This is a genomic window from Streptomyces ficellus (assembly GCF_030406405.1).
Lineage (GTDB): Bacteria > Actinomycetota > Actinomycetes > Streptomycetales > Streptomycetaceae > Streptomyces > Streptomyces ficellus_B.
On record NZ_JAUEPL010000017.1, the window covers coordinates 1 to 56,651 of the forward strand.

General features: G+C 72.3%; 49 protein-coding genes, 1 pseudogene and 1 riboswitch (1 of these 51 running past the window's edge). Of the genes and pseudogenes, 21 read left to right on the forward strand and 29 right to left on the reverse strand.

The window, feature by feature from the left end; translation table 11 throughout:
* Positions 1-182: 182 nt before the first annotated feature.
* Both QWM81_RS13580 and QWM81_RS13585 read right to left on the reverse strand, forming a co-directional pair.
* Entirely contained in the window at positions 183-1,310 is a 1,128-nt protein-coding gene (locus tag QWM81_RS13580; RefSeq protein WP_290112116.1) for an alpha/beta hydrolase, read from the reverse strand.
* A gap of 60 nt (positions 1,311-1,370) precedes the next feature.
* Entirely contained in the window at positions 1,371-2,018 is a 648-nt protein-coding gene (locus tag QWM81_RS13585; protein ID WP_290112224.1) for a class II aldolase/adducin family protein, read from the reverse strand.
* A 390-nt stretch (positions 2,019-2,408) separates the two neighbouring features.
* Here QWM81_RS13585 and QWM81_RS13590 point away from each other — a divergent pair, with 390 nt between their 5' ends.
* The 8 genes and pseudogenes from QWM81_RS13590 (at position 2,409) to cobC (ending at position 12,548) form a co-directional block, all read left to right on the forward strand.
* A complete protein-coding gene (locus QWM81_RS13590) occupies positions 2,409-3,683 on the forward strand; it encodes an inorganic phosphate transporter (RefSeq protein ID WP_290112117.1) in 1,275 nt (424 codons plus the stop codon).
* 12 nt (positions 3,684-3,695) lie between these two features.
* Entirely contained in the window at positions 3,696-3,917 is a 222-nt protein-coding gene (locus tag QWM81_RS13595) for a hypothetical protein (RefSeq protein WP_290112119.1), read from the forward strand.
* A 199-nt stretch (positions 3,918-4,116) separates the two neighbouring features.
* A riboswitch (cobalamin riboswitch) is annotated at positions 4,117-4,203 on the forward strand.
* Positions 4,204-4,334: 131 nt separating this feature from the next.
* Entirely contained in the window at positions 4,335-5,285 is a 951-nt protein-coding gene (locus QWM81_RS13600) for a cobalamin biosynthesis protein (RefSeq protein WP_290112121.1), read from the forward strand.
* Positions 5,282-6,790: a cobyric acid synthase gene (locus QWM81_RS13605; RefSeq protein WP_290112122.1), complete on the forward strand. Its 1,509-nt coding sequence runs from the start codon at positions 5,282-5,284 to the stop codon at positions 6,788-6,790. The genes QWM81_RS13600 and QWM81_RS13605 overlap by 4 nt, the downstream gene beginning before the upstream one ends.
* 172 nt (positions 6,791-6,962) lie before the next feature.
* Positions 6,963-9,011 carry a putative cobaltochelatase gene (locus QWM81_RS13610; protein ID WP_290112123.1) on the forward strand — a complete coding sequence of 683 codons (2,049 nt, stop codon included), beginning with the start codon at positions 6,963-6,965 and terminating at the stop codon, positions 9,009-9,011.
* On the forward strand, positions 9,011-9,610 hold the full coding sequence (cobO, locus tag QWM81_RS13615; protein WP_290112124.1) for a cob(I)yrinic acid a,c-diamide adenosyltransferase: 600 nt from the start codon (positions 9,011-9,013) through the stop codon (positions 9,608-9,610). The genes QWM81_RS13610 and cobO overlap by 1 nt, the downstream gene beginning before the upstream one ends.
* Complete coding sequence (locus QWM81_RS13620; RefSeq protein ID WP_290112125.1) at positions 9,604-10,977, forward strand: cobyrinic acid a,c-diamide synthase CobB; 1,374 nt, start codon at positions 9,604-9,606, stop codon at positions 10,975-10,977. The genes cobO and QWM81_RS13620 overlap by 7 nt, the downstream gene beginning before the upstream one ends.
* Positions 10,974-12,548: pseudogene (gene cobC, locus QWM81_RS13630) on the forward strand (Rv2231c family histidinol phosphate aminotransferase CobC). Before QWM81_RS13620 ends, cobC begins: the two are co-directional and overlap by 4 nt.
* Positions 12,549-12,722: 174 nt before the next feature.
* On the opposite strand, the gene QWM81_RS13635 reads toward cobC, so the two are convergent.
* The 3 genes from QWM81_RS13635 to QWM81_RS13645 all read right to left on the reverse strand — a co-directional run bounded on the left by QWM81_RS13635 (position 12,723) and on the right by QWM81_RS13645 (position 16,348).
* Positions 12,723-14,789, reverse strand: coding sequence for a caspase family protein (locus tag QWM81_RS13635; RefSeq protein WP_290112127.1), 2,067 nt, complete (start codon positions 14,787-14,789; stop codon positions 12,723-12,725).
* A 58-nt stretch (positions 14,790-14,847) separates the two neighbouring features.
* Positions 14,848-15,234, reverse strand: coding sequence for an effector-associated constant component EACC1 (locus QWM81_RS13640; protein WP_290112128.1), 387 nt, complete (start codon positions 15,232-15,234; stop codon positions 14,848-14,850).
* 178 nt (positions 15,235-15,412) lie between these two features.
* The gene (locus QWM81_RS13645; RefSeq protein WP_290112129.1) at positions 15,413-16,348 is read right to left on the reverse strand and encodes an SCO1860 family LAETG-anchored protein; all 936 of its coding nucleotides are present in this window, start codon (positions 16,346-16,348) and stop codon (positions 15,413-15,415) included.
* 347 nt (positions 16,349-16,695) lie between these two features.
* Between QWM81_RS13645 and QWM81_RS13650 the strand changes: the two genes are divergently transcribed.
* Together QWM81_RS13650 and QWM81_RS13655 are read left to right on the forward strand one after the other, a co-directional pair.
* On the forward strand, positions 16,696-18,741 hold the full coding sequence (locus QWM81_RS13650; RefSeq protein WP_290112130.1) for a penicillin acylase family protein: 2,046 nt from the start codon (positions 16,696-16,698) through the stop codon (positions 18,739-18,741).
* Entirely contained in the window at positions 18,725-19,294 is a 570-nt protein-coding gene (locus QWM81_RS13655) for a GNAT family N-acetyltransferase (protein WP_290112131.1), read from the forward strand. The genes QWM81_RS13650 and QWM81_RS13655 overlap by 17 nt, the downstream gene beginning before the upstream one ends.
* Here QWM81_RS13655 and QWM81_RS13660 read toward each other — a convergent pair.
* Complete coding sequence (locus QWM81_RS13660; RefSeq protein ID WP_290112132.1) at positions 19,284-20,369, reverse strand: amidohydrolase family protein; 1,086 nt, start codon at positions 20,367-20,369, stop codon at positions 19,284-19,286. The two genes, QWM81_RS13655 and QWM81_RS13660, sit on opposite strands and share 11 nt — an antisense overlap.
* 163 nt (positions 20,370-20,532) lie before the next feature.
* Here QWM81_RS13660 and QWM81_RS13665 point away from each other — a divergent pair, with 163 nt between their 5' ends.
* Positions 20,533-21,645, forward strand: coding sequence for a pyridoxal-phosphate-dependent aminotransferase family protein (locus tag QWM81_RS13665; RefSeq protein ID WP_290112133.1), 1,113 nt, complete (start codon positions 20,533-20,535; stop codon positions 21,643-21,645).
* Positions 21,646-21,775: 130 nt separating this feature from the next.
* Here the strand turns inward: QWM81_RS13665 and QWM81_RS13670 are convergent, their stop codons facing one another.
* Positions 21,776-22,708, reverse strand: a complete 933-nt coding sequence (locus QWM81_RS13670; RefSeq protein WP_290112134.1) for a LysR family transcriptional regulator — start codon at positions 22,706-22,708, stop codon at positions 21,776-21,778.
* A gap of 562 nt (positions 22,709-23,270) precedes the next feature.
* Here QWM81_RS13670 and ectA point away from each other — a divergent pair.
* The 4 genes from ectA (at position 23,271) to thpD (ending at position 26,567) form a co-directional block, all read left to right on the forward strand.
* Positions 23,271-23,819 carry a diaminobutyrate acetyltransferase gene (ectA, locus tag QWM81_RS13675; RefSeq protein WP_290112135.1) on the forward strand — a complete coding sequence of 183 codons (549 nt, stop codon included), beginning with the start codon at positions 23,271-23,273 and terminating at the stop codon, positions 23,817-23,819.
* 157 nt (positions 23,820-23,976) lie between these two features.
* Positions 23,977-25,245, forward strand: coding sequence for a diaminobutyrate--2-oxoglutarate transaminase (ectB, locus tag QWM81_RS13680; RefSeq protein ID WP_290112136.1), 1,269 nt, complete (start codon positions 23,977-23,979; stop codon positions 25,243-25,245).
* Between the two features lie 38 nt (positions 25,246-25,283).
* Complete coding sequence (locus tag QWM81_RS13685) at positions 25,284-25,682, forward strand: ectoine synthase (RefSeq protein ID WP_290112137.1); 399 nt, start codon at positions 25,284-25,286, stop codon at positions 25,680-25,682.
* Positions 25,683-25,685: 3 nt separating this feature from the next.
* Positions 25,686-26,567, forward strand: coding sequence for an ectoine hydroxylase (gene thpD / locus QWM81_RS13690; protein ID WP_290112138.1), 882 nt, complete (start codon positions 25,686-25,688; stop codon positions 26,565-26,567).
* Between the two features lie 180 nt (positions 26,568-26,747).
* Here the strand turns inward: thpD and QWM81_RS13695 are convergent, their stop codons facing one another.
* Positions 26,748-27,830 carry an alkene reductase gene (locus QWM81_RS13695; protein ID WP_290112139.1) on the reverse strand — a complete coding sequence of 361 codons (1,083 nt, stop codon included), beginning with the start codon at positions 27,828-27,830 and terminating at the stop codon, positions 26,748-26,750.
* Positions 27,831-27,949: 119 nt separating this feature from the next.
* On the opposite strand from QWM81_RS13695, the gene QWM81_RS13700 reads away from it, so the two are divergent.
* The gene (locus QWM81_RS13700; RefSeq protein WP_290112140.1) at positions 27,950-28,474 is read left to right on the forward strand and encodes a MarR family winged helix-turn-helix transcriptional regulator; all 525 of its coding nucleotides are present in this window, start codon (positions 27,950-27,952) and stop codon (positions 28,472-28,474) included.
* A gap of 10 nt (positions 28,475-28,484) precedes the next feature.
* On the opposite strand, the gene QWM81_RS13705 is transcribed toward QWM81_RS13700, so the two are convergent.
* The 4 genes from QWM81_RS13705 to QWM81_RS13720 form a co-directional block, all read right to left on the reverse strand.
* The gene (locus tag QWM81_RS13705; RefSeq protein WP_290112141.1) at positions 28,485-29,528 is read right to left on the reverse strand and encodes an aminotransferase class V-fold PLP-dependent enzyme; all 1,044 of its coding nucleotides are present in this window, start codon (positions 29,526-29,528) and stop codon (positions 28,485-28,487) included.
* Between the two features lie 57 nt (positions 29,529-29,585).
* Entirely contained in the window at positions 29,586-30,161 is a 576-nt protein-coding gene (locus tag QWM81_RS13710) for a dihydrofolate reductase family protein (RefSeq protein WP_290112142.1), read from the reverse strand.
* A 131-nt stretch (positions 30,162-30,292) separates the two neighbouring features.
* Positions 30,293-30,904: a DUF1349 domain-containing protein gene (locus QWM81_RS13715; protein ID WP_290112143.1), complete on the reverse strand. Its 612-nt coding sequence runs from the start codon at positions 30,902-30,904 to the stop codon at positions 30,293-30,295.
* A gap of 57 nt (positions 30,905-30,961) precedes the next feature.
* Positions 30,962-32,500, reverse strand: a complete 1,539-nt coding sequence (locus QWM81_RS13720; RefSeq protein WP_290112145.1) for an aldehyde dehydrogenase (NADP(+)) — start codon at positions 32,498-32,500, stop codon at positions 30,962-30,964.
* Between the two features lie 111 nt (positions 32,501-32,611).
* Between QWM81_RS13720 and QWM81_RS13725 the strand changes: the two genes are divergently transcribed.
* From QWM81_RS13725 to QWM81_RS13735, 3 genes are all read left to right on the forward strand, one after another.
* A complete protein-coding gene (locus QWM81_RS13725; RefSeq protein ID WP_290112147.1) occupies positions 32,612-33,382 on the forward strand; it encodes an IclR family transcriptional regulator in 771 nt (256 codons plus the stop codon).
* Positions 33,383-33,468: 86 nt separating this feature from the next.
* A complete protein-coding gene (locus tag QWM81_RS13730) occupies positions 33,469-34,917 on the forward strand; it encodes a peptidoglycan D,D-transpeptidase FtsI family protein (RefSeq protein ID WP_290112149.1) in 1,449 nt (482 codons plus the stop codon).
* Positions 34,918-35,033: 116 nt separating this feature from the next.
* Complete coding sequence (locus QWM81_RS13735; RefSeq protein ID WP_290112226.1) at positions 35,034-35,456, forward strand: hypothetical protein; 423 nt, start codon at positions 35,034-35,036, stop codon at positions 35,454-35,456.
* On the opposite strand, the gene QWM81_RS13740 is transcribed toward QWM81_RS13735, so the two are convergent.
* A complete protein-coding gene (locus tag QWM81_RS13740) occupies positions 35,453-36,874 on the reverse strand; it encodes an NCS2 family permease (protein ID WP_290112150.1) in 1,422 nt (473 codons plus the stop codon). The two genes, QWM81_RS13735 and QWM81_RS13740, sit on opposite strands and share 4 nt — an antisense overlap.
* Before the next feature lie 106 nt (positions 36,875-36,980).
* On the opposite strand from QWM81_RS13740, the gene QWM81_RS13745 reads away from it, so the two are divergent.
* Complete coding sequence (locus QWM81_RS13745) at positions 36,981-38,009, forward strand: LacI family DNA-binding transcriptional regulator (RefSeq protein ID WP_290112151.1); 1,029 nt, start codon at positions 36,981-36,983, stop codon at positions 38,007-38,009.
* On the opposite strand, the gene QWM81_RS13750 is transcribed toward QWM81_RS13745, so the two are convergent.
* Together QWM81_RS13750 and QWM81_RS13755 are read right to left on the reverse strand one after the other, a co-directional pair.
* Positions 37,969-38,496 carry a hypothetical protein gene (locus tag QWM81_RS13750; RefSeq protein ID WP_290112152.1) on the reverse strand — a complete coding sequence of 176 codons (528 nt, stop codon included), beginning with the start codon at positions 38,494-38,496 and terminating at the stop codon, positions 37,969-37,971. The two genes, QWM81_RS13745 and QWM81_RS13750, sit on opposite strands and share 41 nt — an antisense overlap.
* Positions 38,497-38,581: 85 nt before the next feature.
* Positions 38,582-39,298: a hypothetical protein gene (locus QWM81_RS13755; protein ID WP_290112154.1), complete on the reverse strand. Its 717-nt coding sequence runs from the start codon at positions 39,296-39,298 to the stop codon at positions 38,582-38,584.
* 280 nt (positions 39,299-39,578) lie between these two features.
* Here QWM81_RS13755 and QWM81_RS13760 point away from each other — a divergent pair, with 280 nt between their 5' ends.
* Complete coding sequence (locus QWM81_RS13760) at positions 39,579-40,739, forward strand: glycoside hydrolase family 12 protein (RefSeq protein ID WP_290112156.1); 1,161 nt, start codon at positions 39,579-39,581, stop codon at positions 40,737-40,739.
* Between the two features lie 64 nt (positions 40,740-40,803).
* Here the strand turns inward: QWM81_RS13760 and QWM81_RS13765 are convergent, their stop codons facing one another.
* The 14 genes from QWM81_RS13765 to araD all read right to left on the reverse strand — a co-directional run.
* On the reverse strand, positions 40,804-41,886 hold the full coding sequence (locus QWM81_RS13765) for a lytic polysaccharide monooxygenase auxiliary activity family 9 protein (protein WP_290112158.1): 1,083 nt from the start codon (positions 41,884-41,886) through the stop codon (positions 40,804-40,806).
* 18 nt (positions 41,887-41,904) lie between these two features.
* Positions 41,905-43,299, reverse strand: coding sequence for a glycoside hydrolase family 6 protein (locus tag QWM81_RS13770; protein ID WP_290112159.1), 1,395 nt, complete (start codon positions 43,297-43,299; stop codon positions 41,905-41,907).
* 79 nt (positions 43,300-43,378) lie between these two features.
* Positions 43,379-43,615 (reverse strand): cellulose binding domain-containing protein, encoded by a 237-nt coding sequence (locus QWM81_RS29355; RefSeq protein ID WP_493660870.1) that lies wholly within the window; start codon positions 43,613-43,615, stop codon positions 43,379-43,381.
* Between the two features lie 39 nt (positions 43,616-43,654).
* The gene (locus QWM81_RS13780; RefSeq protein WP_290112160.1) at positions 43,655-43,996 is read right to left on the reverse strand and encodes a hypothetical protein; all 342 of its coding nucleotides are present in this window, start codon (positions 43,994-43,996) and stop codon (positions 43,655-43,657) included.
* A gap of 65 nt (positions 43,997-44,061) precedes the next feature.
* On the reverse strand, positions 44,062-45,342 hold the full coding sequence (locus tag QWM81_RS13785) for a pectate lyase family protein (protein ID WP_290112161.1): 1,281 nt from the start codon (positions 45,340-45,342) through the stop codon (positions 44,062-44,064).
* An 8-nt stretch (positions 45,343-45,350) separates the two neighbouring features.
* Positions 45,351-46,160 (reverse strand): rhamnogalacturonan acetylesterase, encoded by an 810-nt coding sequence (locus QWM81_RS13790; RefSeq protein ID WP_290112162.1) that lies wholly within the window; start codon positions 46,158-46,160, stop codon positions 45,351-45,353.
* Between the two features lie 87 nt (positions 46,161-46,247).
* Positions 46,248-47,594, reverse strand: coding sequence for an ABC transporter substrate-binding protein (locus tag QWM81_RS13795; RefSeq protein ID WP_290112163.1), 1,347 nt, complete (start codon positions 47,592-47,594; stop codon positions 46,248-46,250).
* A gap of 18 nt (positions 47,595-47,612) precedes the next feature.
* Entirely contained in the window at positions 47,613-49,622 is a 2,010-nt protein-coding gene (locus tag QWM81_RS13800) for a pectinesterase family protein (protein WP_290112164.1), read from the reverse strand.
* Between the two features lie 30 nt (positions 49,623-49,652).
* Complete coding sequence (locus tag QWM81_RS13805; RefSeq protein WP_290112165.1) at positions 49,653-51,182, reverse strand: glycoside hydrolase family 43 protein; 1,530 nt, start codon at positions 51,180-51,182, stop codon at positions 49,653-49,655.
* The gene (locus QWM81_RS13810; protein WP_290112166.1) at positions 51,179-52,009 is read right to left on the reverse strand and encodes a DUF6807 domain-containing protein; all 831 of its coding nucleotides are present in this window, start codon (positions 52,007-52,009) and stop codon (positions 51,179-51,181) included. The genes QWM81_RS13805 and QWM81_RS13810 overlap by 4 nt, the downstream gene beginning before the upstream one ends.
* Positions 52,006-53,124, reverse strand: coding sequence for a Gfo/Idh/MocA family protein (locus tag QWM81_RS13815; RefSeq protein ID WP_290112167.1), 1,119 nt, complete (start codon positions 53,122-53,124; stop codon positions 52,006-52,008). Before QWM81_RS13815 ends, QWM81_RS13810 begins: the two co-directional genes overlap by 4 nt.
* 3 nt (positions 53,125-53,127) lie before the next feature.
* Positions 53,128-54,039 carry a carbohydrate ABC transporter permease gene (locus QWM81_RS13820; protein ID WP_290112168.1) on the reverse strand — a complete coding sequence of 304 codons (912 nt, stop codon included), beginning with the start codon at positions 54,037-54,039 and terminating at the stop codon, positions 53,128-53,130.
* A complete protein-coding gene (locus QWM81_RS13825; protein WP_290112169.1) occupies positions 54,036-54,968 on the reverse strand; it encodes a carbohydrate ABC transporter permease in 933 nt (310 codons plus the stop codon). Before QWM81_RS13825 ends, QWM81_RS13820 begins: the two co-directional genes overlap by 4 nt.
* 94 nt (positions 54,969-55,062) lie before the next feature.
* Positions 55,063-56,651, reverse strand: partial view of an L-arabinonate dehydratase gene (araD, locus tag QWM81_RS13830; RefSeq protein WP_290112171.1) — the 3' portion only. It continues 127 nt past the right edge of the window; 1,589 of the gene's 1,716 nt are visible here — the last part of the coding sequence; its start codon lies off the right edge, out of view — the gene reads right to left on this strand; it ends in the stop codon at positions 55,063-55,065.

Below are 56,651 nucleotides of genomic sequence, written 5' to 3' on the forward strand. Positions count from 1 at the left end.
CACGGGGCGGCCGGGGGCGCCGCGGAGCGGGCCGGGTTGGCGCGCGGGCTCGGGGAGCGGGCCGGGCTCGGCGGCGGGTGGGCTCGCGGAGCGGGTGGGGGCGGCTCGGGGAGTGGGTCGGGCTCGGCGGCGGGTGGGCTCGGGGAGCGGGTGGCCCGGGAGCGGGGGGTTTTGGCGTGGGCCTAGATGAGGGAGGTGAGGAAGCGGCGGAGGGTTTCTTCGTAGCGGTCGGGGTCGGCGTTCCACATGGCGGCGTGGGGGGCGTTCGGGACGGTGTGGAGGGTGACCAGGTCGCCGCGGCGGGAGGCGAGCGCGCGGGAGGGCTGCCAGGGCGCGAGGTGGTCGTCGGGGCCGTGGAAGAGCAGGGTCGGGACGCGCAGGCGGTACGGGTCCACCGCTTCGGCGAGGCGGTCGCCGCGCACCCCCGTGCTGCCCTGGGCGGCGCGGACGGCGAGCGGCAGCAGTGGCGCGGGGACGCGGCGGGCGGTGGCCAGGGCGCGCAGGGTGGCCTCCCAGTCCAGCACCGGGGAGTCGAGTACCAGGCCGCTGATCCGGTCGCGCAGCCCCGCGTCGGCGGCGGCGTACAGGGCCATGGACGCGCCGGTGGACCAGCCGTGGAGGATGACGCGTTCGGCGCCGTACCGCACGGCGTAGCGGATCGCGGCGTCGAGGTCGCGCCACTCGGAGGCGCCGAGGTGGCCGAGCCCGTCGGCGGGCCGGGGGGCTCCGGGATCGCCGCGGTAGGCGAGGTCGAGCACCGGGAGGCGCATCCGGTTCAGGAACCCCATCAGGTTCATGGGGTGCTCCCGGGTGGTGCCGATGCCGTGGACGGTGATGACCCAGGTCAGGCGGGTGGCGGGGACGAACCAGGCGGGCAGGGTGCCGAGTTCGCCGGGGATCTCGACGTCCTGGTAGTCCAGGCCGAGCGCCCCGGCGGGGGTGCCGGTGTGGAGCTGCGGGGTGAGCCTGACGCGGCTGCCGACCTCCAGGTGGCCGCGCCGGACGCTCTCCAGGCGGCGTACGACGGTGTCGGCGGAGTGCGGCACGTCCGGAAGGACGGGGCCGACGATCGCGTGGACATCGGGGCCGGACAGGCCGTACGTACCGGGCCGCTGGGAGGCGAGGCAGCGCGTCAGGGCGACCTGGCCGGCGGCGGTGGCGTGCACGGTGAGCCGAGGCTCGTCGGGCAGGGGCAGGCCGGGCGGCACGTTCAGCGCGGCGGTACTGGCGTACCGGCCGGCCGCCACCGCGGCCGCGCCGGCACCGATCAGGGTCGAGACGGCCGCTGCCGCCGCTGTAGCCGGACGCATCGTTCCAGTGTCGGCGCCGGGGCTGCCGCCTGCCAGTGGGCGGGGTCACCCGGGCGGGGTTCAGCGGCGCTGGCCGTACCCGCGGAACTTCTCCGCCACCTCGTCCAGTTCGGCGGGCGACAGCAGGCTGGGCGACAGTCCCGGTACGGAGCCGGCGGCGAGCCATACGCGGCACATCCACTCCAGCTGGGCGGTCCGGTCGTAGGCCTGGTCCAGGGAGTCCCCGTAGGTGACGGTTCCGTGGTTGCGCAGCAGGCAGCCCGTGCGGCCGTCGAGGGCGCGCAGCATGTTCTCGGCCAGTTCGTCCGATCCGTACAGGGCGTAGGGAGCGACGCGGACGGGGCCGCCGAGGGCCGCGGCCATGTAGTGGATCAGTGGCACCTCGCTGACGAGGGTGGAGACGGCGGTGGCGTGCACGGCGTGGGTGTGGACGACGGCGCGGGCGGCGGTGTGGCGGTAGATCCGCAGGTGCATGGGCAGCTCGCTGGTGGGGGCCAGCTCGCCGCGTAGCTGGGTGCCGTCGAGATCGACGGCGACGGTGTCGGCCGGGGTGAGCCGGTCGTAGGGGACCCCGCTGGGGGTGACGAGGACCAGGTCGCCGACCCTGGCGGAGACGTTGCCGGAGGTGCCGACGACCAGGCCGTCCGTCACCGTTCTGCGGGCGGTGTCCACCAGCGCGTCCCACGCCTGCTCGATCGCCCGCTCCATCGCCCGCTCGGTCACCCGCTCGGTCGCCCGCTGGGTTGTCCGCTCGGTCGCCCGCCCGGTCGCGTCCTGTGTCATGCGTCCGATCCTGTCAGCCCGGGGCGCGCCGGGCCGGCAGCGGGCGGGGGGGGTGACAAGAATCTCTTCCGCGGCGTCCGAGGAGGGGGACCGAGGGCCTTCGCGAAGGGGCGCCAACGGGAGAGAAGAGGGCCGAATGCGCCCAAATTCCGGGATTCGGACAGGGCCGGACGGGGTCACGCCCCCGCCGGAGGCCGTAAGCGGAATGGCTGTGCCCCGAATGGGGACACCATGACGCCCGACCCAGTTCACCTTCCGTTCACTCAGGTTGCCTACGTTCGCCAAGCCACTGACGTCGAACGATTGCCTGGGTAAATGGAACACATCACGCTGCTGCTCGCCATTGTGGTTGTGACAGCTCTCGTGTTCGATTTCACGAACGGTTTCCATGACACCGCGAACGCGATGGCGACGACCATCTCGACCGGCGCGATGAAGCCCAAGACGGCGGTGGCCATGTCCGCCGTGCTCAACCTGGTCGGCGCCTTCCTGTCCGTGGAGGTCGCCAAGACGATCTCCAGTGGACTCGTCAACGAAGACGGCATCCGACCCGAAGTGATCTTCGCGGCGCTCGTCGGCGCCATCCTGTGGAACCTGCTGACCTGGCTGGTCGGCCTGCCGTCCAGCTCGTCGCACGCCCTCATGGGCGGCCTGATCGGCGCCACCATCGCCTCGGTCGGCCTGAGCGGCGTCAACGGCGGCGTGGTCGTCACCAAGGTGCTCATCCCCGCGATCGCCGCCCCGCTCGTCGCCGGCCTCGCCGCCATGTTCGCCGCCCGGCTGACGTACAGGCTCGGCAAGAACGCCGACCGGAAGACCACCGAGAAGGGCTACCGGGCCGGTCAGGTCGCCTCCGCCGGTCTCGTCTCGCTCGCGCACGGCACCAACGACGCGCAGAAGACCATGGGCATCATCACCCTCGCGCTCGTCACCGGCGGGGTGCTCGCCCCGGGCTCCAACCCCCCGATGTGGGTCATCGTCTCCGCGGGCGTGGCGATCGCGCTCGGCACCTACCTCGGCGGCTGGCGCATCATCCGGACCATGGGCAAGGGCCTGACCGACCTCCAGCCGCAGCAGGGCTTCGCCGCCCAGACCAGCGCGGCCAGCGTCATCCTCGCCTCCTCCAACATCGGCTTCTCGCTCTCCACGACCCACTCGTGCTCCGGTGCGGTGATGGGCGCGGGCCTCGGCCGCAAGGGCGGTGTGGTCCGCTGGTCGACCGCGACCCGGATGTTCGTCGCCTGGGGCCTGACCCTCCCGGCGGCCGGCCTCGCCGCCGCGGCGGCGGAGTTCGTGGCGCGCCAGGGCGGCTGGGGCGTCGGCGCCGTCGTGGTGTTCCTGATCGGCTCGTGTGCCGCGATCTGGCTGATCTCCCGCCGCCAGGTCATCGACCACACCAACGTCACCGACGACGAGATCGCCGAGCCCGCCGGTGTCGTGACCGCCGCCATGGCGGCCGTCACCCCGCCGCCGGCCGGCACCACCCTCTCCGATGACCTCAAGGCGACCATCCCGGCTCCCGCCGGTGAGGCCGTCCCGGCGTCCGCCGCCCCGGCGTCCGCCAGCCCGGCTCCCGCCGCCACGGTGTAAGGAAAGAACCGCATGAAGATCGACTGGGCAGCTCTCGGCGCCGTCTTCGGCGTCAGCCTCGTGGCGACCGTCGCCCTCGTGGGCCTGTTCACCCTCGGCATCGCCGGCCTCTCCAAGCAGGAGACGGCCTCGGCGAACGGCGGCTCCGCCGTCCTGGCACGCACGGGCGCGTACGCCTGCTTCGCGCTGTGCGCGGCCGCGGTGGCGTACGGGATCTACCTGATCGTCACCTGACGACGGCCGCACGCGCTGTCGGCGCCCCCGGAACGGTTCCGCGTTCCGGGGGCGCCGCCATGTCCGCCGTCATTGCCGCCGCCATGTCCGCCGCCGCGCGCGGGTGTGTGCCTCGGCACACCTCCCGCCGCAGGTCAACGGCGAGTTGACGGGCGTTCGCGGGCCGTGGTGGACTGCCGGGGCCATTACGGCGGCAGGAGAGGAAGCCGGTGCGAATCCGGCGCGGTCCCGCCACTGTGAGTCCGGCCCCGAGGCACGCCCGCGGAGCCGGATGAGTCAGGAACTCTCGTCGCCGGTCACGTCGAGCCAGGGCGCGGACCCTGAGTGAGGACATCAGCATGCCCGGCTGCCTTCGCGCTGCCTCGGAAGCATCGAAACCATCGAGAGTCTCGACAGCATCGAGCGCATCGAGAACCCATGCGCGGTGACCGCGTCTTCGCGTACGGTGCGGCCGCAGGGCTCGCCGCCGACCTGCTCCTCGCCGATCCCCGCCGTGGCCACCCCGTGGCCGCTTTCGGGCGCGCCGCGGCGCGCGTCGAGGGCGTGCTGTGGCGTGACCACCGCGCCTGGGGCGTACTGCACGCCGCGGTGTGCGCCGGGGGCGCGGCCGGTGCCGCGGCGCTGGCCGCCCGCGCGGTACGCGACCGGGGCGCCGCCTCCGTCGCGCTGACCGCCGCCTCGGTGTGGGCCGTCGTCGGCGGTACGTCGCTGGGGCGCGAGGCCCGCGCGATCGGCGGCGCGCTGGCGGCCGGTGACCTGGAGGTGGCCCGGGAGCGGCTGCCGCACCTGTGCGGGCGTGACCCGCAGGCCCTGGACCGCCCCGGTATCGCCCGCGCGGTCGTGGAGTCGGTCGCCGAGAACACCTCCGACGCCGTGGTCGGCGCCCTCGTGTGGGGCGCCATCGGCGGCGTCCCGGGCCTGGTCGCCTTCCGGGCGGTGAACACCCTGGACGCGATGGTCGGCCACAAGTCGCCGCGCTACCGCCGCTTCGGCTGGGCCTCGGCCCGCCTCGACGACGTGGCCGGCTGGCCCGGCGCCCGGCTGACGGCCGCCCTGGCTGCGGTCGCGGGCGGGAACCCGCGCGGCGCGGTACGGGCCTGGCGGGCCGACGCGGCCAAGCACCCGAGCCCGAACGCCGGGCCCGTGGAGGCGTCGTTCGCGGGCGCGCTGGGCGTACGGCTCGGCGGCACCCTGTCGTACGGCGGCCGTGTCGAGCACCGGCCCGTGCTCAACGGGGGCGGAAGGGCCGTCGAGGTGGCGGACATCGAACGGGCGGTGCGGCTGTCGCGCCGGGTGAGTGCCCTCAGCCTCGCCGTGTGCGTGGGTGGGCGACTGGCCCTGAGGGCCGGGAAGCGGAGGCGTACATGAGTGGTGGGGGGCTGCTCGTCGCGGGCACCACGTCCGACGCGGGCAAGAGCGTCGTCACGGCCGGCATCTGCCGCTGGCTGGTACGGCAGGGCGTGCGGGTCGCGCCGTTCAAGGGGCAGAACATGTCCCTCAATTCGTTCGTGACGCACGAGGGCGCGGAGATCGGGCGTGCCCAGGCCATGCAGGCGCAGGCGGCGCGGGTGGAGCCCACCGCGCTGATGAACCCCGTGCTGCTCAAGCCGGGCAGCGACCGCTCCAGCCAGGTGGTGCTGATGGGCAAGCCGGTCGGCGAGCTGAGCGCGCGCGGCTACCACGGCGGCCGGCAGCGCGAGTTGATGGAGCCCGTCCTCGACTGCCTCCAGCGGCTGAGGGACACGTACGACGCCGTCATCTGCGAGGGCGCGGGCAGCCCCGCCGAGATCAACCTGCGCCGCACCGACATCGTCAACATGGGCATCGCGCGCGCCGCGCGCTTCCCGGTCCTCGTGGTCGGGGACATCGACCGGGGCGGGGTGTTCGCGCAGTTCTTCGGTACGACGGCGCTGCTGGCGCCCGAGGACCAGGAACTGGTCGCGGGCTATCTGGTGAACAAGTTCCGGGGCGATGTGACCCTGCTGGAGCCCGGCCTCGACATGCTGCTGGGCCTGACCGGGCGGCGTACCTTCGGCGTCCTGCCGTACGCGCACGGCCTCGGCATCGACGAGGAGGACGGGCTTCGCGTGTCCCTGCGGGGGGCGGTGCGCGAGTCGGTCGTCGCCCCGCCGGTCGGCGAGGACGTGCTGCGCGTCGCCGTCTGCGCCGTACCGCTGATGTCGAACTTCACCGACGTGGACGCGCTGGCGGCCGAACCGGGCGTCGTGGTGCGGTTCGTGGACCGGCCGGAGGAGCTCACCGACGCGGACCTGGTCGTCGTGCCCGGCACGCGCGGCACGGTCAGGGCGCTGGCGTGGCTGCGTGAACGCGGCCTGGCCCAGGCGCTGGTGCGCCGCGCCGCCGAGGGCCGCCCGGTGCTGGGCATCTGCGGCGGCTTCCAGGTGCTGGGCGAGCGGATCGAGGACGACGTCGAATCCCGGGCCGGTGAGGTCGAGGCGCTGGGGCTGCTGCCGGTACGGGTGCGGTTCGCGCCCGGCAAGACCTTGGCCCGGCCGGTCGGTGAGGCCCTCGGTGAGCCCGTCGAGGGGTACGAGATCCACCACGGCGTGGCGGAGGTGCTGGGTGGCGAAGGCTTCCTGGACGGGTGCCGCGTCGGGGCCGTGTGGGGCACGCACTGGCACGGCTCGCTGGAGAGCGACGGCTTCCGGCGGGCGTTCCTGCGGGAGGTGGCGCGGGCGGCGGGCCGGCGTTTCGTACCGGCGCCCGACACGTCGTTCGGCACGCTGCGCGAGGAGCAGCTGGACCGGCTCGGCGACCTGATCGAGGAACACGCGGACACGGACGCGCTGTGGAAGCTCATCGAGCAGGGCGCCCCGGCAGGGCTGCCGTTCGTCCCGCCGGGGGCGCCGTGACCGGCCCCGCACGATCCCCGCGTGCGCGGGGAGCACGTGTCCTCGCCGGGCCCGGGTGCGTCGAACGACGGGCCATCCCCGCCAGGGCCGGGAGCGAGAACCGCAGCCTGCCGCGCCCCCAGGACAACTCCTCCGAACCCGGATGGAAGCCACTCGAAGGAGCGATCACAGCATGAGCACCCGATACCCGTTCACCGCCGTCGTCGGCATGGACGACCTGCGGCTGGCGTTGCTGCTCAACGCCGTCAGCCCGGCGGTCGGTGGCGTACTCGTCCGTGGCGAGAAAGGCACGGCGAAGAGCACGGCGGTGCGGGCGCTGGCGGACCTGCTTCCCGAGGTGGCCGTCGTCGCGGGCTGCCGCTTCAGCTGCGACCCGGGTACGCCTGATCCGCAGTGCCCGGACGGCCCTCACGAGGCCGGTACGGCGTCGTCGCGGCCCGCGCGCATGGTCGAACTCCCCGTGGGCGCGTCCGAGGACCGGCTCGTCGGTGCCCTCGACATCGAGCGGGCACTCGCCGAGGGCGTGAAGGCGTTCGAGCCGGGACTGCTCGCCGCCGCGCACCGCGGCATCCTGTACGTGGACGAGGTCAACCTCCTCCATGACCACCTGATCGACCTCCTGCTCGACGCCGCCGCCATGGGTGCCTCGTACGTCGAGCGCGAGGGCGTCTCCGTACGGCATGCCGCGCGCTTCCTGCTGGTGGGGACCATGAACCCGGAGGAGGGCGAGCTGCGGCCGCAGTTGCTCGACCGGTTCGGCCTCACCGTGGAGGTCGCGGCCTCCCGGGAACCCGAGCAGCGCGTGGAGGTCGTGCGGCGCAGGCTCGCGTACGACGACGACCCGGCCGCCTTCGCGGCGCGCTGGGCCGGCGAGGAGGCCGCGCTGCGGGAGCGGATCGTCGCCGCGCGGGAGTTGCTGCCGGCCGTGACGCTCGGGGACCAGGCGCTGCGGCAGATCGCGGCGACGTGCGCGGCGTTCGAGGTGGACGGTATGCGCGCCGACATCGTGATGGCGCGTACGGCGACGGCGCTGGCCGCGTGGGCGGGGCGTACGGATGTGACGTCGGAGGACGTACGGCAGGCGGCGCTGCTGGCGCTGCCGCACCGGCGCAGGCGCAACCCCTTCGACGCGCCCGGGCTCGATCAGGACAAGCTGGACGAGACGCTGGAGGAGTTCGGCGGCGGGGACGACGACCCCGATCCGGACCCGGACCCGGGGCCGGGCGACGGTCCCGGTGGCGGGGGCGGGGGCGGTGTGCCGCCGCAGGGCGGAGCGCCGTCCGACGAATCGGCGGCCCCCGACCAGGCACCGGCCCCCGACCAGGCCCCCCAGCAGGCCCCCGACCGGGCACCGGCTCCCGCCGCCGGCCCCGGTGGCGCCGAGCAGTCCCCCGCCAGGGCCGCCGAGCCGTTCCGTACGAAGATGCTGAGCGTGCCCGGCCTCGGGGAGGGCGCGGCGGGGCGCCGTTCGCGTGCCCGTACCGAGCAGGGCAGGACGACCGGGGCGCGGCGCCCGCACGGGGCGCTGACCAAGCTGCACCTGGCGGCGACCGTCCAGGCGGCCGCCCCGCACCAGCGGGCGCGCGGCCGGTCCGGGCCCGGGCTGGTCGTACGGCGCGACGATCTGCGGCAGGCGACGCGCGAGGGGCGCGAGGGGAACCTGGTGCTGTTCGCGGTGGACGCGTCCGGTTCGATGGCGGCCCGGCAGCGGATGGGCGCGGTGAAGGGTGCCGTGCTGTCGCTGCTGCTGGACGCCTACCAGCGGCGGGACAAGGTCGGCCTGGTCACGTTCCGGGGCTCGTCCGCCGAGGTGGCGCTGCCGCCCACGTCGTCGGTGGACGCGGCCGCCACGCGCCTGGAGCAGCTGCCGACGGGTGGGCGCACCCCGCTGTCGGCCGGGCTGCTGAAGGCGCACGACGTGCTGCGCGTGGAGCGGCTGCGTGACCCGTCGCGCCGCCCGCTGCTGGTCGTGGTCACGGACGGCCGGGCGACCGGCGGGCCGGAGCCGTTGCGGCTGGCCGCCCGCGCGGCCGGGCTGCACGCCGCCGAGGGCACCGCCTCCGTGGTCGTGGACTGCGAGAGGGGGCCGGTACGGCTGGGGCTCGCCGCCGAGCTGGCACGTAACCTCGGCGGCACCGCCGTCACCCTCGACGAACTGCGCGCGGACTCGATCGCGGGTCTCGTGAGGGATGTCCGAGCAACTACTGGGAGGGCCGCTTAATGCCGCAGGGACAGCCGGCCGTCGTACCGAACGACGGCCTCACCACCCGCCAGCGCCGCAACCGTCCGCTGGTGATGGTGCACACCGGCATCGGCAAGGGGAAGTCGACGGCGGCTTTCGGAATGGCGCTGCGCGCCTGGAACCAGGGCTGGCCGGTCGGGGTGTTCCAGTTCGTCAAGTCGGCGAAGTGGAAGGTCGGCGAGGAGAACGCGCTGAAGGTGCTCGGTGCGAGTGGCGAGGGCGGCAGCGTCGACTGGCACAAGATGGGCGAGGGCTGGTCCTGGATCCAGCGCGACTCCGAGCTCTCCAACGAGGAGAAGGCGCGGGAGGGCTGGGAGCAGGTCAAGCGCGATCTCGCCGCGGAGACCTACAGGTTCTACGTCCTGGACGAGTTCGCGTACCCCATGCACTGGGGGTGGGTCGACACCGCCGAGGTGATCCAGGTCCTGCGGGACCGTCCGGGCACCCAGCACGTGGTCATCACCGGCCGCAACGCGCCGCGGGAGCTGCTGGACTTCGCCGATCTCGTCACCGACATGTCCAAGGTCAAGCACCCGATGGACGCCGGTCAGAAGGGCCAGCGGGGCATCGAGTGGTAGCACGTCTCGTCATCGCCGCGCCGTCGTCGGGCGCGGGCAAGACCACGGTGGCGACCGGCCTGATGGCCGCGTTCGCCGGCCGTGGGCTGGCCGTGTCCCCGCACAAGGTGGGGCCGGACTACATCGACCCGGGCTACCACGCGCTCGCCACCGGCCGCCCGGGCCGCAACCTCGACGCCTACATGTGCGGTACGGAGCTGATCGCGCCGCTCTTCGCGCATGGCGCGCGCGGCTGTGACCTGGCCGTCGTCGAGGGCGTGATGGGGCTGTACGACGGCGCCGCCGACCAGGGCGAGCTGGCGTCCACGGCGCAGGTCGCGAAGCTGCTGCGGGCGCCGGTGGTGCTGGTGGTGGACGCCTCGTCGCAGTCGCGGTCGGTGGCGGCGCTGGTGCACGGGTTCGCGTCGTGGGACCCCGAGGTGCGGATCGGCGGGGTGATCCTCAACAAGGTGGCCACCGACCGGCACGAGCACCTGCTGCGTGAGGCGCTCGGCGAGTCGGGCGTTCCGGTGCTGGGCGTGCTGCGGCGCGCGCCGGCGGTGGCGACGCCGTCGCGGCACCTGGGGCTGGTGCCGGTGGCGGAGCGGCAAGCGGCCGCCGTGGAGGCGGTCGCGGCGCAGGCGGAGCAGGTGCGGGCGGGCTGCGACCTGGAGGCGCTGCTGGCGCTGGCGCGGTCGGCTCCGGAGCTGCGCGCGGAGGCGTGGGACCCGGGGGGTGCGGTTCGGCCGCACGCCGGTGGTGGGTCGCTGCCCACTGCCGGGGGGTCCCGGCCGGTCATCGCCGTCGCGGGCGGGGCCGCGTTCACGTTTTCGTACGCCGAGCACGCCGAGTTGCTCACGGCCGCCGGGGCCGAGGTCGCTCCCTTCGATCCTCTCCACGACGAGGAACTGCCCGAGGGGACGCGCGGCTTGGTCATCGGTGGCGGTTTTCCCGAGATGTACGGTTCCGAATTGTCGGACAACTCCCCATTGCGTAAAGCCGTGGTCGAGTTGGCCGCATCGGGCGCGCCGGTCGCCGCCGAGTGCGCCGGACTGCTGTACCTGGCCCGCTCGCTGGACGGCAAGCCCATGTGCGGGGTGCTCGACGCCGACGCGCGCATGTCCCAGCGGCTGACGCTGGGCTACCGGGACGCCGTCGCGGTCAACGACAGCCCGCTCGCGGCGGCCGGGACCAGGATGCGGGGGCACGAGTTCCACCGCACGGTGCTGGAGCCGGGCGCGGGCCCGGTGCCCGCGTGGGGGCTGCGGCAGCCGGAGCGCCGCGTGGAGGGCTTCGTACAGGGCGGGGTGCACGCGAGTTACGTGCATACGCACTGGGCGGCGGTGCCGCGGACGGCGCGGCGGTTCGTGGAGTTCTGTACGCCATGAGCCTGGTGGTCGGCGTGGGGGCCGGGCGCGGGGTGTCCGCCGGTGCGGTCCTCGGGTTGATCGAGGAGACGCTGCGGGGCGCGGGGCTGCCGGTGTCCGCGGTGGTGGAGCTGGCGACGGTCGACACGAAGGCGGACGAGGCGGGCATCATGGGCGCCGCGGCGCGGCTCGGCGTGCCGCTGCGGGCCTACCCGGCGCGGGAGTTGGCCCTCGTCGCCGTACCGCATCCGTCCGATATGGCGCTGGCGGCCGTGGGAACGCCGTCGGTGGCGGAGGCGGCGGCGCTGGCGGGTGGGGGCGAACTGCTCGTACCGAAGCGGAAGGCGACAAAACCGGCGCGCGTGACGTGTGCGGTGGCGCGCAGGCGGTTGTTGAATGTGGTGCCCGGGTACACGGCTGGGGAAACGGCGTTGACAGCACGGCCCGCGTCAGAGTCTTTAGACAGTGAGCGCTGAAGCGCTCGACGGTTCTTCCCCCCACCCCCCACCCACCCGATGGCGGCCATGCATACCCACACCGATAGCCCCGACCTGCGTCACCACGGTGACGTGGAGGTCCGGGACGAGAAGCTGACCGATCTCGCGGTCAATGTCCGTGCGAACACCCCGCCCGCGTGGCTGCGGGAGCGCATCGCGGACTCCCTCACCGGGCTGGCCGCCTATCCCGACGGGCGGGCCGCGCGGGCCGCCGTCGCCGAGCGGCACGGGCTGCCGGCCGAGCGGGTGCTGCTCACGGCGGGCGCGGCGGAGGCGTTCGTGCTGCTGGCGCGGGCGCTGCCGGTGCGGCGGCCGGTGGTGGTGCACCCGCAGTTCACGGAGCCCGAGGCGGCGCTGCGGGACGCGGGGCACGAGGTGCGGCGGGTGCTGCTGCGCGAGGAGGACGGGTTCCGGCTGGACCCGGCGGCGGTGCCCGAGGACGCGGACCTGGTGGTGGTGGGCAACCCCACCAACCCCACGTCGGTCCTGCACCCGGCCGCCGTACTGACCCGGCTGGCCCGGCCCGGGCGGACGCTGGTGGTGGACGAGGCCTTCATCGACGCGGTCCCGGGTGAGCGGGAGGCGCTCGCGGGGCGGACGGACGTGCCGGGTCTGGTGGTGCTGCGCAGCCTCACCAAGACGTGGGGCCTGGCGGGCTTGCGGATCGGATACGTGCTGGGCGAGCCGGGGACGGTGACGGCACTGGAGCGGGCGCAGCCGCTGTGGCCGGTCTCCTCGCCGGCGCTGGCGGCCGCCGAGGCGTGCATGTCGCGGGCGGCGCTGGCGGAGGCGGAGCACGCGGCCCACCGGACAGCCGTGGAACGGGCGCACCTGCTGGCGGGGCTGGCGGAGTTCGACGAGGTGCGGGCGGTGACGGCGGCGGAGGGGCCGTTCGTGCTGGTCCGCATCGAGGGCGCGGACGTGGTGCGGGAGCGGCTGCGCTCGCTGGGCTTCGCGGCCCGGCGCGGCGACACGTTCCCGGGCCTGGGCCCGCAGTGGCTGCGGCTGGCGGTCCGCGACCGGGTGACGACGAACCGTTTCCTCCAGGCGCTGGACCAGGCACTGGTGATGGCGGGGTGCGCGGAGGGCCGCTGACGCGTCACGGGATGCAGAACCTCGCGGGAGCCAGTCCTCACGGGGGCTAGACCTCACCGGATCCAGACCTCACGGGGGCTAGATTTCACCGGATCCAGACCTCGCGGGATCCAAACCTCGCGGGATCCAGAATGTCGCGGGAGCCAGACCTCGCGGGATCCAGACCTCACGGGACTAGACCACGACCAATACGGCGATGATTGCGAGGACGGCCACGATGAACACCGGCAGGGCGAGCAGCTTCGCCGACCAGGCGAGGAGACTGGTGGTCGCCGAGGACTGCTTGCTGTACAGCCCGGTGGAGTTGCGCAGGTCGTAGCGCGCGAGGCCGACGAGCGCGAGCGAGACGAGCGCCGCGATCAGGCAGAACACCAGGTCACCCATCGTCGCCTTGTCGAGATGGTCCCTGATGTACGGCTCCCACGCATGCCCGGCCCGCGCGAGGGCCAACGCGTCGATCACGGCCTTGATACCTGTGGCCAGGGAAGCGATGGCCAGTGCCAGGGCACCGACGCCGAGCGCGGGCGCGCGCAGGGCCTTGTACCGGGTTCCGCCCCCGGCGGGCGTCGCCGGGCGCGCGCGCTCGCGCCGCGCTTCGGCGGCCGGCCACTGGGGCTCCGGCGACGGTGACGGTGACGGGCGGCGCTGTTCCGGTTGCGGCGGCGGGGGCGGTGGCGGCACTGGCCACGCCATGGTCGGCGCCTCCGCGGAGGCTGGGCGTTCGGGGGCCGGACGGGGCTGCGGTGGCTCTCGGGACGGGGGCGTGGCGGCCGGGGGCGTGGGCGGCGGGGACGAGGGCCTCGTCGGGGCTTCGGGCGAGGAGCGGGCCGCCTCCGGGGTCCCTTCCGCGCCCGCCTGTTCCGCACCGGCCTCCTCTGCGCCCGCCTGTTCCGCGCCGGCCTCGTCTGCGCCCGCCTCTTCCGCGACCGCCTCGGGCGCGGCTTCCGGGCCCGCCTCCGGAGCCGGGGCCCCCTCGGTCGCCGTCTCCTCGGCCGGGAGCACCTCGGCGTCGACGTGCACCACCGATTCGCCCGCGACGCCCTTCAGCACGATGTCACCGCTGAGCCGTCCGGTGCCGGACGTCTCCACGCACACCTCCAGCCCTTCCGGGGTCTCCACCGCCCGCAGCCAGTCCGGCTTGGGATGCGGCGCGCAGCTGCGGGCCAGGGGCGGCCCGAGCAGGCGCACGGTCTGGCGGGGCGGGTCCGCGTGCTGACGCACCGGGTCGAAGCGCAGGCTCGACGGATACGGGTTGACCCGCACCTCGCTCACGGCGCGGCGCGCCTCTTCCGCGACCGCCCGGATGTCGTGGCGGGCCATCTCCGCCAGGGCCTCGCGGGCGCCCGCGGCGATGGAGAGGTCCGCGTTCTCCATACGGGCCCGCAGTTCCGTGATGGCCCCGAGGCGGGTGTAGATGTCCGCGCTGCGCATCGCCGCCCGCACATCGTCCGGCACCGGAGCCGGAGTGATCCGGCGCCGATGGCTGCGCGCGAGGTACAGGTCACCCTGTAGGTCGACGCTGCGGCTGGGCGTCTGGTTCGGGTTCTCCTGGCGTACCCGGTCGTAGACGTACTCGTACAACTCGTCGAGGGAGACGCGGCCGTCCTCATCGAGATCCGCCTCACCGGTGGAGAGGCCGGACACCAGCGCGTTGGTGAAAACGGACGGGTGCGGGCCCGTGTCGTCGGCGAGCCGGGCGCCCTCGAAGGCGTACTCCATGGAGGTCGATGCCGTGATGACGGCCCATCCTCGTCCGCCGCCGAGTTTCTCCCCGGAGAAGGAATCGAGCACATTCAGGTCACCGGCGGCCCGTGCGGTGACCCCTTGGGAGAACGCGCCGCCGTAACAGCAGTCCAGGAACAGGGCGATACTGCGGGCCCGGGTGACGGACATGCAACGCCGCACGAAACTCGCCGGGACGGCGGTGGACGCCAGCCGCCGGGGGAGGGTGTTGGCGGCGGCGAAATACAGTTCCCCGGATTCGCTTTTGAGCCCGTGACAGGAGAAATGCACCACCAATGTGTCACCGGGCCGGCGATCGGCGAAGAAGTCGTCAATGCGCATCGCAATGACGTGGGCGGGCTCATTCCGCACCACTTGCACCCGGAAGGCTCCGATGTGCGGATCGCCCAGGACCCCCGCGAGCGCGACGGCGTCCTCGGCCGGCGACACCAACCTCCGGAGTCCTTCGTCCTGGTAGGTGTCATTGGCGATGATCAGAGCGTGTCGACTCTCATCCATGCCCGGCTCCAAGGCTCTGCTCCAGGGCTCTGCTCCATGGCCCTACGGCTCTGCGGCCCTACGCCTCGACAGCGGAGTGGCGTGTGATGAACAGCTCGAAGGCGTTGGCCACTTGGTCCGGTGTGGCTTCGGATATTTCGAGCACATCGCCGTCCATCGTCAGACGCATGGACGGCCGGGATTCGCGGCACCTACTCCACCAGTTGTGCACCGTGACGACGACCTGGCGCAGTACGGTGGCGGATTGCCCCAGGCTCACCAATAGCGCACCGATTTCCACGACGCCCATGGCACGCGCGTCGGGCGGCACGTCTCCGGATGACAGCGGTGTCACATCGTCGACGTCGAGTTGGAGCAGATCCTGACGCAGATACTCGGTCATCTCGTGCAGCCGGTCAGGGTCGGCCTCTTCATCGGAAAGATGAATCTGCAATGACTTTTCCACGGAATGCCCCCTGCTTTACTGAGAGGTGGCCTCCCTCGCATCCAGTCTGTGCTCATACCGACAGAGCCGCAAGAATGGCCGGATACGGGTGTACGGGCGGCTCCCCGCCTTTGCCGGGCTTCCGGCCTTCCGCCGGCAAGGGAGGCCGCCCGTACGTTCCGTATCCCCCGCGCTCCGGTCAGCCGCGGGACCTGGCGCGGGCGCGGCGCGTGAGGGTCAGGGCGCCGGCGCCGGCGGCGAGGAGGGCGACCGAGCCGCCCGCCAGGTAGGGCGTCGCCGAATTGCCACCCGTTTCGGCGAGGTTGGCCTCGGTGCGGTCACTTCCCGTCTGGGGCTGTACGCCGGCGGGCTGGACACCGGCGGGCTTGGCCGCCGGGGGCTCGGCGGCCGCGGGCGTCCTGGGCGACTCGCAGGTGGCTTCGGCGAGGGTGACCGTGCCGGTGACTTCGGCGACGTTCAGCTTCAGCGGGTTCACCGAGACCGTGAGGGCCAGGGCGGTGGCGGCGGCCGTACGGGAGGTGGTGCGGGTCTGCGACAGGTCGAGCGTCACCTGCCCCACGCCCGGTACGTCGACCCGGGTCGGGCCGCCCGCCGTCAGCGTCACCTTCTTGCCGAGGACGGTGACCCGGCCGAGCACGTTCGCCTCGGCGACCGGCCGCTTGCCCGCCTCGCAGACCGCGCGGGAGGTGACCTTTTCGAGCTGGATGACGGAGAGCAGGGCCAGGCCTGGGACGTGGACCTTGGCGTTGGCCAGGGTGACGCGGCCTTCCGCCCTGCGCGCGTCCACGGTCGCCTTCGCGCTCGCGACGTCGGCGCGCAGCACGCTGACCGGCCTGCCCCCGTCGACCCCGTCGAGCGTGACGGTGAGCGCGGTCTTCTCGGCACTGGCGGGTGCCGTGACCTCGTTGAGCGTGGCCTTCAGCGGCACGTTCACGGTCTTGTTGAGCAGGGACACGTCCAGGCCGGTGCGCAGGACGGCCGCGCTCGCACGCCCTTCGCCGCCGGTGGCGTGCGCCGTGGGTGCGGCGAGGGCCAGGGGCCCGGTGGCGAGCGCCACGGCCGCCGCGGCGGCGGCGGAGCGGCGTGCGGGCATGCGGAAGGTGTTGCTGTTCACGGTGGTGGAACCCCCACAGGAGACATGGTGTCGCCGGCCCTCGCCCACGGGGAACACGTGAGCGGCGGCGACGTGAGACACCCGAATCTTTACGCACGGAGAGTGAACCGGCGGGCACCTGGAGCTAGTTCACCCCAAAGGGTGCTTTCCGCTCCCGTATTCGAATCATTCGGCACGGGCGTTCGCTGGAACCTCAGGAGTCGCGCGACACGGGCGCGGCACATGGAAAGTGCTCAACGAGGAGCGACCAGTCAGCGTCACGGCACGTCAACCCGACCCTCGGATTGCTTCTGGCGCCACCATCAGCTTAAGTTAGGGCAGCCTTACCTAAAGAGATCGGGACAAGAGTGAGCATCGAGGTCTACCGGGACACCTGGGGCATCCCGCATCTCCGCGCGGACGACGCGCTGGAACTCAGCCGCGCGCAGGGCCGCACCACCGCCCTGGACCGGGCCTGGCAGCTGGAGGTCGAGCGGCACCGCGCCCAGGGCACCACGGCCGCCTTCCTCGGCGCCGAGGCGGTCGAGTGGGACGTCTTCGCCCGCCGCTCCCGGCTGGCCGACACCGCGCGGCGCTGCTTCGACGCGCTCGACGAGCCGACGCGTACGTGGGTGTGCGCGTACGTGGACGGGGTCAACGCCGGGCTTGCGCGCGGTGCCCGCCGCGCACCGGAGTTCGCCGCGACCGGGCTCGCCCCCGGCGTCTGGGAGCCGTGGACGCCCCTCGCGGTGTGGCTGTCGACGCACATCCTGTTCGCCGGTTTCCCCACCAAGCTGTGGCGCGACCACGTCGCCGGCCGGCTCGGCGAGGAGCACGCCGAGCTGTTCGCGACCGACGGCCCCGCCACCTCCGGCAGCAACGGCTGGCTGGTGACCGGCGAGCGCACCGCCACCGGGGCGGCGCTCATCGCGGGCGACCCGCACCGGTTCATCGAGTCACCGGGTGTGTACCAGCAGATCCGGCTGGCCTGCCCCGCGTACGACGTCGTCGGGCTCGCCGTCCCGGGCGTACCCGGCCTCGCGCACTTCGGGCACACCGGCACGGTCGCCTGGGCGATCACCAACGCCATGGCCGACTACCAGGACCTGTACCGCGAGCAGCTCCGCCGCCACGAGGGACGGACCCAGGCCCTCGGCCCGGACGGCTGGGCGCCCGCCCGCGTCCACACCGAGACCATCGCGGTCAAGGGCGCCGAGCCGGTCACCGTCGAGGTGATCGAGACCGAGCGCGGGCCCGTCGTCATCGACGGCGACGAGGGGGCCATCAGCCTGCGCTACCCGCCGCGCGTCACCGGCGAGCTCGGGTTCGCCGCGCTGCCCGCCCTGCTCGCCGCCCGCACCGTCGCCGACGTCGACGCGGCGGTCGACCGGTGGGTCGAGCCCGTCAACGTCGTCCAGGCCGCGGACACCGAGGGCGGCACCCTGCACCGGGTCGCCGGCCACGTCCCGCTGCGCCACCGCGACAACCGGCTGCGCGTCGTCCCGGCCTGGGAGCCCGGCCACGAGTGGCGCGGCCGCCACGAACCGCTGCCCCGCCGGCCCGTGGACGGCGTGGCGGTGATGGCGAACGAGCGCGGGCTCGCGGCGCCGCTCGGCATCGAGTTCGCGCCACCGCACCGGGCTCACCGCATCGCCCACCTGCTGCACCAGCGCACGGACTGGACCGCCCCCGACATGGCGACCGTCCACATGGACACCTTGCTGGCCTCGGCCCGGCCCCTGCTGTCCCTCGCCGGCGGGCTCGACGGGCTCACCCCGAAGGCCGCCGAGCTGCGCGACCGGCTGCTGCGCTGGGACCGGCGCATGGCCGCCGACAGCACTGACGCGGCCTCATACGCGGCGGTGCGCACGGTGGTCGTACGCCGCCTCGCCGCGCATCCCGCGCTGAACGTGCTGGCCGAGCCACCCGCGTACCCCGCGCTGTTCCAGCCGTGGCTGGCCCTGGTCCCGCGTATCGCCTACGCCCTGGAGACCCTGCTGACGACCGGCCCCGTCCCTGCGGCCGACCGGGCGGCGGCCGTCCGCGCCGCCCTCGAAGAGGTGGCGGCGGCCGGTGAGCCGCGGCCGTGGGGCGCCACGCACCGCCTCGCGCCCTGGGCGGCGCTGCCGGACGCCGACGACGACTGGCCGGGCGTGGACGGCGACCACGACTGCGTCCTGTCCACGTCGTCCGTGCCCGGTCTGACCGACCGCAGCGCCCGCGGCCCGGCCGCCCGCTACGTCTGGGACCTGGCCCGGCGCGAGGACAGCCTCTGGGTGGTGCCCCTCGGCGCCTCGGGCGTGCCCGGCGACCCGCACCGGCGCGACCAACTGCCCCTGTGGCTCCGGGGCGGCCTCGCCCCCGTCGTCACCGACTGGAACCAGCTCAGCAAGGAGCATGATGAGCACTACTGAGTGCGTGTACGAGCAGAGCATCGACGGCTTCGGGACCGTCCGCCTCGTCCCCGTCGACCCCGCGCGCGACGCGGAGCTGCTGCACGGCTGGGTGAGCGAGGAGCGGGCCCGTTTCTGGGGCATGCGGGAGGCGACCGTCGAGGACGTGCGGGAGATCTACGCGCACCTCGACTCGCTCACCACCCACCACGCCTTCCTCGCGCACCGGGACGGCGTGCCGGTCGCGCTCTTCCAGACGTACGAGCCGCAGGCCGACCGCGTCAGCGAGTGCTACGACGTCCAGCCGGGCGACATCGGGGTCCATCTGCTGATCGCGCCCGCGAACGCGCCGCAGCGGGGCTTCTCGTCCCATCTGGTGTCCGTCCTGGTCGCGTTCGCGCTCACCGGGCACCGGCGGATCGTGGCGGAGCCGGACGCCGCGAACGACAAGGCGATCGCGCTGCTCGCGCGCAACGGGTTCGAGGTGGGCCCCGAGGTGGTCCTGCCGGAGATCGTGCTGCCGGAGGTCCACCTCGTGGAGAAGCGGGCGCGCTTGCTGTTCCTCACTCGATGACGCGGCCGTTGAGGATCACGCGCCGGGGCGCCGCCAGGACGCGGACGTCCGCGCGCGGGTCCTCGTCGTAGACGACCAGGTCCGCCGGGGCGCCCTCCTCCAGGGCGGGCCGCCCCAGCCAGGCCCTCGCCGCCCACGAGGTCGCCGACAGGGCCTCCAGGGGCGGGATGCCGGCCCTGACCAGTTCGGCGACCTCGGCGGCGACCAGGCCGTGCGCCAGGGAGCCGCCCGCGTCGGTGCCGACGAACACGGGGACGCCCGCGTCGTACGCGGCGCGCACGGTGTCGTACCGGCGCTCGTGCAGGCGGCGCATGTGGTCGGCCCAGCGCGGGAACTTGGCCTCTCCCCCGGCCGCCAGCTTCGGGAACGTGGCGATGTTGACGAGCGTCGGCACGATGGCCACACCGCGCTCGGCGAACAGCGGGATCGTGTCCTCGGTGAGGCCCGTCGCGTGCTCGACGCAGTCGATGCCGGCCTCCACCAGGTCGCGCAGCGACTCCTCGGCGAAGCAGTGCGCGGTGACGCGGGCGCCGAGCCGGTGCGCCTCCGCGATCGCCGCCTCCGCCTCGGCGCGCGGCCAGCAGGCGCCCAGGTCCCCGCTCTCGCGGTCCAGCCAGTCGCCGACGAGCTTGACCCAGCCGTCGCCGCGACGGGCCTCCCGGGCGACGTACGCGACGAGGTCGGCCGGCTCGATCTCATGGGCGTAGTTGCGGATGTAGCGGCGGGTGCGGGCGATGTGCCGGCCGGCGCGGATGATCTTCGGGAGGTCCTCGCGGGCGTCGATCCAGCGGGTGTCGGCCGGGGACCCGGCGTCGCGGATCAGCAGCGTGCCGGCGTCCCGGTCGGTCAGCGCCTGCTTCTCGCTGGTGGCCTCGTCCACCGCCCCGTTGGCGTCCAGCCCGACGTGGCAGTGCGCGTCCACGAGACCCGGGAGAGCCCAGCCCGTCACGGTCCTGACGTCCTCGGCACGTGCGGGCCGGTCGTAGGTGACCCGGCCGTCGATGACCCACAGCTCGTCCCGGACGTCCTCCGGTCCGACCAGCACCCGGCCCGTCACATGCAGCACCACGCTCATGTCCAGCACTCTACGAGGGCGGAAGTACCCTCGGCGGAGCAGGCCGCGCAAGACCCGTACGAGACCCGTACGAGACCCGTACGAGACCGCGTACGAGACCGCGTACGAGACCAGACAAGACCCGTACGAGAACAGCCCGTCAGAGAGCAGAAAGAGCCCCGTCGTGACGCATCCCCTCCTCGACCTCGCCCCGCTGACCGCCGACCGCTTCGCGGCGATCGAGCGGCGTGTGGCCGCGCTGCTCTCCACCGGGCAGGACGTCGTGATCACGCAGGGTGAGGCGCTGCTGCCGCTGGAGGGCTGTATCCGCAGCGGCGCGCGGCCCGGCTCCACCGCGCTGAACGTGGTGACGGGCCCGTACGGGCAGACCTTCGGCGACTGGCTGCGGGACTGCGGCGCGACGGTGGTGGACCTGGAGGTTCCGTTCCACACGGCGGTGAGCGCGGACCAGGTCGCCCATGCCCTCGACCGGCACCCGGAGATCGACTTCGTGTCGCTGGTCCACGCGGAGGCGGCGACCGGCAACACCAACCCGGTGCCCGGGATCGGTGAGGTGGTACGGGCGCACGGCGCGCTGTTCATGCTCGACGCGGTCGCGTCGGTGGGCGCGGAGCCGCTGCTGCCGGACGCGTGGGGCGTGGACCTGTGCGTGATTGGCGCGCAGAAGGCGATGGGTGGCCCGGCGGGCGTCTCGGCGGTGTCGGTGAGCGAGCGGGCGTGGGAGCGGTTCGCCGCCAATCCGCGCGCTCCCCGCCGTTCGTACCTCTCGCTCCTCGACTGGAAGGAGCGCTGGATCGACGGCGGCCGCAGGGCGCTGCTGCACGCGCCCGCGCAGCTGGAGATGCTGGCGCTGGAGGCGTGTTTGGAGCGCGTCGAGGCGGAGGGACTGGACGCGCTGATGGACCGCCACGCGTCTGCTGCGGCGGCGACGCGCGCGGGTGCGCTCGCGCTCGGCGGCGGTCTGGAGCCGTATGTGTACGAGGCGCAGGACGCCGCCCCGGTGGCCACGACGCTGCGCACCCCGGCGGGCGTCGACGCGTCCGAGCTCGTCGCGAGGGCCCTGGAGGCTAAGCCGTCGCTGCCACTGGTCGCGGGCGGTGGGGCGCTGGCCAAGGAGATGGTCCGGGTCAACCACTACGGCCCGGACGCCGCGCCGGGCGTGGTCCGGGCCTCGCTCGCCGCGCTGGGGGCCGCCCTCGGCGAGACGGGCGCGCCGGTGAACCTGGACGCCGCCGACCGGGCTGCCACGGAGGCCTGGCGGCAGCGGCAGCGGTAGCGGTAGGCGTCGGCGGGGCGGGCGGGCCGGGCCGGCGCGGGTCGTCAAGCCGGTGCGGGCCGGTCGGCCCCTCTGGAGCGCTGGGAGCGCTTGGAGGGCTCTGGCCCTTCCGCCCGTTCGGGCCCGGTCGTCAGCCCGAGCAGGCCATGGGGGCCGCCTTCGCCGGCCGGGCGGGCGGGCCGGGCGGGGCCGTGGGGGCCGTTGGCGTCAGGGCGTCGAGCAGGGCCTGTACCGGTGGGGGGAGCGGCTGGGGTGACGCGGGGACGGCGAGGGAGACCGGGACGGTGAGGGCCTGGATCGTACGGAAGGCGATCCGGGTGGTGGGCGGCAGCGGCCCCACCGGGTGGAACAGCGTCCAGGACGGCTCCGGGTCGTCGGCCAGCGCGGTCAGCGTCTCCTGGAGCGTGGTGAACGGCGGGCCCGGCGTCCAGCCCGGGAGCGCGGCGGTGACCAGGTCGTAGAAGGCGGGGTTCGCCGCGCGCGCCACGAGCCGCAGCGGCAGGCGCGCCAGCCGGTCCAGGCTCGGCGGCTCCCCCATCGCGTGCGCGTGCGCCGCCGGGAGCGCGGCGATCAGCGGGTCGGACCACAGCGGGTGCAGGGCCACCCCGTCGGCCCGCCGCACGGTGCGGACCAGGGCGGCGTCGAACGTGCCGGAGCGCACCGCCGCGAGCCGGGCCTCCTGGGGCGCCCGCTCCAGGCGGACGCGCAGCCCGGGGCGGCGGGCGGCCAGTGTGTCGAGGGCCCGGTAGACGCGGTCGGCGAACGCGCGCGTGGTACCGAGCCGGATCAGGCCCTCGGTGCCGGCGGCGATCCCGGCGGCGGTGCGCCGCACCCGGTCGGCGGCGGCGAGCGCGGCGCGCGCCTCGGGCAGCAGCCGCTCGCCGGGGGCGGTGAGGCGTATCTGCCGGGTGGAGCAGTCGAAGAGCCGCAGCCCCAACTCCCCCTCCAGGCGGGCGATGCGCCGACTGACCGATTCCTGGGCGATGTGCAGCCGCGCGGCGGCCCGGCCGAAGCCGAGTTCCTCGGCGACCGCGACGAAGCACTCCAGCTGACGCAGCTCCACCCCTGGTTCCCCCCACCCCTCGCCTTTGATGATCGCTGTGCTGGTCAACCGCTCGCCGGTCGCGGCTTCTTCCCGCCCTGTACTTGTTCCGGCGCGCACACGGCGCCGAAACACAGGATCGCGGCCGGAGCCGAAACACAGGTACGCGCGAGAGGCCGGAATGACTCATCCGGCGGCGGTGGGGGAGAGCACGACGGCGAGAGGCCGCCACGGCGGCCGGTCGACGCCCACGTCACCAAAAGCGAGAATCCGCGTTAATTCATAAATGCCAAGGGGGGTTTTATGAGGGTAGCTTCCCGCATTCTTCTGCCCGGTTTCGCCGACCTTAAACGCAGAGATTCTGTGAGGGCTCCACGGGCAATTCGGGCACGCGTCAAGGCGGCTACTTCACTGTGATCGACTCCACACGGCGCCCGTTTTGACCGGGAATATCCGGGCAAAACCGCACCAGCGACGGCCAGTTCACCTATGAACTCGCACTCGCGCGATAACACACATCGTGCGCTCACCCAACCCCTCACCCCGATGCAATTTCAGAATTTGCTGGGTAAGTTCAATCCGCATGACCGCCGCACAAGCAGACCTTGCAGGTGCCCGAAACGAATTCCACCGACCGGCCGCACCGGCCATCGGTATCGACACCCCACGAGTGGAGGACGGAGCCGCGATCTGGCGCATTGCTCGCGACTCCGAGGTGCTCGACCTCAACTCCTCGTACAGCTATCTGCTGTGGTGCCGGGACTTCGCCGCCACCTCCCTGGTGGCGCGCGGCGCCGATGGCGAGCCGATCGCCTTCGTCACCGGTTACCTCAGGCCGCAGCGCCCGCGCACCCTCGTCGTCTGGCAGGTCGCCGTGGACCACGCGCACCGGGGCCGGGGCCTGGCCGGTGTGCTGCTGGACGCGCTGACCGCGCGCGTGGCGGGACAGGGCGTCGACACCGTCGAGACGACCGTCACACCGGACAACACCGCGTCCGACCGGCTCTTCACCTCCTACGCGGAGCGCCGTGGCGCCTCCCTGGAGCGTGAGGTGCTCTTCGACGGGGGGCTGTTCCCCGAGGGGACGCACCAGCCCGAGGTCCTGTACCGCATCAGCCCGATAGCCGCCTGAAAAGCCGATAGCCCCTGAACCGCGTGAACCGCCGTCCGACGGCGGCCGGCCGAACCGCCGCCCGGACCGCCGCCCGACCGCCGTCCGAACGGCCGCCTGACCCGCCGTACGCACCGCGCTTGAGATCCCGAACACTCCCCCACGAGGAGACTTCGCCGTGACCATCACCCCGCCCGCCCTGAGCGTCTTCGAGACCCTCGAGTCGGAGGTGCGCAGCTACTGCCGCGGCTGGCCCGCCGTGTTCGACCGCGCACAGGGCGCCCGTCTCACCGACGAGGACGGACACACGTACCTCGACTTCTTCGCCGGTGCCGGCTCGCTCAACTACGGCCACAACAACCCGGTGCTGAAACGCGCGCTCATCGACTACATCGAGCGTGACGGCATCACCCACGGCCTGGACATGGCGACGACCGCGAAACGCGCCTTCCTGGAGTCCTTCCAGAACACGATCCTGCGGCCGCGCGACCTGCCGTACAAGGTGATGTTCCCCGGCCCGACCGGCACGAACGCCGTGGAGGCCGCGCTGAAGCTGGCCCGCAAGGTCAAGGGCCGCGAGTCGATCGTGTCGTTCACCAACGCCTTCCACGGCATGTCGCTCGGCTCGCTCGCCGTCACCGGCAACGCCTTCAAGCGCGCCGGGGCCGGCATCCCGCTCGTCCACGGCACGCCGATGCCGTTCGACAACTACCTCGACGGCAAGGTCCCGGACTTCCTCTGGTTCGAGCGACTGCTCCAGGACCAGGGCTCCGGCCTGAACAAGCCGGCCGCCGTGATCGTCGAGACGGTGCAGGGCGAGGGCGGCATCAACGTGGCCCGCCCCGAGTGGCTGCGGGCGCTGCGGGAGCTGTGCGACCGCCAGGACATGCTGCTGATCGTGGACGACATCCAGATGGGCTGCGGCCGCACCGGTGCCTTCTTCTCCTTCGAGGAGGCGGGCATCACCCCCGACATCGTCACGCTGTCGAAGTCCATCAGCGGGTACGGACTGCCGATGTCGCTGTGCCTGTTCATGCCGGAGCTCGACATCTGGGGCCCGGGCGAGCACAACGGCACCTTCCGCGGCAACAACCCGGCCTTCGTCACCGCCACGGCCACGCTGGACACCTACTGGGCCGACGGCCAGATGGAGAAGCAGACCATCGCGCGCGGCGAGCAGGTCGAGCAGGCGCTGCTGGCCATCTGCGACGAGAACTCCGCCTACGGCGCCCACTTCCGGGGCCGGGGCCTGGTCTGGGGCATGGAGTTCACCGACAAGTCCCGCGCGGCCGCCGTCTGCGCGCGGGCGTTCGAGCTGGGACTGCTGCTGGAGACCTCGGGCCCGCGGAGCGAGGTCGTCAAGCTGCTGCCGCCGCTGACGATCACGCCCGACGAACTGGACGAGGGACTGCGCACGCTGGCCCGCGCGGTGCGCGAGACCGCCTGAATCCCTTCCCCCGTCGTACGAAAGAGAGTTGCACCACCGTGATCGTCCGATCGTTCAAGGACATCGAGAACACCGAGCGCCATGTGAAGGCCGCGTCCGGCACGTGGGAGTCCAAGCGCATCGTGCTCGCCAAGGAGAAGGTCGGCTTCTCGCTCCACGAGACCGTGCTGTACGCGGGGACGGAGACGTCGATGTGGTACGCCAACCACATCGAGGCCGTGCTGTGCGTCGAGGGCGAGGCCGAGCTGACCAACGACGAGACGGGCGAGTCGCACTGGATCGAGCCGGGCACGATGTACCTGCTCGACGGCCATGAGCGGCACACCCTGCGCCCCAAGACCGACTTCCGCTGCGTGTGCGTCTTCAACCCGCCCGTCACGGGACGGGAGGACCACGACGAGAACGGCGTCTATCCGCTGCTGACCGAGGAGGGCTGAACCTTGACCATGACCACCACCGCCGTCCAGGACCTGTACCCCACCCGCGGCGCGTCCGAGGTGATGACGCCCCGCCAGGACCCGGTCGTCTGGGGCCCGGCGTCGTCCCCGGAGCTGCGGTCGTTCGAGCGGGACGGGTTCCTCGCGGTCGACCAGCTGATCACCGAGGACGAGGTCGCCGTCTACCACGCCGAGCTGGAGCGGCTGATCTCCGACCCGGCCGTCCGCGCGGACGAGCGCTCGATCATCGAGCCGAAGTCCCAGGACGTGCGGTCGGTGTTCGAGGTCCACAGGATCAGCGAGGTGTTCGCTCGTCTGGTGCGTGACGAGCGCGTGGTCGGCCGGGCGCGCGAGATCCTCGGCTCGGACGTGTACGTCCACCAGTCGCGGATCAACGTGAAGCCGGGCTTCGGCGCGTCGGGCTTCTACTGGCACTCGGACTTCGAGACCTGGCACGCGGAGGACGGGCTGCCGCGGATGCGGACGGTGTCCGTGTCGATCGCGCTGACCGAGAACTACGACACCAACGGCGGCCTGATGATCATGCCGGGGTCGCACCGGACGTTCCTGGGCTGCGCGGGTGCCACACCGAAGGACAACTACAAGAAGTCGCTCCAGATGCAGGACGCGGGCACGCCCTCGGACGAGGCGCTGACGAAGTTCGCCGACGCGCACGGCATCCGGCTGTTCACCGGCAAGGCCGGCTCGGCGACCTGGTTCGACTGCAACGCGATGCACGGCTCGGGCGACAACATCACCCCGTACCCGCGCAGCAACGTCTTCATCGTGTTCAACAGCGTGGAGAACACGGCGGTGGAGCCGTTCGCGGCGCCGGTGCGGCGGCCGGAGTTCATTGGGGCACGGGACTTCACGCCGGTGCGGTGAGCCCTCCGCCGGGGGTCCGGGGGTTGTCCCCCGGGAGACGCGGCATCGGGGCACGGGACTTCACGCCGGTGCGGTGAGCCCTCCACCCGGGGGTCCGGGCCCGGTGCCGTGAGAGCTGTGCCGGTGACAGGGCGCGCGGAGGCGCGGATCGGGTGCGGTCCGCGCCTCCCGCGCGTCGTATCAGGCGCTGAGCGCCGGGTAGTCGGTGTAGCCGCGGTGGTCGCCGCCGTAGAAGGTGGACTGGTCCGGGGTGTTGTACGGGCCGTTCGTCCTCAGCCGGGCCGGCAGGTCCGGGTTGGCGAGGAACAGCGCGCCGAAGGCGACGATGTCGGCCGTCCCGTCCTCGATGAGCCCGAGGGCGTCGGCGCCGGTCGGGCCCGGCGTCGCCGGGTTGAGCAGGAAGGTGCCGGGGAACTGCTTGCGCAGCGTCTGCGTGAGGTCGCGGGTCTGCGGGCCCGCCTCCAGGACGTGCAGATACGCGATGCCCAGCGGTTCGAGCGCCTGCACCAGCGCCGTGTACGCCGGCTCCGGCTCGGGCTCGTCGATGTCGTTGAACGGGTTGCCGGGCGAGATCCGCAGGCCCGTGCGCTCGGGCCCGATCTCGGCGGCGACCGCCTTGACGGTCTCGACGGCGAAGCGGATGCGGCCCTCCACGGAGCCGCCCCAGGCGTCGGTGCGCCGGTTGGTGCCGGGCGCGAGGAACTGGTGGATCAGGTAGCCGTTGGCGCCGTGCAGCTCGACGCCGTCGAAGCCGGCGTCCACGGCGTTGCGGGCGGCGGCCGCGAAGTCGGCGATGGTGGCGCGTACCTCGGCGTCGGACAGCTCGCGCGGGGTGACGAATTCCTTGGGGCCCTCGGCGGTGAAGACCTGTCCCTTGGCCGCGACGGCGGACGGACCGACCGGGTGCAGGTCGCCGGGCTGGTCGGCGATCAGGTCCGGGTGGCCGATCCGGCCGGAGTGCATGAGCTGGGCGAAGATCCTGCCGCCCGCGGCGTGCACGGCGCCGGTGACCTCGCGCCAGGCGGCGACCTGCTCGTCGCTGTGCAGGCCGGGCGTGTTCGGGTAGCCCTGGCCGACCGGGGAGGGCTGGATGCCCTCGGTGATGATCAGGCCGGCCGAGGCGCGCTGTGCGTAGTACTCGGCGGTCAGGGCGGTCGGCACCCGGGTGTCGGCGGTGGCCCGGCTACGGGTCATCGGGGCCATGGCGATGCGGTTGGTGAGCTGCGTACCGGACAGGTCGATGGGGTCGAAAGCGGTGGTCATCGAGAGGCTCCAGAAATTATGTGGTCGGCCAAGCATTTCTGCCTGACGTCACTGTAGCGCATTGATTGGCCGACCAAGGTAAAATCGGGGCCAGCACCTTCCACGACGAGGAGACCCCGATGTCCGCCCACCGCTCCCAGGGGGCCGACGAGCCCGCGTGCACCGAAGAGCTGCCCTCCGCGGCCCGCTGCGGCCCGGTCAGCCACACCATCTCCCGGGTGGGCCGGCTGCACCGCATCGCCGCGGGGAAGTTCCTCAAGGCGGCCGGGATCTACCCGGGCCAGGAGGCCGTGATGATGTACCTCTGGGACTCGGGGCCGGTGCGCCAGTCGGAGCTGATCAAGGTCATGGACCTCGACCCGTCGACGGTCACCAAGATGCTCCAGCGCCTGGAGCAGACCGGGCACGTACGCCGCTCCCCCGACCCGGCCGACCGGCGGGCGGTGCTGGTGGAGGCCACCGGGGCCAGCTGTTCCCTGCTCACCGAGGTGAGCGCCGCCTGGGCCGATCTGGAGGAGCACACGCTCGCCGGGCTCGACGCGCACGAGCGCGCCGAGCTGGCACGGCTGCTGGGCAAGGTCGAGGCGAACCTGTGCAAGGAGACGCTGGGCTGCCCCGCCGAGGCCCGGCGGGGCGAGGTCTGACGGCAGGGGATCAGGACAGCACGTCCAGGGCACGGTCCACGTCGGCGGCCGAGTTGTAGAGGTGGAAGGCGGCCCGGAGGTTGCCGGCGCGGGCCGAGACGATGACGCCCGCCTCCGCCAGATCGGGCTGCCGCCCGCCGAGGCCCGGGACGGCGACGATGGCCGAATCGCCCGGTACGGGCTCGTGGCCGAGCCGGACCAGCCCGTCGCGGAAACGGGCGGCGAGCGCCGTGTCGTGGGCGTGGATCGCGTCGACGCCGATCTCGTCGATGAGCGCCAAGGACTGCTCGGCGCCGTGGTACGCCAGGAACGCGGGCGGCTGGTCGAACCGGCGGGCCGATTCGGCGAGGTGCCCGACCGGGCCGTAGGGGTCGTCCAGCTCCTCGGCCGCGACCCAGCCCGCGTGGATGGGCAGCAGTGACTCCTGGGCCTCCTCCGTGACGGTCAGGAACGACGCGCCGCGCGGGGACAGCAGGAACTTGAAGCCGCCGGTCACCGTGTAGTCGTACGCCCCCGCGTCCAGCGGCAGCCACCCGGCCGACTGCGTCGCGTCGAGAAGCGTCCGGGCGCCGTGCGCGACCGCCGCCTCCCGTACCGCCGCCAGGTCGGCGACGCGCCCGTCCGCGGACTGGACGGCCGAGAAGGCGACGAGCGCCGTCCCCGGGCGTACCGCGTCCGCCAGGTCCTCCAGCGGCACGAACCGCGTCTTGAGGTCACCGCGCACCGCGAACGGCGTGATGACCGAGCTGAAGTCGCGGTCCACGAACAGCACTTCCGCCCCCGGCGGCAGCGAGCTCGCGATCAGGCCGACGTGGACGGCGACCGCGCCACCGATGGCCACCCGGTCCGGCGCCACTCCCGCGAGCCGCGCGAACCCGGCCCGCGCGGCGGCCACGGCCGCGAAGCTGCCGGCCCCGTCCGGCCGCCCGGCGGCGTTCCACTCGGCCAGCGCGGTCACGGCGGCGACGGTCCTGCGGGGCAGCAGCCCGCAGCTGGCGGTGTTGAGGTACGTCTGCGCGGGCGCGAACTCGGCGCCACCGAGGGGAGTCTCCATGGCACCACCCTGGTCGGTGCACAACCGCCGGTCAATGACGCCATGTTGCGGCGAAGCTCACCGCCGCCGGTAGTGGAGCAGCACGACGCCGTTGCCGAAGGCGCGGGTGCCGGCGAGCCGCAGGGTGGTCCTGGTGTCGGAGGCGGTGAAGAGGGGCTTGCCGCGCCCGATGACCACCGGATGGACATAGACGCGGTATTCGTCGATCAGGTCCTGCCGCATGAACGCCGCCGCGAGCTCGGCGCCACCGAGCGCAAGGTCCCCCTCCGGCAGGCCGCCGCGCCGCTCGGCCTTGAGCGCCATGATGTCCTCGGCGATGACGTCCCGTACGACGGTGGTGTTCCAGTCGGCGCGCTCCAGCGTCCGGGAGAACACGAACTTGGGCTTCTCCCGCCAGATATGGGCGAACTCCGCCATGGGGCCGGTGCTCGCGGGGTCGGCGTCGGCGGTCGGCCAGAACCCGGCCATGAGTTCATAGGTGACGCGTCCGTTGAGGAAGGCGCCCATGGCGGCCAGCTGCTCGTTGAAGTGGCCGTGCAGTTCGTCGTCGACCATGTGCCAGTCGATCTCGCGGTCCGGCCCCTCGATGAAGCCATCCAAGGACACCGACATGAACAGGACGATCTTTCTCACCGCAGTACCTCACCTCTGCCGAGTACGGACACCCCCGACGATGACGGCTCCGGCCGCCCCATGCCCGACCGGCCCGCCGTGCCGTACCGGAATGGAGTGCCATGACGGACGGTCCGCCGCGCGCCGGGGTGTCAGGAACCGTCGCGGAGGCCGTTGGGCCAGGTGGGGCGGTAGGCGATGCGGTCGAAGGTGGCCACGCAGCCCTCGCCGACCGGGGACTGGGCCATGAAGCCGACCAGGGCCGCGCCCGCGCGGGTTTCGTCGCCGAGGGTGAAGATGCGGACGAACGTCCAGTGGTCCCCGTCCGTGGAGGCGTGGAAGGCGAACGCCTTGCCGGTGCGGCTGACCCGCAGCCAGACCCGGTCGCCGTCGACCACGAAGGAGTTGGCGTCGTCGGAGTGGCCCCGGGTGACGACCGTGCAGACGGTCGGCCGGTCCGGGGACAGCTCCAGGCAGAGCTTGGCCCACTCCCGCTCACCGACGTGGACGTACAGCACGCCCGCGTCGAAGGCGGCGGTGAGGTTCGCCTTGACGCGGGCGATCAGCTGGAAGTCGCCCTCGGGCGCGGCGCCGAGCAGGCGGGGGGCGTCGGAGGCCGGGTCCAGGGCGTCGCCCGTGGGAGGGACGAAGCGGTCCTGGCGGGGGCCGGCCCAGCCGGTCAGCGTCCCGTCCTCGTACGACCAGCCGGCCTCGGGGCCGTACGCCCGCAGGGGGAAGGGCAGCTCGGGCAGCGTGAGATCCATGCGGTCAGTGTTCCAGTCGGGGGCCGGTTCGGGGCCGTCCGGGGCCGGTCCGGGCGGTCAGTGCTCCAGGCGGCCGTCCACGCGGCGCGGCAGGCCCAGCGGGTTCTCGTCGCGCAGCTCCGGCGGGAGCAGCGCCTCGGGGGCCGACTGGTACGTGACCGGGCGCAGCCAGCGTTCGATGGCGGTGCCGCCGACCGACGTGGAGGTGGAGGTGGTGGCCGGGTAGGGGCCGCCGTGGTGCTGGGCGGGGGCGACGGCGACGCCGGTGGGCCAGCCGTTGACCAGCACGCGGCCGGCGAGCGGGGTGAGCTGGGCGAGGATCGCCGCGGCGTCGCCCTTGCCCTCGGCCTCGTCGGACGACAGGTGGACGGTCGCGGTGAGGTTGCCGGGCAGCCGGGACAGGACGGCGCTGACCTCGTCGTCGTCGGCGTACCGGGCGACGACCGTGACCGGGCCGAAGCACTCCTCCAGCAGCAGGTCGTGCTCGCCCTCGGCGGCCAGCCTCGCGGCCGGTACGGTCAGGAAGCCGGGGCGCACGGTGTGCTCGTCGTCCTCGCCGGGGGTGACCGGGGCGTCCACGTCGGGCAGGGCGGCGCGCTCGGCGACGCCCGCGACGAAGTTGTCGCGCATCCGGTGGTCCAGGAGCACCCCGCCGGCCGTGTCGCCGACCGCGCCGGCGAGCGAGGTGACGAGCTGGTCACCGGCCGGGCCGGCGGGCGCCAGCACCAGGCCGGGCTTGACGCAGAACTGGCCGACCCCGAGCGTCATCGAGCCCGCGAGCCCCGTGCCGATCTGCTCGGCGCGCTCGGCGGCGGCCGCCTCGGTGATCACCACGGGGTTGAGGGAGCCGAGTTCGCCGTGGAAGGGGATCGGTACGGGCCGGGCGGCCGCCGCGTCGAACAGCGCCCGCCCGCCGCGTACCGAGCCGGTGAAGCCGGCGGCCGCGATCAGCGGGTGCTTGACAAGGACGACGCCTGCCTCGAAGCCGTGCACCAGGCCGACGACGGCCTGCGGGATGCCGTGCCGCGCGGCGGCCTGCCGCAGGATGGCGGCGGCGAGCTCGGAGGTGGCCGGGTGGTCGGGGTGGGCCTTGACCACGACGGGGCAGCCCGCGGCGAGCGCGCTGGCCGTGTCGCCGCCGGGCACGGAGAAGGCGAAGGGGAAGTTGGAGGCGGAGTAGACGGCGACGACGCCGAGCGGCACCTTGTAGCGGCGCAGGTCCGGGATGGGCGGCGTGGCGGTGTCGTCGGGGTGGTCGATGATCACATCGAGGAAGGAGCCCTCGTCCACGATGTCGGCGAAGGCCCGCAACTGGAAGCACGTCCGGGCCAGTTCACCGGTGAGCCGCGCGGGGCCGAGGGCGGTCTCGGCGTCCGCCACCTCCACCAGCCGGTCCTTCGCCGCGTCGAGGAGGTCGGCGGCGGTGCGCAGGTACGCGGCGCGCGCCGTACGGTCGGCGAGCGCCTCACGGGCGGCGTGGGCGGCGCGTACGGCGCTGTCGACGTCCTCGGCCGTGGCTTCGACCGCAACCTGTTCACGCCGCTTCCCGGTTCGGGGGTCGACACTCCAGACTTGTGCTGCTGAACCTGCTGCCACCGTGCGTCCTTTCGGTATTGCCCGACCATGGTTGTTCGGTATTCTGAACAACGTTCCTGATGATGAATATGCACGGACTCTATTGACGGGCGTTCGAAGGGGTCAAGGGCGATGTCTGTTACCGAAACCGGCGGAGCGCAGGTCAAGTCCGCGGTACGCACGGTGGAACTGCTGGAGTTCTTCGCAGGCAGCCCCGGTATGCACTCCCTGGCGGCCGTCCAGGAAGCGGTCGGCTACCCCAAGTCCAGCCTCTACATGCTGCTGCGCACCCTCGTGGAGCTCGGCTGGGTCGAGACGGACGCGACCGGCACGCGGTACGGGATCGGCGTACGCGCCCTGCTGGTGGGCACCTCCTACATCGACGGCGACGAGGTCGTGGCGGCCGCCCGCCCCACCCTGGACCGCCTCTCCGACGACACCACCGAGACCATCCACCTGGCCCGGCTCGACGGCACCAACGTCGTCTACCTGGCCACCCGCCAGTCCCAGCACTACCTGCGCCCCTTCACCCGCGTCGGCCGCCGGCTGCCCGCCCACTCCACCTCGCTCGGCAAGGCGCTGCTGGCCACGCACAGCGACGAGCAGGTCCGCAAGATGCTCCCCGAGACCCTGCCCGCGCTCACCGAGCACACCATCACCGACCGCGAAAAGCTCATCGAGGAGCTGCGCACCGTCCGCGAGCAGGGCTACGCCGTGGACCGCGAGGAGAACACCCTCGGCCTGCGCTGCTTCGGCATCGCCATCCCGTACCGCACCCCGGCGCGCGACGCCATCAGCTGCTCCGTACCGGTGGCCCGGCTGACCCCGGCGCACGAACAGATGATCAAGGATGCCCTGTTCGACGCCCGGGACCGGCTGACGCTGGCCACCCGGCGGCTGTGAGGCCCTCCGTAGGAAGATGAACGTTTCCTGAGAAAACCGCACGTACCGGAACTCCCGCCCCCGTCCCGCTCGTCCCTGTGTCCGGGATGAACAAGACGATCAGAAGAGCCGCGGTCTTCTCGCTGCTGCTGGTGCTCGCCCTGCTGGTCCGGGCGACCTGGGTGCAGGTGTACGAGGCCAAGGCGCTCGCGGACGACAAGCACAACCGGCGGAACGTCATCGCGCAGTACGCGCGGCCGCTCGGGGACATCGTCGTGGCCGGATCGCCGGTCACCGGTTCGAAGGAGACGAAGGGCGGCGACCTCCGCTACCAGCGCACCTACACGGACGGCGAGCTGTACGCGGCCGTGACCGGCTACAGCTCGCAGGCGTACGGGTCCAACCAGCTGGAGGGCATCTACTCCACGGTGCTGGACGGGACCGACTCCCGGCTGAAGAACCCGCTCGACACGCTCACCGGCAAGCGGACCGCGCCGGGTGACGTCCTGACGACCATCGACCCGGCGGTGCAGAAGGCCGGGTTCGAGGCGCTGGGCGACACCAAGGGCGCGGCCGTGGCGATCGACCCGAAGACGGGGCGGATCCTCGGCATGGTGAGCACGCCGTCGTACGACCCGTCGGCCATCGCCGGGATGACGGACGGCGCCGCGTGGAAGAGACTCAACGCCGACGAGGACAAGCCCCTGGTGAACCGGGCGATCCGGCAGCCGGTGGCGCCCGGCTCGACGTTCAAGCTGGTCGTCGCGGCGGCGGCGCTGGAGGAGGGGCTGTACGGCTCCGTCGACCAGCCGACGCGCAGCCCGAACCCGTACCGGATGCCGGGCACCGTCACGGACCTGGAGAACGAGAACCCCTCGGCCCCCTGCGCGAACGCCTCCATCCGCGTCGCGCTCCAGTTCTCCTGCAACAACGTCTTCGGGAAGATGGCCGTGGACCTGGGCAAGGACAAGGTCAGGGCGATGGCGGAGAAGTTCGGCTTCAACGACGACCAGCAGGACGTGCCGGTGCGGGCCTACCCCAGCGTCTACCCCTCCGCGATGGACAAGGCGCAGACGGCGCTGTCGGGCATCGGGCAGTTCGATGTGACGGCCACGCCGTTGCAGATGGCCATGGTGTCCGCCGCTATCGCCAACGACGGTCTGCTGGCGGCGCCGCACATGGTGTCCCAGGTCGTGGACGCGGACGGCGACACCCTCGACTCGTACGAGGACGGGGACTTCCGGCGCGTCCTCTCCTCCTCCACCGCCGAGCAGCTGCGCGGCGCGATGGTCACGGTGGTCGAGGACGGCACGGGCTCCAACGCCAAGGTCGGCGGCGCGGAGGTGGGCGGCAAGACGGGCACGGCGCAGCGCGGTGTGGACAACAGCGAGAAGCCGTACGCCTGGTTCACGTCGTACGCCAAGGACCCGGAGAGCGGCAAGGAGGTGGCGGTCGCGGTGCTGATCGAGGACTCGAACGCACGGCGCGCGGAGGTCAGCGGCAACGGCCTGGCGGCGCCGGTGGCGCGGAAGATGATGGCGGCGGCGCTGAAGTAACCCCCGCTGGGCGAGGGTTGGCGGCCGCACGGTATGCAGGTCCTTCGTCCCCCTGTACGTATGGAGGCCCCACCGTGCGACCGCTGCCCCGCCCCCGCTCGCTGTCCGGCTGGACCATGGCGGTCTTCGGCCTGCTCGCCACGGCACTGGGCGCGGTGGGCCTGGCGGCCCCGGACGCCCTGCTCACCCTCATGGGGTTCGCCCCTGTACCGGACGCCCGGCGCGCGGACGGCGACCACACGCTGGTGTTTCTGACCGCCTCCTCGATGGCGGCGGTCAATATGGGCGTCTACTACATGCTGGCGGCCCTCGCCGACTGGAGGGCCTTCTTCCGCTGGACGGTCCCCTTCCGCCTCCTCACCTGCGCGGTCTTCACCCTCACGGTCCTCCTCGGCCGCGCCCCCTCCGGCTTCCTGGCCGTGGGCCTCTGGGAAGCCCTGGGCGCGGCGGCGACCGGAGCGGCACTGAGACACGAGCAACGCAGCAGATGCGCGTGCAAGGCGTCGCCGGTCAGACGGGACTTTGACGACACGACCTAGGCGCCCACCAGCTGCTCGATCGGGTCGATCGCGAAGTACACCGCGAAGAGCGCCGCCGCGGACCACAGCAGGGGGTGGATCTCACGAGCCCTGCCCAGCACGGCCTTGATGACGACGTACGCGAGGAAACCGGCGCCGATGCCGTTGGTGATGGAGTAGGTGAACGGCATCACCGCGATCGTCAGGAACGCGGGGATGGCGATCTCGTACCGCTCCCAGTCGATGTGGCGCACCTGGGCCATCAGCAGGAAGCCCACGGCGACCAGCGCGGGGGCGGCGGCCTGGGCCGGGACGACGGTGGCGAGCGGGGTGAGGAAGAGCGCCAGGGCGAACAGGCCGCCGGTGACGAGTGAGGCGAAGCCCGTGCGGGCGCCCTCGCCGACGCCGGCCGCCGATTCGACGAAGGAGGTGTTGGAGGAGGCGGAGGCCGCGCCGCCCGCGACCGCCGCCACGCCGTCGATGAGCAGGACGCGGCCGAGGTTGGGGACCTTGCCGTTCTCATCCAGCAGGCCGGCCTCGCTGGAGACGCCGACGACCGTGCCCATGGTGTCGAAGAAGTCGCTCAGCAGCAGCGTGAACACCAGCAGGACCAGGGTGACGGCTCCGACCTGCTCGAACGCGCCGAAGAGGCTGAAGGAGCCGACGAGGCCGAAGTCGGGGGCGGAGACGATGTCGTCGGGGATCGCCGGGACGGTCAGACCCCAGGCGGTCGGCCGGATGTCGGCGAGCTCGTTGATGACGATCGCGACGACGGTCGTGACGACGATGGAGATGAGGATCGCGCCGCGCACCGTGCGGGCCATCAGCGCGACGGTGAGCAGCACGCCCAGGCAGAACACCAGGACCGGCCAGCCCGCCAGCTGCCCGGTGGCGCCCAGCTGGACGGGGACCGTTCCGGTCTCGCCGGGGATGCGGGTGACGAAGCCCGCGTCGACGAAGCCGATGAACGCGATGAACAGGCCGATGCCCACGCTGATGGCCTGCTTGAGCTGCTGCGGGATGGCGTTCATGACGGCCTCGCGCAGGCCGGTGACGACCAGGAGGCAGATGAGGATGCCCTCCAGGACGACCAGGCCCATCGCGTCCGCCCAGCTCATGAGCGGGGCGAGCTGGTAGGCGACGACGGCGTTGAGGCCGAGCCCGGCGGCGAGCGCGAGTGGCAGGTTGCCGCCGAGCCCCATGACCGCGGTCATCACGGCGGCCACCAGGGCGGTGACGGTGACGAGTTGGGGCCCCGACAGCTGCGTACCGAATCTGTCCTGCGCGCTGCCCAGGATGATCGGGTTGAGGACGAGGATGTACGCCATCGTGAAGAAGATGGCGAACCCGCCGCGGATCTCGCGTGCGAAGCTCGAACCGCGTTCGCTGATGCGGAAGTAGCGGTCGACGGCGTGTGCCGCGGCCTGTGCTGCCGGCATGGGACTCCTCGTCGGACGGGGTGGGGATGGACAGATTGTGGCCGTGGAGCGGGCGGTTCCAGGCTTACGCCGTGTAACACGTGTCATGGAGCCTTGGAGGTCACGGATGGTCGGACGGGGACGGGTGGGCCCGCCCACGCTGGATGAGGTCGCCGCGCTCGCGGGCGTGGGCCGGGGCACCGTGTCACGGGTCGTCAACAACGCGCCCGGGGTGAAGGAGGCGACGCGGCTGCTGGTCCAGCAGGCGATCGACCGGCTCGGCTACGTACCGAACCGTGCCGCGCGCGCCCTGGCGGGGAGCCGGGCCGACGCGGTGGCGCTGGTGATCCCGGAGAGCGCGCGGCGGTTCTTCGCCGAGCCGTTCTTCTCCGACATCGTCCACGGGGTCAGCGCGGGCCTCGCCGACACCGAGATGCAGCTGCTGCTGACGCTCGTGCGCAGCGACAAGGAGCGGCAGCGGTTCGTGCAGTACGCGCGGGCCGGCCGGGTCGACGGGGTGCTGCTGGTGTCGGTGCACGACAGCGAACCGCTGCCCGACCTGCTGGCCGAGCTGGAGGTGCCGACGGTGCTCAGCGGACGGCGCCGCGGCGACGAGTCGGTGTCGTACGTCGACTCGGACAACGTGGGCGGGGCGCGGGCGGCGGTGCGGCATCTGGTGGGGACGGGGCGGCGCGCCATCGCCACGATCACGGGTCCGCAGGACATGTACGGGGCGCAGTGCCGGCTGCGTGGGTACCGGGAGGCGATGCGGGAGGCGTTCGGGGAGGTGGACCCGGCGTTGACGGCGCGGGGCGACTTCACGGAGGAGAGCGGGCGCCGGGCGGCGGACGAACTGCTGGCGCGGTGCCCGGATCTGGACGCGATCTTCGCGGCGTCGGACGTGATGGCGGCGGGCGCGCTGCACATGCTGCGGGCGGCGGGGAGGCGGGTGCCGGAGGACGTGGCCGTCGTCGGGTTCGACGACTCGCCGATCGCGCAGCACACGGACCCTCAACTGACGACGGTGCGCCAGCCGGTGGAGGAGATGGGCCGGGCGATGGCGCAGGTGCTGCTGGAGGCGGTCCAGAAGCCGGAGGCGGCCGCCTGGCGGCACGTCATCCTGCGGACGGAGCTGGTGGTGCGGGCGTCGACGTGACGCCGCACCGCTGAGCCGGCGCCCTTGCGACGCGCCACCGCCCGTCCTCGTACACCATGCGCAGGGTGCCGGAGGCGGAGCCGCCCTGCCCGGCCTGCCCGGCCTGCCCGCCCTGCCCGGCCTGCCCGCCCTGCCCGGCCTGCCAGTCGACGTCGACCGTGCGGTCGTTCACGGGGACGGCGCGGACCGTCTGGAGGGGCACGGCGAGCAGCGGGTGGCAGTGCTGACTGACGCGTACGTAGGCGGCGCGCGGCACCCGCTGCTTGGCCTCCCGGCTCCACCCGTCCCAGGCGCCGGACCAGTCGCCGCCGGAGAGCAGCCCGAGGTGGTTCTGGGCTGCGGACCGGGCGGCCTGTGCGGCGGTGGCGGGCGGTGAGCCGGTGGCGGCCGGTGAGTCGGCGGCGTCCCGGCCTCGGCTGACGAACCCCACCGCGATGAGGGCGAGGATCACCGCGGCGAGCAGCGACAGGCGGGGGTTTCGGCGCATAAGCCTTCCGGCTTCCGGGCTTCAGCGGATGCGGGCCGCACGGCCGGGGGGCAGGCACCCGGCCGCGCGGCCCTGTGGGAGAGGGTCAGTTGGCGTAGCGCGTGGTGCCGTACTTCTTCACCAGGTCGGTGTTGGAGGAGACGGTCAGGTCCGCGGTGAAGCGGATGGAGTCCCGTGTGGTCTCCAGGGGGACGGCGCCCTGGTTGGGTCCGCCGAGCTTGTAGACCCAGGTGTGGCCGGGGTCGATGCCGCGCTGGGGCAGCGCCACGTCGTGGAAGCCGAGGCGGGCGATGTAGTACGAGGTGCCGTCGCCGCGCTTCACCTCGACGAAGTCCTGCTGCGGGTGCCCGAAGGGCTGCGAGGCGCCGTAGTGGTGCTGGTCGGAGCCGGACGGGGCGAGGAAGACCAGGACGCCGCAGTCCAGGTGGACGGGCTTGCCGGAGCGGTTGGTGAAGACCAGCTCGCGCAGCCCGTAGCCGGTGGTGCTGTCGGCGCGGACGCTGACGGACAGGGGGACGTTGGCCGTGAAGGACGTGGTCAGCGGCTCGTCGAGGATCGGGTTGCGGCCGGCGAGCGGGTAGCTGGGGCTGGTGTGGCAGCGCTCCAGCGGGGTGGTGTACTGCGAGGCCCCGCCGGTCGGCAGCTGCTGGGTGAAGGTCTCGGGGCCGCCGTTGACGGCCGCGGTCTGGCCGGCGGCGGCGGTGGCGGGGCGGGAGACGCCCAGCTGGACGGCGATCGCGGTGACGACGAGCGCGAGTGCGGCGAACGCGGCCAGGGCTAAACGTGCGGTGGGTCGGCGCATCGGGGTCCCTCCTGGGGATGGAAGGCGGCACGGCGGAGGAGATCGGCGTTCTCCGCCGCCGCGCCACCGGGGTGAGGGCGGCAGGTTTTGGGAGCGCTCCCGCCCTCGCCCACCACTGTGCTGATGTGACGGGCCCACGTCAATGCATGCGTCCGATGTCTTGTCACTCGCCCCCGTGACTCCTACAGTCACCACACGGACGCAGTAATGGGAGCGCTCCCAAATCGGACCCCCTCATACCGCTCACCCGGAAGGGCCGCACCGTATGAAGAGCTTCCTCATGGCGAGTTTCCTCCGCCGCACCCGGCACCGCACCCGCCACCGCGTCCGCCATCTGCGCACCGCCGCGACGGCGGCCCTGGTGACCCTGGGCTCACTGTCCGCCCTCGTGACGGCCACCGCCCCCGCGCAGGCCGACACCCTGATCTGCGACCAGTTCGGCTCCACGACCATCCAGGGCCGCTACGTCGTCCAGAACAACCGGTGGGGCACCAGCGCCACCCAGTGCGTCAACGCGACCGCCACCGGCTTCGAGCTCACCCGCGCCGACGGCTCCGTCCCGACGAACGGGGCGCCCAAGTCGTACCCCTCCGTCTACAACGGCTGCCACTACACGAACTGCTCCCCCGGCACCAACCTGCCCATGCGGGTCGACGCCATCAGCAGCGCGCCCACCAGCATCTCGTACGGGTACGTCAACAACGCCGTCTACAACGCCTCGTACGACATCTGGCTCGACCCCACGCCCCGCACCGACGGCGTCAACCGCACCGAGATCATGATCTGGTTCAATCGGGTCGGCCCGATCCAGCCCATCGGCTCACCCACCGGTACGGCCACGGTGGGCGGCCGTACCTGGGAGGTGTGGACCGGCAACAACGGCGCCAACGACGTCATCTCCTTCGTCGCCCCCTCGGCCATCACCGCCTGGACGTTCGACGTGATGGACTTCGTCGACCAGGCCGTCGCCCGGGGCCTCGCCCAACCCTCCTGGTACGTCACCAGCGTCCAGGCGGGCTTCGAGCCATGGCAGAACGGCGCCGGATTGCGCGTGGACTCCTTCTCCTCCACCATCAACACCGGCGGCCCCGGGCCGGGGGACCCGGGCGACCCCGGCACCCCGGCCGCGTGCCGCGTCACCTACGCCACCAACGTCTGGCCCGGCGGCTTCACCGCCAACGTGACCGTGGCCAACACCGGCTCCGCCCCCGTCAACGGCTGGAAGGTCGCCTTCACCCTCCCCTCCGGCCAGAACGTCACCAACGCCTGGAACGCCACCCTCACCCCCTCCTCCGGCGCGGTGACCGCGACGAACACCCCCTCCAACGCCCAGATCGCGCCCAACGGCACCCAGTCCTTCGGCTTCCAGGGCACCTACACGGGCACCTTCGCCAGGCCCGCACAATTCAGCCTCAACGGAACGGCGTGCGCGGTGGCGTAGGCCGCGTCCCGTACGACTGCGGCCGGCCGTCCCCCCGTGGGTACGGCCGGCCGCTTTGCGCGTCTCAGTGGTGGTGGACCATGCAGCTCAGTTGTGGGGTGGTGGGCGGGGCGCCGCCGGTGGCGGTGAAGCCGTAGGTGGTGGTGGCGCCGGAGGCCAGCGAGCCGTTCCAGGGGGTGTTGGAGACGGTGATCGCGGTGCCGGTGCCCGCGAGGGTGCCGTTCCAGATCGATGCGACACGCTGGCCGTCCGGCAGGGTGGCGTGGACCATCCAGGAGGGGATGGGGGCCGTGCCGGTGTTCGTGACGGTGACCTCGGCCTGGTAGCCGCCGGTCCAGGCGTTGACCGTGCGCTGGGTGGCGGTGCAGACGCCGGAGGGTGGCGGAGCCGGGGTCGGGCCGGGGTCGCCGGCCGGGTCGCCGACGCCCGTCACCTCGCCGTTGCCACCGTCGAAGACCACGTCGGAGCAGCCGTAGAAGGTCTCCTGGCTGTCCGAGCGCTGCCACACCGAGTAGATGATGTGGCGGCCGGTCTTGTTGGCCGGGAGGGTGGCCGTCCACTTGTACTGGCCCTCCAGCGTGCCCACCTGTCCGGTGACCCGGGGGTGGTCGACCGTCAGGAACGGCTGGTCCTCCAGGTCGTCCCAGCCCAGCGGCCGGCTGGGGTCGTAGCCGTCCTTGGTGATGTAGAGGTGGAACCAGCCAGGGTGCGCGGCCCACGCGTTGTACGAGAAGTCCAGCGGGGCGCCGGAGGTGAGGTGAGTGAGGGGCCAGTCCGTACGGGGCAGGTCGAAGCCCGCGTAACCGGGGTTGCCGCCGCTGCACAGCTTGCCGTCCGGGATGAAGCCCTCGGTGCGGCCGCCGCCGTCGGAGCGGAGCACCGAGAACCAGTTGTAGAGCGAGTTGTCACCGCTCTGGGACACCGCCGCGTCACAGGCGGGGTTCTTGGGGTCGATGTTGCCCTGCGGGGTCAACCCGTCCTTCCAGCAGAGGAACGTACGGCTGCCAGGCTGCATCATCGCGCCGTGCGCGGCGGCCGGGCTCCCCGACGTCATCACCAGGAGCAGCGCGGGGAGGGCGGCGAGCAGGCACAGCAGGGACAGAGGGGTGCGTAAGCGTCGTCCGACGCGCGGTGAGCGTTGCCTCATCGTCTTCTCCTTCCGGGGTCACGTCAGCGGGATCGCCGGGTGGGCGTTGGTCACGAGCATCCGGAACTGGTCGTGGAACCAGTGGCCGGCCAGCGGTGCGTCCGGCAGCACGCCGGGCGTCACCTCCGGGTCGCACATGGGGTCCGGGCGCTTGCCCTCGCCGTTCGGGATGTCCTCACCCGCCCCGTCCGACTCGCCCGGCGGCTTGACCCACAGGAAGGCGTCCAGGTGCGAGTCGGGGTGACCGGCGGGGGCCGCCCGGGGCCGCTCCCCCATGCCCGCTCCGCTCACGTTGCACCACAGCCCGCGTTGCGCCCGCCGGTCGGCCTTGGATTCGGTGACGTACGTGTCGAGGGTGGTGCTGGTGCTCTCCGCGGTGGGCCGGTCGGGGCCGCCCCATCCGTTGCGGGAGGTGTCGATGACCATCCCGGTGCTCGCGGGCCAGCCCTGGGCGACCAGCGCGCGGTGGATGGCCCGGGTGAAGTCCGCCTCGTCGAACTGCGGGTTCCACCCGTAGAAGGCGCTGGACTTGACCGGGGCGCCGCCCACCACCCGGTCCGGGTCGGTGAGGAACGGCTCGGCGAGCGGCGTGTAGTTGGAGACGTTGGTGACGAGCCCGTCCACGCTCGCGAGGCCCGCGGCCGTCCCCTTGGCCACGTCCGTGTACAACCGGGTGGTCTGCTCCAGGTTGCTGTCCCAGCCCAGCCAGCCGGAGTGCGCGAAGTCCATGTACGTGTACACGTTCGGGATGGCGTGGAGTTTGTCGAGCGCGTACCGGATGGCCTCGACCTGGATGCCGCTGCTCTGCGCCTGGGCGCATTCGGGGTCGTTCAGGTTGGTCACCAGGTTCGGCAGGCCGTCGGGTTCGATGACCGTGGTGATGCGGATGGACCGGTACTTCGGGTGGGCGAGGACCTTGGCGATGGCGTCGATGTACTCGCTCCGGTAGCGCTCCAGGCCGGCCTCGGTGAGCGGGAGTTCGCCGCTGGAGGCCTGGGCGGCGCAGTCGCGGCCGGGGAGGTCGTAGACGACGAAGGTCGCGACCACCGGGCGGCCGGGTTTCTTCTGGGCGAGCGCCAGGTCGAGGTGGTGGGTGAGGCTTCTGCGGCCCGCGTTGGCGGCGCCGCCGTGGATGGCGGCGATGCGGTCCAGCCACACGGCCGTGGGGTAGCGCTTGACCGTCTTCATCTTCGCCCGGACGGCCGGGTCGGCGGTCCGGGCGATGGACCCCTCGACGAGGCGGGCGTAGTCGGGGTTGACGTAGAACGACGCGCCCGCGAAGGGGTTGTCCACGCGGGTGGGGGTCGTGTCGGTCGCAGCCGGTGCCGCGCCGAGCAGGGTGGCGGTGACGGTGGCCGCGGCCAGGGCGGCGGCGAGCCCTCGCCACCTGCTTCTGCGGTACGGGGTGGTCATGTGCGGCTCCTTGTTTCGGGACGGATCCGGGAGCGCTCCCATCAATGCCCGGGGCGCTCGCGGGGATCTGCGGGGAGGATCAGGCGGCGGGCGGCGCACCCCAGGCCAGAGCGGCGCCGGTGTACGCGGGGATCGCCGGGGCGTCGGCGTACGCGGTCGAGGCCGTCCGGCTGTAGTCGTCGGCCTCGTTGAAGTCGGACCAGTCGGCCTTGCTCATCCGCGGCTGGATGTCGCCGGTGTCCCTCCCGACCGCCGGCGTGCGCAGGCGCCGGAGCGGCCCCCGAGGCGGCTGCTTACGTGTTCGTGACTGTCCCACTGTGTGCCCTTCTGCCGTTTCGGGAAACGAGAAGCACGTTCAGTTGTGGGAGCGCTCCCAATCCGCGCTGTTCATGAAGCCAGGCGCCACCTGAGCTGTCAACCTTCCCGACAGGATCGGATGAGGGTCAGTCACCGCCGGTGAAGCCAGTGAGGTCATTGGTGTGGTGGATGACCGGCACCACACAGCGCCACAGGACGGCGAGGCCGGGGAGGACGGCGTCGGTCGCACCTGGCGCGCAAGAAGACCACCGGCCGCCGTCGCCGGCGCCACCGCCGTTCCGGCGAGGACCCGCGCCGCCACGACGAAGGGCGGGCCGGACCGGCGTACCACAACCGCGTCACGGTGCAGCCGCCCGACGTCGGCGAGTTCGATCAGCATTCCGCGCTTCCCCCTGCCCCGAACCGTGATGCTCACGACGCCGGGGCAGGAGAGAACGCACCGGCTCAGCAGACCTTTCCGGCTCCGGCCCGCTGCCCGACGAGTCCCGGCACCGCACGCGGATCGTCGACCCTGGCCCGCAGAGTGGGAATCCAACCTGCCCCGGACTGAAGGGGGTTGCCGGGGTTCACCGCATTGTGGGCGGCGATGAGGTCGACCGTACGGCCGTTGACGCGGTTGTCCACGGCGGTGAGCGGCGCCTCCTTCCACTTCTTCAGGATCTTCCCGGCGCCGACGCCCTCGGGCAGGGTGAAGGCGTTCTTCTCCGCGTACAGCCGCGACTCGTGGCCGATGCCGAAGGAGTACGCGTAGCTCTGCCCCTCCTTCACCACGTAGTGGTTGTTGTACGCGTCGACCTGGCCGAAGCGGACGCGCGGGGCGCGCTCGACGACACCGGTGAAGAGATTGTGGTGCAGCGTCACCTTGAGCTTGCCCGCATCCGTGGCGGCCGCACTGTCACTGTTGCCGATCATCAGGGTCTTGTCGTGGTCGGCGAAGACGTTCCAGGACGCGGTGACATGGTTGGCGCCGCGCACGATGTCCAGTTCGCCGTCATGCTGCTGATAGATCTCGCCGTAGTACCGAGAAAGCGAACTGTCGGGATACCGCCCGTCCGTGAAGGTGTTGTGGTCGATCCACACGTGCGTCGAGCCGTACACGACCATCGCGTCGTACTCGGAGTTCCACGCGCCGGTCGCACCGTCCGTGGGGTCCCACTGCGGGAAGCAGTCGAGCGGGCTCTCCAGGCTCAGGTTGCGGACGATGACGTTGTCGACGCCCCGGATCTGGAGGCTTCCACCCGTGATCCCGGCGCCTTTGCCCACCCCCACGATCGTGGTGTTGGCGGGGACGTACGCCTTGATGGAAGCGGCCTGCCTCTTCGCGGAGGCCGCGCGCAGGTCCTCCTGCGGCCCGCTGACGGGGGTGTCGTACCCCCACACGGCGGGGTCGTAGTCGGCGAGGTACCGCGCGAAGTCGTAGCCGTCAACCTCGAACGCCTCGCAGCCGCCTTCGGTGGCGTTGAGGGTGCCCACGACGCGGATGATCCTCGGGGCGGTGCCGCCGGCCGCTAGTGCGGCCTTGAACTCGGCCCAGGTTCTGACGGTGTGGGTGTGCGCGGCGTCGGCGGCGGCTCCGCCCGTGGTGCCCGGTCCCTCGGACGCCCAGCCGTCACCCGCGGCGAGGGTCTGCCGACCGAGGTCCGGCGTCGCCGCGTGGGCAGGGGTGAGGGAGAGCACAAGGGCGGTGCATCCGGCGAGCGAGGCGCTGATGACTCGGGTACGCATGGCGACTCCTATCGTGGTGGCCAGGTGATCCATGCGGCGGGGACGGGCTCCTCCAGCCGCCGTACGTCGCGAGCGGCCAGCACCCCGCGCTCCCGCAGGCCGCCCGCCACCAGCCGCGCCACCTCGATGGCGCCACGCGGCCGGAAGTGGGTGTTGTCCTGCTTGCCGTCCGGGTAGTGGGGTGACTCGCCCGGCGTGAGCCAGTTGAAGTACGCCTTCGACGGCTCGGGGCCGAGCTTCTGCCACTCGGCGAGCGACGCGGCCTGTACGTCGACGAGCGGCACGCCCTCCTCGGCGGCCAGCGCCCGCATGGCCGCCGGGTACTCCCCGTGCGTCGGCACGGCGTTGCCCCCGGCGTCGAACCTCCGCCGCTCGACGGGCGTCAGCAGCACGGGCCGCGCCCCGCTCGCCCGCGCCCCCGCCACGTACCGGAGCAGGTGCTCCCGGTAGGTCGTCCAGGGCTCGGTGTACCGGGCGGGGTCGGTGGCCTTCTGGTCGTTGTGCCCGAACTGAACAAGAAGCAGGTCGCCGGGGCGGAGGCCCGCCAGGACGGTGTCGAGGCGGCCCTCGTCGACGAAGCTCTTCGAACTACGGCCGTTGACCGCGTGGTTGGCCACGGCCAGGTGCCGGGTGAGGAAGAAGGGCAGGGCCATGCCCCACCCGGTCTCGGGCGCCGCGTCCGTGTACTTCTGGGCGGCGGTGGAGTCACCGGCGATCCACACCGTGGGGGTACGCGGCCGCGCGGTCGCGGTGCCCGCAGGCATCAGCGGCAGGGCGGCGGCGAGGGCGGCCACGGTCCGTCTACGGCTCAGGGACATGTCGTTGCGGAGCCTTTCGTGCGGGGGGGCAGGAACGTGGCCGGCGGGGGGCGACCGGGCCCGCCGCCGGCCGGTTCATGGGCGCGTTCAGCTCTTGTTCTGCTCGTTCCACTCGGCCTGCGCCTCGTTGAGCTGCTTGGCGAGCGTGTCGGCGAACTCCTTCGCCGTCATCGCGCCCAGCAGCACCTTCTGGAAGTTCGGCTCGTTCTCCGCCTTGCTGATCTTGTTCCAGTCGGGCAGGTAGTACGGCAGTTCCACGATCTTGGTGGAGCCGTCCGTGAGCGCCTTGGCGCCCAGCTTGGTGGCCTCGGCCTCGTTCATCCACGGGTCGGCCGCCGCGTCGGTGTTCGCCGGGATGGCGCCCGCCGACTCGTTCCACTTGCTGTTGGACTCGTGCGATGCGGCGAACTCGATGAACTTCCAGGCAGCGGCCTTGTTCTCGCTGCTCTTGAACAGGCCGAGACCGTCGACCGGGTTGGAGACCTGGACGCGGACGCCGCCGGGGCCGGTGGGGTTGGGGATGCCGGCGAACCTGTCCCTGCCCAGGGCCTTCACATGGTCGGTGTACGAGCCGAGGTTGTGGCTGAGCATGCCGATGGTGCCGGTGTCGAACTGGGCGACCATCTTCTTGAAGTCGTTGTTGACGTCGGCCTCGGGCGTGGTCCGCTTGTACAGCCCGACGTACTTCTCCAGCGCCGCCACGTTCTTGGGGTCGTTGACCGTGGTCTTGTCGCCCTTCCAGAAGGACGTGATGCCCGACTGGCCGTACATGGCGTCCAGCGCCTGGGCGATGGAGCCGGCCCCGCCGCGGATGGTGTAGCCGAACTCGTTGTTGTCGGCGTCGGTGAGCTTCTCGGCCGCCTCGTAGAACTTCGGCCAGGTCGTCGGCGCGTCCAGGCCCGCCGCCTTGAACAAATCCGTGCGGTAGTACAGCGTGCCGTTGCTGGCGGAGGTCGGCACCGAGTACATCTCGTCGCCGCGGCCGCCGGCCGACTTGACCGACGCCACCATGGCCGGCACGAGCTTGCCCTTCAGGGCGGAGTCCTCGATCCGGTCGCCGACCGGCTCCAGGGCCTCCTGCGCCACGATGTTCGCCAGGTACGCCGCGCCGACACCGCCGACGTCCGGCAGGCCGCCGCCCGCGATGGCCGTGTCGTACTTCGACTGCACGTCCTCGCTGGGGATCGGGACGTACCTGACCTTGATGTCCGGGTTCTTGGCGTGGAAGTCCTTGATGATCTCCTGCCAGACGGCGGTGCGCACACCGCCGTTGTTGTCCCAGAAGGTGATGGTGCCCTTGCCGGAACCCTCCGCACCGGCGCCGGCGGTTCCGTTGTCACCGCAGCCGGTCGCGGTCAGGGCGAGCACCGCGGCCAGGGACACGGCGGCGACCGCGCGGACCCTTCTGAAGCCCTGGGGGATGGTGGTTCTCATGGTGTCGGCTCTTCTCTCTCAGCTGGTGCTGCTGATACGGGTGTGGTGCGGGGCCCAGCCGTCCCGGCCGGCGAGGTAGTCGGCGACCTCGTGGCCGGCGGCGTCGGCGTCGGACATCTGGGGGCGGTCGGCGGTGACGGTGGCGCCCGGCCCGTAGGTGCGGTACTCGGCGAAACGGGCGTCCTTCCACGAGAAGCCGCCCATGTCCGTCCACGGCGAGGACTTGATCGCGGCGGGCAGCTCGGTGTCGCGGATGAGCACCTGCCCGATGGCGTCCGGGTTGCCGCCCGGGTGCCACGGCCGGCCGAGGTGGAAGGAGCCGGCCGGGGCGTCGCTCACGATCCGGGAGCGGGTGATCAGGAACCCGTACGGGTTGTCCTTCCAGGTGCTGGCCGCGGTGACATAGCCGTTGTTGGTGCCCGACCCACGGCTGAGCGCCCTGATCAGGGAGCGCTCGATGACGGTGGTGGCCCGTCCGTAGATGAAGTCGACATCGCCCTCGATGTACGAGTCGCGGATGTAGACCCTGCTGATGACGTTCAGCGCCGGGCTGTCGGTCATCAGAGTGTCCTGGTTGCCCTTGAAGGCGGTGTTCTCGAAGACGATCCGGTCGCCGGTGGTCTTCATGGCGAGCGCCTGCTCGGCGTTCAGCTCGACGGCCGCCTCGTCGAAGTCGTTGACGAAGGTGAGGTTGCGGGCGGAGACGTCGGAGGCGGCGATCAGGACGGTGGCGCTGCCGGACGATCCTCCGTACGCGTTGGGCGTGTTGTACACGATCACGGTCTTCGACCGGTCCGCGCCCGTGCCGGTGAGGGCGATCCTGGGCTTGCCGGCGGGGACGCGGACCTTTTCGCGGTACGTCCCGGGCGCGATGCGCAGCGTCACGGCCCCGTCGTTGCCGGCCGGGACGGCGTCGACGGCGGACTGGATGGTGGGGTACGCGGCCGGGACGTCGAGCACGGTGTCGGTGCCGAGGTTCTTCTGCGGGCCGGAGAAGCGGGTCACCAGGGCGGGTACGGCGGCGGCCGGGTCGAGCCGGTAGGCGTAGAAGTCACGCGGGTCGAAGGCGGTGCCCCACTCGTCGTGGCGTCCGGTGGTGTTGTCCAGGATGGAGCCGCGCTCGGCCAGCTGGGCGGTGGCGTCCGCCTGGTAGGGGTGCTGGACGTCGCGGTAGTAACTGTTCTCGATCACCATCCGGGTCCGGCCGCGCGCCCAGTTCCCGTACGACCAGACGGGGTCGCCGTCCGCGACCTGGGCGGAGAGGTAGTTGTTGTAGAGGTGGGCGTAGGCGCAGTTGTCGGCGGACGGGTTGCGCTGCTTGGTGCCGCTGAACCAGTTGTGGTCGACGGTGATCTGGGTGGTGACGTTGTCCGTCCAGCCGATCCCGAACGCCTTGTTGTGGTTGTCGAAGCGGTTGTAGGAGACGGTGACGTACTGGCTGTCCTTGCGGACGTCGAGCAGGCCGTCGCCCATGCGCGTGAAGCGGTTGTGGTCGATCCAGACGTGGTGGACGGAGTCCATCTGGATGGCGTCGAAGTCGCTGGTCTTGCCGTCCCAGTCGCCCTCGACGTAGGAGTCGCGGATGGTGAGGTTGCGGATGATGACGTTGTGCGTGCCGGGCTTGAGGTTCAGCTCGCCGTGCACGATCTCGCCGCTGGTGCCGACGCCGATGAGGGTCTTGTCGGAGGCGACGGTGACCGAGGAGCCGAAGGGCTGGACGTCGATGGCGCCCGCGACCCGGATGATGTAGGGCTCGGCGGCGCCCGCGTACCTGGCCAGGTCGGCCTGGGTGCGGACGGTGACCACCTTGCCGCCCCTGCCGCCGGTCGTCCCGCCGGCGAGGGAGGCGAAGCCGTGCGGCTCGTCGGCCCAGGGGGCCTGCTGTACGGCTGGCCGGTCGGCTGGCCGGTGCGGTTCGGGCGGCGCGGCCTGCGCCGGGTTGACGGCGCCCAGTCCCAGGGCGGCGACGAGCGCGGTGACGGCGGCCAGGGCCCTGCCTGGCAAGCGCTTGCTACGGACGTGCGTCATTGCGGCTCCCAACAGGCGTGGAAAGTGCGTTCAGTTGATACGGAAGTCGGTGAACATGGCGGTCCCGGCGTCGCCCTGGCCGTCCGGCGCGAGCGCGAACAGCCCCAGCAGCGCCCCGACCCAGCGCCAGGGCGTGGCGGCGAAGACCGGTCCCGACGGCCGCCACCCCTCCCCCGCGTCGTACGCGAACCGGCAGCGGGCGCCCGCCGACACCTCGACGCACAGCCGCACCGGTCCGCCCCCCGGGACGGGGACCGGCCGCGCCGCGTCCCGCTCGTGCTCCGCGACCGGCTCGGCGAACCGGTGGACCAGGTACACCTCGCCGTCCGGGCCCCGCTGCGCCCCGATCCACGAGAAGGCGTCGCCCAGCACCGCGAGCCCGGCCCGGGCACCCGGCTCGGCGGACTCCAGGGCGAGCGTCACCTCGGCGGTGAACGTCTCGGCGGGCAGCCGCTGGGTGAGCACGTTCGGCAGGAGGCGCAGGTCGTGCGCGTCGGCCGTCCGTACGCACGCCATGCGCAGCCCGTCACCGCCGTGTTCGGCGGTCCACCCGGCGCGCTGGTTCGCCGTCCACTGCCACTGCCGCCCGTAGCGCCCGCCCGGGAAGGCGTCGTCGGTCGCGGGCGCCTCCACGGGCTGCGGCGGCCCGGCCGGTTTGCGGTGGACGGCGACCGGTTCGCCCCCGTCGCCGATCACGGGCCAGCCGTCCGCGTCCCACGCCATGGGCTGGAGGTGGACGACCCGTCCGTACGCCCCGCGCGCCTGGAAGTGCAGGAACCAGTCCTCGCCCGCCGGGGTGCGCACCCAGCCGCCCTGGTGGGGGCCGTTGACGTCGGTGCGGCCCTGGGCGAGGACGATCCGCTCCTCGTAGGGGCCGAAGAAGTCCCGGGCCCGGAAGGCGCCCTGCCAGCCGGTCTCCACTCCCCCGGCCGGGGCGAAGATCCAGAACCAGCCGCCGTGCCGGTACAGCTTCGGGCCCTCCAGGGTGAACCAGCCGGGGATCGTGTCCCCGTCGACGATCACCTTGCCGCCGTCGAGCAGGGCGCGGCCGTCGCGGCTCATCCGGTGGCCGGTGAGCCGGTTCTTCACGCCGGATCGCGACTTGGCCCAGGCGTGCACGAGGTACGCCTCGCCGGTCTCCTCGTCCCACAGCGGGCAGGCGTCGATGAGCCCTTTGCCGGCCTTCAGCAGGTGCGGTTGGCTCCAGGGTCCCCGGACGTGCTCGGCGTTGATCTGGTACACCCCGTGGTCGGGGTCGCCCCAGAAGATCCAGAAGCGGCCGTCGGCGTGGCGCAGGGAGGGTGCCCATACGCCCCGGTCGTGGCGTGGTGCGGCGAAGTCGGCGGCGGGGGTGAGCCGTGGGAGGGCGTGCCCGATGAGCGACCAGTTGACCAGGTCGCGGGAGTGCAGCAGGGGCAGTCCGGGGGCGCGGCCGAAGCTGGAGGCGGTCAGGTAGAAGTCCTCGCCCACGGCGATGACGTCCGGGTCGGACCAGTCGGCGTTGAGAACCGGGTTGCGGTAGGTGCCGTCGCCGAGGTCGGCCGTCCACACCGGTGTCATGACAGGGCCTTCCGTACGAGCACGGCGGCCTCGCCCCGGTCCAGGGCGCCGTCCGCGACGACGGTCACCACGCGGCGTACGACGGTCCCGCCGGCCGGGACGGGCAGGCGGCCGTCCCAGGCGAGGCAGGAGCCGACGCCGGGGTACTCCTCGGTGCGGACGAACCAGGGGTCGTCCCGGGTGGCCTCGGTGGCCCCGGCGAAGACGAGGGTCCAGTCCGTGCCGGTGAGGGCCAGCCAGTCGGCGGTCCGCCCGTGAACCGAGCTTTCACCCTCGGCGTCGGCGGTGAAGACCACGGGCGGGGCCGCCTCCTTGGGGGCGCGCCAGAAGAAGCCGCCGTAACCGGCTCCCTTGCGGCCGTTGGTGGCGGGCGACCCTAGGGAGAGGTCTTGGGTGCCCGGGTTGGTGAGCGAGAAGGTGAAGTCCAGCGCCCAGGCGGTCGCGGTCAGTTCGGTGGTGGCGACGGTCCGGCGTTCGCGCAGCAGCTCTCCGGCGGGGGTGCGCCAGGAGAGGTCCTCGACGAACCCGTCGGGGTCGCGCAGCTTCCAGCCGTCGTGGCGCTGTTCACCGTGGTTGTCGAGCTCGGTCGGCCCCTGGTCGCGTACGAAGGTGCGGCCGCCCCAGAAGTTGTGGCCGGCCACGTCCGGGACGGCGACCGAGACGCCGAGGTGGTGCGGGTGGTCCCCGGGCCGCTCCTCGGTGACGGGGGTGCCCTTGAGGGTGGTGACCGGGTGGAGGTAGGGGCGGGGCGCCAGGCGGGCGGCGAGGTCGGGGCGGTGGACATAGCGGCCCACGGGGCGGCCCGCGCACCGCAGAACGAGGTTCATGGGGAGTTCGCCTCCAGCTCGGAGAAGAGGGAGAGGGTGGCGGCGCTCGCGTGGAGAAGTCCGTCGATGCCCTTGACCACCCGGCGGCCGCCGTCCGCGTACCAGGCGCCGTCCGGGAGCCGGCGTGGCTCGGGAGCGGTGCGTACGGCTTCGACGAGCCGCATGAAGGCGCCCGTGCGGTCCGGCGGGACGAGCAGTTCCTCGCCGCCTCGCACATGGGCGATGAGGTTCTCCAGGAGGTCGGTGCGGCCGTGGACGTGCTCCACGGGGCCGTGGCCGGCCCGCTGCACCAGCACCCGGTCCTGCTTGTACCAGAACGTCACGCGGCCCCGGCTGCCGTGGACGATGACGTACGGCTCGCCGGGCTCCTCGGCGCACAGCGTCACGGCGGCGGTGACGCGGGTGCCGCGCGCGGTGGTGACGCGTACGCACGAGGTGTCGTCGGCCTCGATGTCGTTGGCGCGGGCCAGCTCCAGTTCGATGCCGGCGACGTCCTCGGCGTGCGGGCTGCCGTCCAGCGCGAGGGCGGTGGCCACGGCGTGCGCGAGGGGGTTGGTGAGGACCCCGTCCACCACGTCGGTGCCGTCCAGGCGGCGTTTGCCGGCCCACGGGGAGCGCCGGAAGTACGCCTCGTCGCGGGCCCAGGGCCCGGCGGCGCCGATGCCCGTGACCTCGCCGACGGCTCCCTCCGCGACGAGTGCGGCGATCGCGGGCAGGGCGTGGGAGCCGAGCGACTGGAAGCCGATCTGGCAGGCGGTGCCGGCCTCCCGTACCCCGTCGGCCATCCGGCGGAACTCCGCGTAGGAGGGCGCGGGCGGCTTCTCCAGCAGGATGTGCACGCCCCGGCGGGCGGCGGTGAGCGCGAGCGCGGTGTGGGTGTCGATGGGCGTGCAGATGACCGCGATCCCTGCCCCCGTGGCGTCCAGCAGGGCGCCGAAGTCGGCGGACTGGAGCGGCCTGCCGAAGCCGTCGAGCTCCCGCTCGTCCAGGGGCCGCAGCTCGCAGACGCCCGCGAGCCGTACCAGGCCCCGCTGCTGGAGGCGCTGGATGTTGTGCAGGTGCCAGCGGCCGTGGCCGCGGGCGCCCGCGAGGACGACGGGTATCGGCGTGTCCATGGATCAGCCCTTCACCGCGCCGGCGCTGAAGCCGGTGATCAGCCACTTCTGGATGAAGGCGAAGACGATCACGACCGGGACGGCCGCGACGACACCGCCCGCCGCCAGCGCGCCCAGGTCCACGCTGTCGGCGCCGATCAGGGTGTTGAGGCCGACGGGGATGGTCTGCTTGTCCTGTTCGCTGAGGAACATCAGGGCGAACAGGAAGTGGTTCCAGCTGTGGACGAAGGCGAAGGAGCCGACCGCGATGAGCCCGGGCCGCAGCAGCGGCAGGACCACCGCGCAGAAGGCGCGGAAGCGGGAGCAGCCGTCCACCCAGGCGGCCTCCTCCAGGGAGACCGGCACGTTCTTGATGAATCCGCTGATCAGGATGATGGACAGGGGCAGTTGGAAGACCGTCTCCGCGATAATGACGCTGCCCAGGGAGTTGATCATCCGCATGTTGCGGAAGATCTCGAAGAGCGGGACCAGCATCAGGGCGCCCGGGATGAACTGCGAGCACAGCAGCGCCAGCATGAAGCCGTTCTTGATCCGGAAGGTGAACCGGGCCAGTGCGTATCCGCCGGACAGGGCGATGAGGGTGGTGGTGATCAGCGTGGCGACGCCGACGAGCATGCTGTTCTGGAAGAAGACCCCGAAGCTGCGTTCGTTCCAGACCTTGTCGAAGTGCTCGAAGGTCAGCGGCCAGGGCACCAGCGACGTCGACCCGGCGGGCCGCAGCGCGAACAGCAGCATCCAGTAGAAGGGGACGAGCGTGAACAGCAGGTACAGCCCGAGCGGGACGTAGATCTGCCAGCGCGGTACGTCGTCGAAGGCGCGCTCCCGCTTCGGGGCGCGTGCCCCGGACGGGGGCGCGGGCGGCTGGGGCGTGGGCACGCGCGCGTGGGTGCCCTTCTCCGCGAGTGCGGCGGTCATGTGCGGTCGCCTCCGAACTTGCTCAGGCGCAGATAGAGGATCGAGCAGAACAGGAGGATCACGAACGCGACGGTGGTCAGCGCGGAGGCGTATCCGAAGTCGTGGCCCTCGATGCCGGTGTTGGCGATCATCAGGGGCAGCGTCGTGGTGACCCCGGCCGGACCGCCGCCCGTGAGGGTGTAGAGCAGGTCGACGTTGTTGAACTCCCAGACGCCGCGCAGCAGCGTGGAGAGGATGATGGCGTCCTTCAGGTGCGGCAGGGTGATGTGGACGAACTGCCGCAGCCGGCCCGCGCCGTCCACCGACGCCGCCTCGTACAGGTCCCTGGGGATGGACTGGAGGTCGGCGAGGATGAGGATGGCGAAGAAGGGGACGCCGCGCCACAGTTCGGCGACGACCGCCGCCCAGAAGACGGTGCCCGTGTCGGAGAGCACGGAGGTGCCGTAGGAGCCGACGCCGATGTCGGCGAGGTAGCGGCTCATGCCGGTGGACGGGTTGTAGAGCAGCATCCAGATGGTGGTGGTCAGCACGCCGGAGACGGCCCATGGCGAGAAGACCAGGGCGCGGGCGACGGCCCGGCCGACGAAGGTCTGGTTGACCAGCAGGGCCAGCACCAGCCCGAGGGCCAGTTGCAGGCTCACCTGGACGATGACCCACTTGGCGCTGAAGCCGAGCGTGGGCCAGAAGAGCGGGTCCTCGGTGAAGATGCGGGTGAAGTTGTCCAGCCCCGCGTAGCCGTTCTTCCAGGGCTTGGTGACGTTGTAGTTCTGCAGGCTGTAGTAGAAGACGCTCAGCACCGGGTAGGCGATGAAGCCGACCATGAGCAGGGCGGCGGGCGCGATCAGCAGGTAGGGGAGGCGGCGTGGTTCGGCTCCCGTGCCGCGCCGGCGGGCCCGGGGCTGTTTCGCCACGGCTGCGGCTTGGGCCATGACATGTCTCCGTTCGGTGTACGAGGCGGGCGAAGCGCTTCGCGGATGACGTTCGGGATGCCGAACAGACGTGATCCCGGTTCCGCGCAGGGGTTCAGCCCGCGTAGGGGTCCGGCACCTCGCCTTTTCGGGCCAGGAACGCGAAGTCGCAGCCGGTGTCGGCCTGGGTGATCTGCTCGCTGTAGAGGGCGCCGTAGCCGCGCCCGTACCGGGGCGGGGGCGGCGTCCACTCGGCCCGGCGCCGCGCAAGCTCCGCCTCGGGCACGTCGAGGTGGAGCGTGCGCGCCTGGACGTCGAGGGTGATGGGGTCACCGGTGCGGACCAGGGCCAGGGGCCCGCCCACGTACGACTCGGGTGCGATGTGCAGGACGCACGCGCCGTAACTGGTGCCGCTCATCCGGGCGTCGGAGATCCGCACCATGTCCCGCACGCCCTGCTTGAGCAGGTGGTCGGGGATGGGCAGCATCCCGTACTCGGGCATGCCGGGACCGCCCTTGGGGCCGGCGCCCCGCAGCACGAGCACATGGTCGCGGGTGATGCCGAGGTCCGGGTCGTTGATGGTGCGCTGCATGGTCCGGTAGTCGTCGAAGACGACGGCGGGTCCGGTGTGCTTGAGCAGGTGGGGTTCGGCCGCGATGTGCTTGATGACGGCGCCGTCGGGGCAGAGGTTGCCGCGCAGGACCGCGACCCCGCCCTCCCGGGCGAGCGGGTTGTCGCGCGGCCGGATCACGTCGTCGTCGTGCACCAGCGCGCCGTCGAGCTGTTCGCGCATCGTGGGGTGCGCGACGGTCGGCCGGTCCAGGTGGAGCAGATCGGTGATCCGCGACAGGAACCCGGGCAGTCCGCCGGCGAAGTGGAAGTCCTCCATGAGGTGGCGCCCGCCGGGGCGGAGGTTGGCGAGCACGGGCACGGTCCGCGCGATCCGGTCGAAGTCGTCCAGGGTGAGCGTGACGCCGGAGCGGCCGGCCATGGCGATCAGGTGGATCACCGCGTTGGTGGAGCCGCCCAGCCCGAGGACGGTCGTCACGGCGTCCTCGTACGCCTCCGGGGTGAGGATCCGCGACAGCTTCAGGTCCTGGCGTACGAGGTCGACGATCCGCATCCCGGAGGCGGCGGCCATCCGGTCGTGGCCGGAGTCGACGGCCGGGATGGAGGAGGCCCCCGGCATGGTGACGCCCAGTGCCTCGGCGGCGGCCGTCAGCGTGGAGGCGGTGCCCATGGTCATGCAGTGGCCGGGCGAGCGGGCGAGCCCGCTCTCCAGTTCGGCCATCTCGCAGTCGCCGATGAGCCCGGCCCGCTTGTCGTCCCAGTATTTCCACATGTCCGTGCCGGAGCCCAGGACTTCGCCCCGCCAGTGGCCCGGCAGCATCGGCCCGGCCGGTACGAAGACGGTGGGCAGGTCGACCGTGGCGGCACCCATGAGCAGTGCGGGCGTGGACTTGTCGCAGCCGCCCATCAGCACCGCGCCGTCCACCGGATAGGACCGGAGCAGTTCCTCCGTCTCCATCGCCAGCATGTTGCGGTACAGCATGGGGGTGGGCTTCTGGAACGTCTCGGAGAGGGTGGAGACCGGGAATTCGAGCGGGAAGCCCCCGGCCTGCCACACGCCCCGCTTCACGGCCTGGGCGCGGTCGCGCAGGTGGACGTGGCAGGGGTTGATGTCGGACCAGGTGTTGAGGATGG

Excerpts from the sequence above, each read along its gene's own strand:
- QWM81_RS13725 (WP_290112147.1), top strand. The coding sequence starts at position 32,612 with ATGTCTGTTACCGAAACCGGCGGAGCGCAGGTCAAGTCCGCGGTACGC.
- QWM81_RS13600 (WP_290112121.1), top strand. The coding sequence starts at position 4,335 with ATGCGCGGTGACCGCGTCTTCGCGTACGGTGCGGCCGCAGGGCTCGCC.
- QWM81_RS13700 (WP_290112140.1), top strand. The coding sequence starts at position 27,950 with ATGTCCGCCCACCGCTCCCAGGGGGCCGACGAGCCCGCGTGCACCGAA.
- QWM81_RS13825 (WP_290112169.1), bottom strand. The coding sequence starts at position 54,968 with ATGGCCCAAGCCGCAGCCGTGGCGAAACAGCCCCGGGCCCGCCGGCGC.
- QWM81_RS13780 (WP_290112160.1), bottom strand. The coding sequence starts at position 43,996 with ATGCTGATCGAACTCGCCGACGTCGGGCGGCTGCACCGTGACGCGGTT.
- cobO (WP_290112124.1), top strand. The coding sequence starts at position 9,011 with ATGCCGCAGGGACAGCCGGCCGTCGTACCGAACGACGGCCTCACCACC.
- QWM81_RS13740 (WP_290112150.1), bottom strand. The coding sequence starts at position 36,874 with ATGCCGGCAGCACAGGCCGCGGCACACGCCGTCGACCGCTACTTCCGC.
- QWM81_RS13590 (WP_290112117.1), top strand. The coding sequence starts at position 2,409 with ATGGAACACATCACGCTGCTGCTCGCCATTGTGGTTGTGACAGCTCTC.
- QWM81_RS13745 (WP_290112151.1), top strand. The coding sequence starts at position 36,981 with ATGGTCGGACGGGGACGGGTGGGCCCGCCCACGCTGGATGAGGTCGCC.
- ectA (WP_290112135.1), top strand. The coding sequence starts at position 23,271 with ATGACCGCCGCACAAGCAGACCTTGCAGGTGCCCGAAACGAATTCCAC.
- QWM81_RS13585 (WP_290112224.1), bottom strand. The coding sequence starts at position 2,018 with ATGGAGCGGGCGATCGAGCAGGCGTGGGACGCGCTGGTGGACACCGCC.
- QWM81_RS13730 (WP_290112149.1), top strand. The coding sequence starts at position 33,469 with ATGAACAAGACGATCAGAAGAGCCGCGGTCTTCTCGCTGCTGCTGGTG.
- QWM81_RS13820 (WP_290112168.1), bottom strand. The coding sequence starts at position 54,039 with ATGACCGCCGCACTCGCGGAGAAGGGCACCCACGCGCGCGTGCCCACG.
- QWM81_RS13815 (WP_290112167.1), bottom strand. The coding sequence starts at position 53,124 with ATGGACACGCCGATACCCGTCGTCCTCGCGGGCGCCCGCGGCCACGGC.
- QWM81_RS13735 (WP_290112226.1), top strand. The coding sequence starts at position 35,034 with ATGGCGGTCTTCGGCCTGCTCGCCACGGCACTGGGCGCGGTGGGCCTG.
- QWM81_RS13655 (WP_290112131.1), top strand. The coding sequence starts at position 18,725 with ATGATGAGCACTACTGAGTGCGTGTACGAGCAGAGCATCGACGGCTTC.
- QWM81_RS13790 (WP_290112162.1), bottom strand. The coding sequence starts at position 46,160 with ATGTCCCTGAGCCGTAGACGGACCGTGGCCGCCCTCGCCGCCGCCCTG.
- QWM81_RS13770 (WP_290112159.1), bottom strand. The coding sequence starts at position 43,299 with ATGACCACCCCGTACCGCAGAAGCAGGTGGCGAGGGCTCGCCGCCGCC.
- QWM81_RS13755 (WP_290112154.1), bottom strand. The coding sequence starts at position 39,298 with ATGCGCCGACCCACCGCACGTTTAGCCCTGGCCGCGTTCGCCGCACTC.
- QWM81_RS13810 (WP_290112166.1), bottom strand. The coding sequence starts at position 52,009 with ATGAACCTCGTTCTGCGGTGCGCGGGCCGCCCCGTGGGCCGCTATGTC.
- QWM81_RS13610 (WP_290112123.1), top strand. The coding sequence starts at position 6,963 with ATGAGCACCCGATACCCGTTCACCGCCGTCGTCGGCATGGACGACCTG.
- QWM81_RS13760 (WP_290112156.1), top strand. The coding sequence starts at position 39,579 with ATGGCGAGTTTCCTCCGCCGCACCCGGCACCGCACCCGCCACCGCGTC.
- QWM81_RS13785 (WP_290112161.1), bottom strand. The coding sequence starts at position 45,342 with ATGCGTACCCGAGTCATCAGCGCCTCGCTCGCCGGATGCACCGCCCTT.
- QWM81_RS13695 (WP_290112139.1), bottom strand. The coding sequence starts at position 27,830 with ATGACCACCGCTTTCGACCCCATCGACCTGTCCGGTACGCAGCTCACC.
- QWM81_RS13750 (WP_290112152.1), bottom strand. The coding sequence starts at position 38,496 with ATGCGCCGAAACCCCCGCCTGTCGCTGCTCGCCGCGGTGATCCTCGCC.
- QWM81_RS13705 (WP_290112141.1), bottom strand. The coding sequence starts at position 29,528 with ATGGAGACTCCCCTCGGTGGCGCCGAGTTCGCGCCCGCGCAGACGTAC.
- QWM81_RS13635 (WP_290112127.1), bottom strand. The coding sequence starts at position 14,789 with ATGGATGAGAGTCGACACGCTCTGATCATCGCCAATGACACCTACCAG.
- QWM81_RS13580 (WP_290112116.1), bottom strand. The coding sequence starts at position 1,310 with ATGCGTCCGGCTACAGCGGCGGCAGCGGCCGTCTCGACCCTGATCGGT.
- QWM81_RS13800 (WP_290112164.1), bottom strand. The coding sequence starts at position 49,622 with ATGACGCACGTCCGTAGCAAGCGCTTGCCAGGCAGGGCCCTGGCCGCC.
- QWM81_RS13595 (WP_290112119.1), top strand. The coding sequence starts at position 3,696 with ATGAAGATCGACTGGGCAGCTCTCGGCGCCGTCTTCGGCGTCAGCCTC.
- QWM81_RS13715 (WP_290112143.1), bottom strand. The coding sequence starts at position 30,904 with ATGGATCTCACGCTGCCCGAGCTGCCCTTCCCCCTGCGGGCGTACGGC.
- QWM81_RS13660 (WP_290112132.1), bottom strand. The coding sequence starts at position 20,369 with ATGAGCGTGGTGCTGCATGTGACGGGCCGGGTGCTGGTCGGACCGGAG.
- QWM81_RS13765 (WP_290112158.1), bottom strand. The coding sequence starts at position 41,886 with ATGAGGCAACGCTCACCGCGCGTCGGACGACGCTTACGCACCCCTCTG.
- QWM81_RS13805 (WP_290112165.1), bottom strand. The coding sequence starts at position 51,182 with ATGACACCGGTGTGGACGGCCGACCTCGGCGACGGCACCTACCGCAAC.
- QWM81_RS13605 (WP_290112122.1), top strand. The coding sequence starts at position 5,282 with ATGAGTGGTGGGGGGCTGCTCGTCGCGGGCACCACGTCCGACGCGGGC.
- QWM81_RS13795 (WP_290112163.1), bottom strand. The coding sequence starts at position 47,594 with ATGAGAACCACCATCCCCCAGGGCTTCAGAAGGGTCCGCGCGGTCGCC.